The organism is Leisingera aquaemixtae, from assembly GCF_019801145.1.
GTDB lineage: Bacteria > Pseudomonadota > Alphaproteobacteria > Rhodobacterales > Rhodobacteraceae > Leisingera > Leisingera aquaemixtae_A.
The window spans coordinates 502,774-557,492 of sequence record NZ_JAHVJQ010000003.1 but is presented as its reverse complement, the minus strand read 5'-3'; the positions used below and the strand labels follow the sequence as shown (position 1 = coordinate 557,492).

59 protein-coding genes (1 of these 59 running past the window's edge) are annotated in these 54,719 nt (G+C 63.6%); 36 read left to right on the top strand and 23 right to left on the bottom strand.

Features of this window, described 5'->3' with window-relative positions:
- The 14 genes from KUW17_RS10150 to KUW17_RS10085 all read left to right on the top strand — a co-directional run.
- On the top strand, positions 1-330 hold the 3' portion of the coding sequence (locus KUW17_RS10150) for a TerB family tellurite resistance protein (protein ID WP_222478719.1). The gene continues 132 nt to the left of window position 1, outside the view; the window shows 330 of its 462 coding nt (coding positions 133-462); the start codon falls outside the window, past its left edge; its stop codon occupies positions 328-330.
- Complete coding sequence (locus KUW17_RS10145; RefSeq protein WP_222478610.1) at positions 330-770, top strand: TerB family tellurite resistance protein; 441 nt, start codon at positions 330-332, stop codon at positions 768-770. Before KUW17_RS10150 ends, KUW17_RS10145 begins: the two co-directional genes overlap by 1 nt.
- Entirely contained in the window at positions 767-1,540 is a 774-nt protein-coding gene (locus KUW17_RS10140) for a phosphate/phosphite/phosphonate ABC transporter substrate-binding protein (RefSeq protein WP_222478608.1), read from the top strand. The genes KUW17_RS10145 and KUW17_RS10140 overlap by 4 nt, the downstream gene beginning before the upstream one ends.
- A 135-nt stretch (positions 1,541-1,675) precedes the next feature.
- Positions 1,676-2,455 carry an ABC transporter ATP-binding protein gene (locus KUW17_RS10135; protein WP_222478606.1) on the top strand — a complete coding sequence of 260 codons (780 nt, stop codon included), beginning with the start codon at positions 1,676-1,678 and terminating at the stop codon, positions 2,453-2,455.
- A gap of 39 nt (positions 2,456-2,494) precedes the next feature.
- Entirely contained in the window at positions 2,495-3,202 is a 708-nt protein-coding gene (locus tag KUW17_RS10130; RefSeq protein WP_222478604.1) for a transporter substrate-binding domain-containing protein, read from the top strand.
- Between the two features lie 111 nt (positions 3,203-3,313).
- Entirely contained in the window at positions 3,314-4,198 is an 885-nt protein-coding gene (locus tag KUW17_RS10125; protein ID WP_222478602.1) for an ABC transporter permease, read from the top strand.
- The gene (locus tag KUW17_RS10120) at positions 4,195-5,001 is read left to right on the top strand and encodes an ABC transporter permease (protein ID WP_222478600.1); all 807 of its coding nucleotides are present in this window, start codon (positions 4,195-4,197) and stop codon (positions 4,999-5,001) included. Before KUW17_RS10125 ends, KUW17_RS10120 begins: the two co-directional genes overlap by 4 nt.
- A 191-nt stretch (positions 5,002-5,192) precedes the next feature.
- Positions 5,193-6,512, top strand: coding sequence for a glutamine synthetase family protein (locus KUW17_RS10115; protein WP_222478599.1), 1,320 nt, complete (start codon positions 5,193-5,195; stop codon positions 6,510-6,512).
- A gap of 84 nt (positions 6,513-6,596) precedes the next feature.
- A complete protein-coding gene (locus KUW17_RS10110; protein WP_222478597.1) occupies positions 6,597-7,277 on the top strand; it encodes a type 1 glutamine amidotransferase in 681 nt (226 codons plus the stop codon).
- Positions 7,277-8,635 (top strand): glutamine synthetase family protein, encoded by a 1,359-nt coding sequence (locus tag KUW17_RS10105; protein WP_222478595.1) that lies wholly within the window; start codon positions 7,277-7,279, stop codon positions 8,633-8,635. Before KUW17_RS10110 ends, KUW17_RS10105 begins: the two co-directional genes overlap by 1 nt.
- Positions 8,636-8,740: 105 nt before the next feature.
- Entirely contained in the window at positions 8,741-10,051 is a 1,311-nt protein-coding gene (locus tag KUW17_RS10100) for an NAD(P)/FAD-dependent oxidoreductase (RefSeq protein WP_222478593.1), read from the top strand.
- 147 nt (positions 10,052-10,198) lie between these two features.
- Positions 10,199-11,404, top strand: a complete 1,206-nt coding sequence (locus KUW17_RS10095; protein WP_222478591.1) for a DegT/DnrJ/EryC1/StrS family aminotransferase — start codon at positions 10,199-10,201, stop codon at positions 11,402-11,404.
- A 94-nt stretch (positions 11,405-11,498) separates the two neighbouring features.
- Entirely contained in the window at positions 11,499-12,020 is a 522-nt protein-coding gene (locus KUW17_RS10090; protein ID WP_222478589.1) for a hypothetical protein, read from the top strand.
- Positions 12,021-12,085: 65 nt separating this feature from the next.
- Positions 12,086-12,268: a hypothetical protein gene (locus KUW17_RS10085; RefSeq protein ID WP_226429081.1), complete on the top strand. Its 183-nt coding sequence runs from the start codon at positions 12,086-12,088 to the stop codon at positions 12,266-12,268.
- Between the two features lie 98 nt (positions 12,269-12,366).
- Here the strand turns inward: KUW17_RS10085 and phaR are convergent, their stop codons facing one another.
- The gene (gene phaR / locus KUW17_RS10080; protein ID WP_222478585.1) at positions 12,367-12,924 is read right to left on the bottom strand and encodes a polyhydroxyalkanoate synthesis repressor PhaR; all 558 of its coding nucleotides are present in this window, start codon (positions 12,922-12,924) and stop codon (positions 12,367-12,369) included.
- A gap of 197 nt (positions 12,925-13,121) precedes the next feature.
- Here phaR and KUW17_RS10075 point away from each other — a divergent pair, with 197 nt between their 5' ends.
- Positions 13,122-13,991: an NAD-dependent epimerase/dehydratase family protein gene (locus tag KUW17_RS10075; protein WP_222478583.1), complete on the top strand. Its 870-nt coding sequence runs from the start codon at positions 13,122-13,124 to the stop codon at positions 13,989-13,991.
- Positions 13,992-14,106: 115 nt separating this feature from the next.
- Entirely contained in the window at positions 14,107-15,855 is a 1,749-nt protein-coding gene (locus KUW17_RS10070; RefSeq protein WP_222478581.1) for an adenylate/guanylate cyclase domain-containing protein, read from the top strand.
- A gap of 94 nt (positions 15,856-15,949) precedes the next feature.
- Here KUW17_RS10070 and KUW17_RS10065 read toward each other — a convergent pair whose 3' ends face one another.
- Entirely contained in the window at positions 15,950-16,399 is a 450-nt protein-coding gene (locus KUW17_RS10065; protein ID WP_222478578.1) for a phasin family protein, read from the bottom strand.
- 131 nt (positions 16,400-16,530) lie between these two features.
- A complete protein-coding gene (locus KUW17_RS10060) occupies positions 16,531-18,333 on the bottom strand; it encodes a PHA/PHB synthase family protein (RefSeq protein ID WP_222478576.1) in 1,803 nt (600 codons plus the stop codon).
- A gap of 133 nt (positions 18,334-18,466) precedes the next feature.
- On the opposite strand from KUW17_RS10060, the gene phaZ reads away from it, so the two are divergent.
- Both phaZ and KUW17_RS10050 read left to right on the top strand, forming a co-directional pair.
- A complete protein-coding gene (gene phaZ / locus KUW17_RS10055; protein WP_222478574.1) occupies positions 18,467-19,744 on the top strand; it encodes a polyhydroxyalkanoate depolymerase in 1,278 nt (425 codons plus the stop codon).
- Between the two features lie 4 nt (positions 19,745-19,748).
- Positions 19,749-20,321 (top strand): DUF6151 family protein, encoded by a 573-nt coding sequence (locus tag KUW17_RS10050; RefSeq protein WP_222478571.1) that lies wholly within the window; start codon positions 19,749-19,751, stop codon positions 20,319-20,321.
- On the opposite strand, the gene KUW17_RS10045 is transcribed toward KUW17_RS10050, so the two are convergent.
- From KUW17_RS10045 to KUW17_RS10035, 3 genes are all read right to left on the bottom strand, one after another.
- A complete protein-coding gene (locus KUW17_RS10045) occupies positions 20,312-21,061 on the bottom strand; it encodes an alpha/beta fold hydrolase (RefSeq protein ID WP_222478570.1) in 750 nt (249 codons plus the stop codon). The genes KUW17_RS10050 and KUW17_RS10045 overlap by 10 nt on opposite strands.
- Before the next feature lie 121 nt (positions 21,062-21,182).
- Complete coding sequence (locus KUW17_RS10040; RefSeq protein ID WP_222478568.1) at positions 21,183-21,608, bottom strand: VOC family protein; 426 nt, start codon at positions 21,606-21,608, stop codon at positions 21,183-21,185.
- Positions 21,609-21,789: 181 nt separating this feature from the next.
- Positions 21,790-22,539 (bottom strand): alpha/beta hydrolase, encoded by a 750-nt coding sequence (locus KUW17_RS10035; RefSeq protein WP_222478566.1) that lies wholly within the window; start codon positions 22,537-22,539, stop codon positions 21,790-21,792.
- Positions 22,540-22,672: 133 nt separating this feature from the next.
- Between KUW17_RS10035 and KUW17_RS10030 the strand changes: the two genes are divergently transcribed.
- Positions 22,673-23,677, top strand: coding sequence for a DUF4105 domain-containing protein (locus tag KUW17_RS10030; protein ID WP_222478564.1), 1,005 nt, complete (start codon positions 22,673-22,675; stop codon positions 23,675-23,677).
- Positions 23,678-23,753: 76 nt separating this feature from the next.
- Here the strand turns inward: KUW17_RS10030 and KUW17_RS10025 are convergent, their stop codons facing one another.
- On the bottom strand, positions 23,754-24,002 hold the full coding sequence (locus tag KUW17_RS10025) for a hypothetical protein (RefSeq protein WP_222478562.1): 249 nt from the start codon (positions 24,000-24,002) through the stop codon (positions 23,754-23,756).
- Positions 24,003-24,282: 280 nt separating this feature from the next.
- On the opposite strand from KUW17_RS10025, the gene thrS reads away from it, so the two are divergent.
- From thrS to KUW17_RS10000, 5 genes are all read left to right on the top strand, one after another.
- On the top strand, positions 24,283-26,229 hold the full coding sequence (gene thrS, locus KUW17_RS10020; protein ID WP_222478560.1) for a threonine--tRNA ligase: 1,947 nt from the start codon (positions 24,283-24,285) through the stop codon (positions 26,227-26,229).
- A gap of 221 nt (positions 26,230-26,450) precedes the next feature.
- On the top strand, positions 26,451-26,756 hold the full coding sequence (locus tag KUW17_RS10015) for a DUF2282 domain-containing protein (protein WP_222478558.1): 306 nt from the start codon (positions 26,451-26,453) through the stop codon (positions 26,754-26,756).
- A 68-nt stretch (positions 26,757-26,824) separates the two neighbouring features.
- Complete coding sequence (locus tag KUW17_RS10010) at positions 26,825-27,679, top strand: DUF692 family multinuclear iron-containing protein (protein WP_222478556.1); 855 nt, start codon at positions 26,825-26,827, stop codon at positions 27,677-27,679.
- Positions 27,676-28,431: a DUF2063 domain-containing protein gene (locus tag KUW17_RS10005; RefSeq protein ID WP_222478554.1), complete on the top strand. Its 756-nt coding sequence runs from the start codon at positions 27,676-27,678 to the stop codon at positions 28,429-28,431. The genes KUW17_RS10010 and KUW17_RS10005 overlap by 4 nt, the downstream gene beginning before the upstream one ends.
- Positions 28,432-28,435: 4 nt before the next feature.
- Positions 28,436-28,999 carry a DoxX family protein gene (locus KUW17_RS10000; RefSeq protein WP_222478552.1) on the top strand — a complete coding sequence of 188 codons (564 nt, stop codon included), beginning with the start codon at positions 28,436-28,438 and terminating at the stop codon, positions 28,997-28,999.
- Between the two features lie 74 nt (positions 29,000-29,073).
- On the opposite strand, the gene KUW17_RS09995 is transcribed toward KUW17_RS10000, so the two are convergent.
- Both KUW17_RS09995 and KUW17_RS09990 read right to left on the bottom strand, forming a co-directional pair.
- A complete protein-coding gene (locus tag KUW17_RS09995) occupies positions 29,074-29,442 on the bottom strand; it encodes a hypothetical protein (RefSeq protein ID WP_222478550.1) in 369 nt (122 codons plus the stop codon).
- Between the two features lie 42 nt (positions 29,443-29,484).
- Entirely contained in the window at positions 29,485-29,802 is a 318-nt protein-coding gene (locus tag KUW17_RS09990) for an arsenate reductase family protein (protein ID WP_222478548.1), read from the bottom strand.
- A gap of 187 nt (positions 29,803-29,989) precedes the next feature.
- Between KUW17_RS09990 and KUW17_RS09985 the strand changes: the two genes are divergently transcribed.
- Positions 29,990-30,196 carry a cold-shock protein gene (locus KUW17_RS09985; protein WP_039124664.1) on the top strand — a complete coding sequence of 69 codons (207 nt, stop codon included), beginning with the start codon at positions 29,990-29,992 and terminating at the stop codon, positions 30,194-30,196.
- Positions 30,197-30,255: 59 nt separating this feature from the next.
- Here the strand turns inward: KUW17_RS09985 and KUW17_RS09980 are convergent, their stop codons facing one another.
- Both KUW17_RS09980 and KUW17_RS09975 read right to left on the bottom strand, forming a co-directional pair.
- A complete protein-coding gene (locus tag KUW17_RS09980) occupies positions 30,256-30,735 on the bottom strand; it encodes a dihydrofolate reductase (protein ID WP_222478546.1) in 480 nt (159 codons plus the stop codon).
- 18 nt (positions 30,736-30,753) lie between these two features.
- Positions 30,754-31,587, bottom strand: coding sequence for a thymidylate synthase (locus KUW17_RS09975; RefSeq protein WP_222478544.1), 834 nt, complete (start codon positions 31,585-31,587; stop codon positions 30,754-30,756).
- 387 nt (positions 31,588-31,974) lie between these two features.
- On the opposite strand from KUW17_RS09975, the gene KUW17_RS09970 reads away from it, so the two are divergent.
- The 3 genes from KUW17_RS09970 (at position 31,975) to KUW17_RS09960 (ending at position 34,711) form a co-directional block, all read left to right on the top strand.
- Positions 31,975-32,781, top strand: a complete 807-nt coding sequence (locus KUW17_RS09970) for a thymidylate synthase (protein WP_315899392.1) — start codon at positions 31,975-31,977, stop codon at positions 32,779-32,781.
- 80 nt (positions 32,782-32,861) lie between these two features.
- Positions 32,862-34,211, top strand: coding sequence for a hypothetical protein (locus tag KUW17_RS09965; protein WP_261397127.1), 1,350 nt, complete (start codon positions 32,862-32,864; stop codon positions 34,209-34,211).
- A gap of 71 nt (positions 34,212-34,282) precedes the next feature.
- Complete coding sequence (locus KUW17_RS09960) at positions 34,283-34,711, top strand: VOC family protein (RefSeq protein ID WP_222478538.1); 429 nt, start codon at positions 34,283-34,285, stop codon at positions 34,709-34,711.
- 317 nt (positions 34,712-35,028) lie between these two features.
- Here the strand turns inward: KUW17_RS09960 and KUW17_RS09955 are convergent, their stop codons facing one another.
- The 3 genes from KUW17_RS09955 to KUW17_RS09945 all read right to left on the bottom strand — a co-directional run bounded on the left by KUW17_RS09955 (position 35,029) and on the right by KUW17_RS09945 (position 36,286).
- Positions 35,029-35,526 (bottom strand): MarR family winged helix-turn-helix transcriptional regulator, encoded by a 498-nt coding sequence (locus tag KUW17_RS09955; protein ID WP_222478536.1) that lies wholly within the window; start codon positions 35,524-35,526, stop codon positions 35,029-35,031.
- A 76-nt stretch (positions 35,527-35,602) separates the two neighbouring features.
- Positions 35,603-35,860 (bottom strand): succinate dehydrogenase assembly factor 2, encoded by a 258-nt coding sequence (locus tag KUW17_RS09950; protein ID WP_222478534.1) that lies wholly within the window; start codon positions 35,858-35,860, stop codon positions 35,603-35,605.
- 9 nt (positions 35,861-35,869) lie between these two features.
- Positions 35,870-36,286, bottom strand: a complete 417-nt coding sequence (locus tag KUW17_RS09945; RefSeq protein ID WP_222478532.1) for a helix-turn-helix domain-containing protein — start codon at positions 36,284-36,286, stop codon at positions 35,870-35,872.
- 96 nt (positions 36,287-36,382) lie between these two features.
- Here KUW17_RS09945 and KUW17_RS09940 point away from each other — a divergent pair, with 96 nt between their 5' ends.
- Together KUW17_RS09940 and KUW17_RS09935 are read left to right on the top strand one after the other, a co-directional pair.
- Positions 36,383-37,585, top strand: coding sequence for a pyridoxal phosphate-dependent aminotransferase (locus tag KUW17_RS09940; protein ID WP_222478530.1), 1,203 nt, complete (start codon positions 36,383-36,385; stop codon positions 37,583-37,585).
- A gap of 14 nt (positions 37,586-37,599) precedes the next feature.
- Positions 37,600-38,013: a hypothetical protein gene (locus KUW17_RS09935; protein ID WP_222478528.1), complete on the top strand. Its 414-nt coding sequence runs from the start codon at positions 37,600-37,602 to the stop codon at positions 38,011-38,013.
- Between the two features lie 14 nt (positions 38,014-38,027).
- Here the strand turns inward: KUW17_RS09935 and KUW17_RS09930 are convergent, their stop codons facing one another.
- Complete coding sequence (locus KUW17_RS09930) at positions 38,028-38,810, bottom strand: hypothetical protein (RefSeq protein ID WP_222478525.1); 783 nt, start codon at positions 38,808-38,810, stop codon at positions 38,028-38,030.
- Between the two features lie 351 nt (positions 38,811-39,161).
- On the opposite strand from KUW17_RS09930, the gene KUW17_RS09925 reads away from it, so the two are divergent.
- Positions 39,162-40,703 (top strand): hypothetical protein, encoded by a 1,542-nt coding sequence (locus KUW17_RS09925; RefSeq protein ID WP_222478523.1) that lies wholly within the window; start codon positions 39,162-39,164, stop codon positions 40,701-40,703.
- 328 nt (positions 40,704-41,031) lie between these two features.
- Here KUW17_RS09925 and KUW17_RS09920 read toward each other — a convergent pair whose 3' ends face one another.
- Positions 41,032-41,280, bottom strand: a complete 249-nt coding sequence (locus KUW17_RS09920) for an EF-hand domain-containing protein (RefSeq protein WP_222478521.1) — start codon at positions 41,278-41,280, stop codon at positions 41,032-41,034.
- A 383-nt stretch (positions 41,281-41,663) separates the two neighbouring features.
- Here KUW17_RS09920 and KUW17_RS09915 point away from each other — a divergent pair, with 383 nt between their 5' ends.
- Complete coding sequence (locus tag KUW17_RS09915) at positions 41,664-42,779, top strand: cyclic nucleotide-binding domain-containing protein (RefSeq protein ID WP_222478519.1); 1,116 nt, start codon at positions 41,664-41,666, stop codon at positions 42,777-42,779.
- A 15-nt stretch (positions 42,780-42,794) separates the two neighbouring features.
- On the opposite strand, the gene KUW17_RS09910 is transcribed toward KUW17_RS09915, so the two are convergent.
- Positions 42,795-43,241, bottom strand: coding sequence for a nucleoside deaminase (locus KUW17_RS09910; RefSeq protein WP_222478517.1), 447 nt, complete (start codon positions 43,239-43,241; stop codon positions 42,795-42,797).
- 175 nt (positions 43,242-43,416) lie between these two features.
- Here KUW17_RS09910 and KUW17_RS09905 point away from each other — a divergent pair, with 175 nt between their 5' ends.
- Positions 43,417-43,785, top strand: a complete 369-nt coding sequence (locus KUW17_RS09905; RefSeq protein WP_222478515.1) for a DUF1428 domain-containing protein — start codon at positions 43,417-43,419, stop codon at positions 43,783-43,785.
- A gap of 16 nt (positions 43,786-43,801) precedes the next feature.
- On the opposite strand, the gene KUW17_RS09900 is transcribed toward KUW17_RS09905, so the two are convergent.
- Entirely contained in the window at positions 43,802-45,181 is a 1,380-nt protein-coding gene (locus tag KUW17_RS09900; protein ID WP_261397126.1) for an MATE family efflux transporter, read from the bottom strand.
- 111 nt (positions 45,182-45,292) lie between these two features.
- On the opposite strand from KUW17_RS09900, the gene KUW17_RS09895 reads away from it, so the two are divergent.
- The gene (locus KUW17_RS09895; RefSeq protein ID WP_222478513.1) at positions 45,293-45,943 is read left to right on the top strand and encodes a TIGR02453 family protein; all 651 of its coding nucleotides are present in this window, start codon (positions 45,293-45,295) and stop codon (positions 45,941-45,943) included.
- A gap of 3 nt (positions 45,944-45,946) precedes the next feature.
- Here the strand turns inward: KUW17_RS09895 and KUW17_RS09890 are convergent, their stop codons facing one another.
- The 5 genes from KUW17_RS09890 to KUW17_RS09870 all read right to left on the bottom strand — a co-directional run bounded on the left by KUW17_RS09890 (position 45,947) and on the right by KUW17_RS09870 (position 50,833).
- Complete coding sequence (locus KUW17_RS09890; protein ID WP_222478511.1) at positions 45,947-46,855, bottom strand: nickel/cobalt transporter; 909 nt, start codon at positions 46,853-46,855, stop codon at positions 45,947-45,949.
- Between the two features lies 1 nt (position 46,856).
- Positions 46,857-47,492 (bottom strand): DUF1007 family protein, encoded by a 636-nt coding sequence (locus KUW17_RS09885; protein ID WP_222478509.1) that lies wholly within the window; start codon positions 47,490-47,492, stop codon positions 46,857-46,859.
- A gap of 62 nt (positions 47,493-47,554) precedes the next feature.
- Positions 47,555-48,484, bottom strand: coding sequence for a polyphosphate kinase 2 (ppk2, locus tag KUW17_RS09880; protein ID WP_222478507.1), 930 nt, complete (start codon positions 48,482-48,484; stop codon positions 47,555-47,557).
- A 183-nt stretch (positions 48,485-48,667) separates the two neighbouring features.
- Positions 48,668-49,276, bottom strand: coding sequence for a carboxymuconolactone decarboxylase family protein (locus KUW17_RS09875; RefSeq protein WP_222478505.1), 609 nt, complete (start codon positions 49,274-49,276; stop codon positions 48,668-48,670).
- 141 nt (positions 49,277-49,417) lie between these two features.
- Positions 49,418-50,833 (bottom strand): pyridoxal phosphate-dependent decarboxylase family protein, encoded by a 1,416-nt coding sequence (locus KUW17_RS09870; RefSeq protein ID WP_222478503.1) that lies wholly within the window; start codon positions 50,831-50,833, stop codon positions 49,418-49,420.
- 355 nt (positions 50,834-51,188) lie between these two features.
- Between KUW17_RS09870 and parE the strand changes: the two genes are divergently transcribed.
- Both parE and KUW17_RS09860 read left to right on the top strand, forming a co-directional pair.
- Positions 51,189-53,147 carry a DNA topoisomerase IV subunit B gene (parE, locus tag KUW17_RS09865; RefSeq protein ID WP_222478501.1) on the top strand — a complete coding sequence of 653 codons (1,959 nt, stop codon included), beginning with the start codon at positions 51,189-51,191 and terminating at the stop codon, positions 53,145-53,147.
- A gap of 10 nt (positions 53,148-53,157) precedes the next feature.
- Positions 53,158-54,201, top strand: coding sequence for a GTP pyrophosphokinase family protein (locus tag KUW17_RS09860; protein ID WP_222478499.1), 1,044 nt, complete (start codon positions 53,158-53,160; stop codon positions 54,199-54,201).
- Positions 54,202-54,719: the final 518 nt, after the last annotated feature.

Below are 54,719 nucleotides of genomic sequence, written 5' to 3'. Positions count from 1 at the left end.
ATCAGCCTGATCGACCGGATACTGGCGCGACTCTACCAGCACAACGCGATCGAGGCCGCCAAGGTGCGCGCCACCTGCGAGAAACTGCACGCCGCAGCGCCGGAGACCGACACCTTCGGCCGCCTGATCCGCGAGACCACCGGCCTCGAGGAACGGCTGGCGGCACTGGATGCGCTGTGGGAAGTGGTGCTGGCAGACGGCACCGAACACGCGGGCGAAGTCACCATCATCGAGGACGCACGCAAGGCCATGGGGCTGTCTTATGCCGACAGCGAGAAGGCCCGTGCCCGCGCGGTAAAGAAATTCAGCGGCACCGCGGAGGACAGCTGATGTTCAAGGAACTGCTGAACCGGCTGCTGGAGCCGGCGCCTGCGCAGCTAGACGACGAAGGCGCCCGGCTGGCGCTGACCGCGCTGCTGGTGCGGATTGCCCGCTCCGACCACAATTACTCCGAGGTGGAGAAGGACCGCATCGACCGCATCCTGACCGCCCGCTTCGGGCTGGACACCGGCGGCGCGCTGATCCTGCGTGAACAGGCAGAGGCGATGGAGGCAGAGGCCCCCGACACCGTGCGTTTCACCCGGGCAATCAAGGATGCGGTGGCCTATAAGGACCGCACCGGCGTGATCGAGGCGCTGTGGCAGGTAGCTCTGGCGGACGGCCGCCGGGATGCCAATGAGGACGCGCTGCTGCGGCTGTCCTCCAGCCTGCTGGGCGTTTCAGACGTGGACAGCGCCAAGGCGCGCAAACGGGCAGAGGCCGCGAAATGATTGCACATCTCGGAATGTACGACCGCCCGGAAACCGCGGCGGCCAATGACAGGTTCTGGACGGAGATCCGCAAGCACCTGAGCGGCGGGCCGGACCAGCTGACCCGCGGCGCCGATTTCTGGGAGGTGTGGAAATCCCCCGAGCTGCTGCTGTCGCAAACCTGCGGCTGCCCGTACCGCACCCGGCTTTACGGCGAGGTGGAACTTGTGGGCACCCCCGATTACGGCCTGCCCGGCTGCGAGCCCGGCTATTACAACAGCGTTATTGTCGCCCGCCAGGAGGACGTGGGCCAGCCGCTCGCTGCCTTTGCGGGACGCCGCTTTGCCTATAACGAAGCGCTGTCGCAATCGGGCTGGGCCGCACCGATGGTGCATCTGCACGAGCGCTCCATCTTGCCCGGCGCACTGGTGGAAACCGGCGGCCACCGGCTGTCTGCCGAGGCGGTTGCAGAGGGCCGGGCAGACTTTGCCTCCCTCGACGCGCTGACCTGGGAAATGATCAAGGAATACGACGGTTTCGCTGCCGGTCTGTGCGAGGTAGAGCGCACGGACCCGACGCCTGCGCTGCCCTATATCACCGCCTTTGGCAGAGACACGGATGAGCTGTTCACGGCCATCGAGGCAGCCATCCGCGGGCTGGATGAGGACAGCAGAGCCTGCCTGCGTCTCAAGGGGCTGGTGCGGCTCACCCCCAGCGATTACCTGGCGGTGCCGACCCCGCCCGGCCCGGTGCTGACGGAGCAGCGTATCCGCGCGGCGGAGCTGACGTAGCGCCCCCTTCCGAAATGGGCCGGTTAACCCGCCATTTTGACACCTGAGGTGCCAGCTTGTGCGGTTTGAACGTTGCATTCGGTCTTTTTTTCGGTCCAATAAGAACGAATTTCCACTCACAGGGACAAAGACACCTTGACCGATACAACGCCCGTTCTGCAAATCCGCGGCTTGCACAAATCCTATGGCGAGCTGGAAGTGATCAAAGGCGTCGACATCACCGCCAAGAAGGGCGATGTGGTGTCGCTGATCGGATCTTCGGGATCGGGCAAATCGACCTTGCTGCGCTGCTGCAACCTGCTGGAAGACAGCCAGGAGGGCGACGTCCTGTTCAAGGGCGAGCCGATCATCTGGGCTGGCAAGGGGCTGGCGCGCCGCCCTGCTGATGCCAAGCAGATCCTGCGCATCCGCACCAATCTGTCCATGGTGTTCCAGCAGTTCAACCTGTGGGCCCATATGACCATTCTGCAGAATGTGATGGAGGCGCCGGTCACCGTGCTGGGCCGCGACAAGGCCGAGGTTGAGGAGAAGGCCCGCTATTACCTGGACAAGGTCGGCATCGGCGACAAATGCGACGTCTACCCGGCGCAGCTGTCCGGCGGCCAGCAGCAGCGCGCGGCGATCGCCCGCGCCCTGTGCATGGAGCCCGAGGCGCTTTTGTTCGACGAGCCCACCTCTGCCCTGGACCCGGAACTGGAGCAGGAAGTGGTCAAGGTGATCAAGGATCTTGCCGCCGAAGGCCGCACCATGCTGATCGTGACCCACGACATGAAAATGGCGGCAGATGTGTCCAGCCATGTAGTGTTCCTGCACCAGGGCCTGATCGAGGAAGAGGGCACCCCGGACGAAGTCTTTGGCGGCACCCGCTCCGAACGGCTGCGGGCGTTCTTGTCTTCGACCCGCCACGAGCAATAATAACGAAACCAATAACCAACCAAAAATGGGAGTAACTTGATGAAATCACTGATCCTTGGCACCGCCGCCCTGGCGCTGACCGCGGGCATGGGCCTGGCGGACACTGTGCGCCTGGGCACCGAGGGCGCTTATGCGCCGTGGAACTTCGTCAACGACGCCGGCGAGATCGACGGCTTCGAGCGCGAGCTGGGCGATGAGCTGTGCAAGCGCGCCGAGTTGACCTGCGAGTGGGTCAAGAACGACTGGGATTCGATCATTCCGAACCTGGTCTCCGGCAACTACGACACCATCATCGCCGGCATGTCGATCACCGACGAGCGCGATGAAGTCATCGACTTCACCCAGCCCTACACGCCGCCGGATCCGTCCGCCTATGTTGCCCAGTCCGCTGACGTCGACCTCGAAGGCGGCGTGATCGCGGCCCAGGCCACCACCATCCAGGCGGCCTTCATCGCTGAGCAGGGCTGGACCCTGGTCGAATTCGCGACCCCGGAAGAAACCGTCGCGGCCGTGCGCAACGGCGAAGCCGACGCGGTTCTGGCAGACAAGAGCTTCCTTGATTCCGTGCTGAGCGACGACCTGGTGATGCTGGAGCGCTCCGAATCGCTGGGCGGCGGTGTTGGCATGGGCTTCCGTGAATCGGACGCAGAGCTGCGCGGCAAGTTCGACGCGGCGATCCAGTCGATGAAAGACGACGGCTCGCTGAACGAACTGATCGCCAAGTGGGAAGTATCCTCCCAGTGGTAATCTGATCCTGTTTCAGGATCTTGCAGGCCCGCCGCTGCGGCGCGCGGGCCTCATTCATTCTCTTCCGCGGCACTTGGCGGCGGGCACGACCGGAGAAAGACAGGCGCTTACATGTTTTCCTACTGCACGGACCCATCCACGCTTGAGGGGCTGAGCTGGCTCAGCTGCTATCTGACCACCGGCAAGCATGTGAACCTCTACATCTCCGTCTTCGTGGTTCTGACCCTGCTGGCCATCACTGCCCCGGTTGCGCTCCTGTTCGGCTTTGGCGCCGCCAGCGCCGCCCGCTCGCGCATCCTGCCGCTGCGCTGGTTCGGCAAAGGCTACACCAGCATCGTGCGCGGCGTGCCGGACATTGCCTTCTTCCTGTTCTTTGTCATCGCGCTGGACCAGGCGTTTGAGTGGATGCGGCACAAGGTGAAGTGCCCCGACTGGGACCAGCCGATCCGCCAGGGCATCGACTTTGTGGTCTGCGACGCAGCCAAGCTGCCGCTGTCCACATCGCCCCAATGGGTGCATGAAACCTACGGCTTCTTCCTGGCGGTGCTGACCTTCTCCATCGTCTTCGGCGCTTTTGCCGCCAACGTTCTTTACGGCGCCATGCGCGCGGTGCCGCGCGCCCAGATCGAAACCGCAGAGGCCTATGGCATGACCCACCGCCAGGCGTTCTGGCGCATTCTGGTGCCGCAGATGTGGGTTTATGCGCTGCCGGGCCTGTCAAACCTGTGGATGGTGCTGATCAAATCCACGCCGCTGCTGTTCCTGCTCGGGGTCGAGGACATCGTTTATTGGGCACGCGAACTGGGCGGCACCAAGGCTGCCAAATTCACCGACTACCCGCACCCGAACTGGCACGTCTGGTACTTCGCGGCCCTCTTGGTGTTCTACCTCTGCTTCACCAAGGTTTCCGAGGTTGTGCTGGACCGCATCATGACCCGGCTGACCAAGGGCCAGGCCACCGCAGCGGGCGAAGCACAAAGAAAGGCCGCGGCATGAGTTGCGTTGAAACAATCCAGGCCTATGCCTTCCGCTCTCTCGGCTTTGGCGAACGGCTACTGCCGCGCGGCGAATATACCCTGTGCGAGCATTTCACCCTGATCGGCTCCGGCCTGATCTGGAACGTCTACTTTGGCGCGCTGGCGCTGGCGACCGGCTTTTTCCTGGCGGTTGCCCTGGCGGTGGGCAAGTCCAGTTCCAACCCGCTGTGGCGCAAGCCGGCCGAGTGGTTCATCTTCGTGTTCCGCGGCAGCCCGCTGTTCATCCAGTTCTTCTTTGCCTACGCCTGCTTCCTCAGCCTGAAAGGCGTCTCCAGCTTCTTCGATCCGTTCACTTCGGCCTGGCTCGGGGCGCTGATCGTGCTGTTCTGCAATACCGCTGCCTACTCGGGCGAGATCTTCTACGGGGCGCTGTTGTCGATCCCCAAGGGTGATATCGAGGCCGCCGATGCCTATGGCATGACCGGCTGGAACCGCTTCCGCCGCATCACCTTCCCGACCATGCTGCGGCTGGCCTGGCCTGCCTACACCAACGAGGCGATCTTCCTGTTCCACGCCACCACGCTGGTGTTCTTCTCCGGCTTCCCGGCCTGGCGGCAGCAGGGCGACGCGCTCTATTACGCCAGCTATTTCGCGGACAAGACGTTCAACCCGTTTGTCCCCTACCCGATCCTGGCCTTTTACTTCATCCTGCTGACGCTGCTGATCATTTCCCTGTTCGGGTTTGTGAACCGGCGGCTGAACAAGCATCTGCCACAGGAACGCCGGGCCAAGCCCAGGCTGAAGATCAGCCTGATCCGCTGACATCAGATGGCTCCTTCGGGAGCCATTCTTTTTTGGAATGCCGGCCGCAGCAGGTTTTCCGCCCCCTCCGCCTCCGGCAAATTCCTCCCAAAACCGGCAGCGAGGGCGTTACTTCAAACTTTTGATCAAATTATCTTGGCGAATGGATTTCTCTGCGCTAGGGTTGGCGCAACGAATTCATGGAGCCCCAAATGGACTTGCCCGGACTGAAGACAATCCGCATTGCCGCCTGTGACATGAACGGCCAGATGCGCGGCAAGCGGCTGCCCGCGAGCCAGGCCGGCAAGCTGGACAGCGGCGGCGCGCGGATGCCGGTTTCCGCTCTCAACGTCGACCTGTGGGGCCGCGATGTCGAAGACAGCCCGCTGGTCTTCGAAACCGGCGACGCCGACGGCGTGATGCTGCCCACCGAACGCGGCCCGGTGCCGATGCCCTGGCTCAAGACCGCCTCGGCGCTGGTGCCGATGGCGATGTATTGGGAGGACGGCTCCCCCTTCCTGGGCGACCCCCGCCATGTGCTGGCCGATGTGCTGTCACGCTACAACGCGCGCGGCTGGACCGTTGTCGCCGCGACCGAGATGGAGTTCAGCCTGCTGGACGACAGCGGCGCCCGCCCGGCCCCGCCGATCGACCCGCTGACCGGCCGCGAACTGGATCAGCAATCAGTGCTGTCGATTGCCGAACTGGACGCTTTTGACGAGTTCTTCTCCGATCTCTACGACGGTGCAGAGGCGATGGGCATTCCCGCACAGGACGCCATTTCCGAGGCCGGCCTGGGCCAGTTCGAAATCAACCTCCACCATCAGGAAGCCATGCGCGCCGCGGATGATGCGTGGCTGTTCAAGGCCTTGGTCAAAGGGCTTGCGCGCAAACACGGTTTTGCCGCGACCTTCATGGCCAAACCCTATGCCGAAGAGGCCGGCAACGGCATGCATGTGCATTTCTCGGTCGAGGATCAGGACGGCAACAACATCTTCGATGACGGCAGCGAAAAGGGTTCCGACCTGCTGATGCACGCAGTGGCCGGCTGTCTCGCGGCGATGCCTGCCAGCTCGCTGATCTTTGCGCCGCATGGCAATTCCTATGACCGGCTGGTACCTGGCGCCCACGCCCCGGTCAGTGCCGCCTGGGCGTATGAAAACCGCACCGCCGCCATCCGCATTCCTGGCGGCAGCCCCAAGGCGCGCCGGATCGAGCACCGGGTCGCAGGCGGCGACATCAACCCGTATCTGATGCTGGCCACGGTGCTGGGTGCGGCCTTGGCCGGGATCGAGGACAAGATGCAGCCGCCCGCTCCTTCCGACGGCAACATCTACGAGATCGAGGGGCTGCCGCAGCTCGCCTCCGATTGGGAGACCGCGATCAACTGGTTCGACACCGATCCTCTGATCGCCCGCATTCTGCCTGATCTCGCCATCCGCAACCTGGTGATGACTAAGCGGCAGGAGCTGAAGGGCTTTGCCGAACGCCCCAGGGAGAGCCATTGGCTGTCCTGGCTGGAAGCGGTATAAAGCCGCTTTGCCCGAGGCTCCCGCTAGGCTCTTGCCCGCTCAGGCGTCCTCGGCTAGGCTCAATTTGATCAAATTTGGTGACTCATGAAAATCGGCATCCTGCAAACCGGCCACTCCCCCGAAGACCTGTTCGGCGCCTTCGGCGATTACGACGCCATGTTCCGTGACATGCTGGACGGCAACGGGTTTGAGTTTCAGACTTGGGCGGTGGTGGACGGCATCCTGCCGGACGGCCCTCAGGATGCCGACGCCTGGCTGATCACCGGCTCCAAGCATGGCGCCTACGAGGACCACGCGTGGATTCCGCCGCTGGAGGAGCTCATCCGCGCCATCCATGCGCGCAAGCAGCCGCTGGCCGGCATCTGCTTCGGCCATCAGATCATCGCCCAGGCGCTTGGCGGCAAAGTCGAGAAGTTCGAGGGCGGCTGGGCCGTGGGCCCGGTCACCTATCAGGTGGACGGCAAGGACCTGACCCTGAACGCCTGGCACCAGGACCAGGTGGTGAAGCTGCCCGATGGCGCCCGCGTGCTAGGCGGCAATGATTTTTGCCGGAACGGCATTCTCGCCTATGGCGACCACATCATCTCCTGGCAGCCCCACCCCGAATTCCCCAATGCCTTCGTCGGCGGCCTGATCGAAAAACGCGGCCGCGGCGTGGTGCCCGACGACTTGCTGGACCGTGCAGCCGCTGAGCTGGACACCCCCGTGGACAACCAAGACATCGCAACCTTCCTCGCAGATTTTTACAGGAAAGAGAGGACCTAATGTCAGCCTGGCTCGACACCCTTCCCGAAGCAGCAAAAGCCTATCTGGAGGGGCGTCGTCTCGACGAAGTCGAATGCGTTATCTCGGACCTTCCCGGTATCGCCCGCGGCAAGGCGGTACCGGCATCGAAATTCGCGAAAACCGATTATTTCCATCTGCCCGACAGCATCTTCTACCAGACCATCACCGGGGACTGGGCCGATGCCGCGGACGAGGACGGCTGGATCGAAAAGGACATGACGCTGAAGCCGGACATGTCGACGGCCACGGCTGCGCCCTGGACCGGCGACTGGACCCTGCAGGTGATCCACGACGCCTATGACAGGCACGATCAGCCGATCCCCTACAGCCCGCGCAACGTGCTGAAGCGCGTGGTGCAGCTGTACCGGGACCGGGGCTGGAAGCCGGTTGTGGCGCCGGAGATGGAGTTCTTCCTGGTCGCGCGCAACATCGACCCGGCCAAGGAGATCGAGCCGATGATGGGCCGCTCCGGCCGCCCGGCCGCGGCGCGCCAGGCCTATTCGATGACCGCGGTGGACGAATTCGGCCCGGTGATCGACGACATCTACGACTTTGCCGAAGCGCAGGGGTTCGAGATCGACGGCATCACCCAGGAAGGCGGCGCCGGCCAGCTGGAGATCAACCTGCGCCACGGCGACCCGGTCAAGCTGGCGGACGAGGTGTTCTACTTCAAGCGCCTGATCCGCGAGGCGGCGCTGCGCCACGACTGCTTTGCCACCTTCATGGCCAAGCCGATCGAGAATGAGCCCGGTTCCGCCATGCACATCCACCATTCGATCCTGGATGTGGAAACCGGCCAGAACATCTTCTCCGGCCCGCAGGGCGGCGAGACGGATGCCTTCTACAACTTCATCGCAGGCTTGCAGAACCACCTGCCTGCCGGTCTGGCGGTGATGGCGCCCTATGTGAATTCCTACCGCCGCTACGTGAAGGACCACGCCGCGCCAATCAATCTGGAATGGGCCCGCGACAACCGCACCACCGGCATCCGCGTGCCGCTGTCGGGGCCGGAAGCGCGGCGGGTGGAAAACCGCATCGCCGGCATGGACTGCAACCCCTACCTGGGCATCGCCCTGTCGCTGGCCTGCGGCTATCTCGGCCTGGTCAACGAGGAACGCCCGCGCAAGCAGTTCAAGGGCGACGCCTATGAAGGCGACGGCGATATCCCGCAGGTGATGGGCCAGGCGCTCGATCTGTTCGACGAGGCCACCGAACTGCACGAGGTGCTGGGGGCGGACTTCGCCCGCGTCTACTCCATTGTGAAGCGCGCGGAGTATGAGGAGTTCCTGCAGGTGATCTCTCCCTGGGAGCGCGAGCATCTGCTGATGAACGTGTAAACCTCCGGCGCTGCGCCCCGGTGCAGCGCCAATGCAATTGAGTATTTTCAGAAAGATGAAGTGCAGGCCGTCCGCGAGGGCGCCTGCTCCCGAAAGAGGTGCGTGATGGGGTTGAACCTGCTCTATTCCAATGACCAGAAGGGTGAGTACCCGGACAGCTGGTATGCGGCGACGGCCATCCCGGTGGAGCGCTTTGCCGCCCTCGAGGGGGAGGCAAAGGCAGATGTCTGCGTTGTCGGCGGCGGCTATACCGGCCTGTCGGCGGCCTTGCATCTGGCAGAGGCCGGCCTGTCCGTCGTGCTGCTGGAAGCGCAGCGTGTGGGCTTTGGCGCATCGGGGCGCAATGGCGGCCAGCTGGGCAGCGGTCAGCGCATGGACCAGGAGGGGCTTGAGGCGCTGATGGGCGAGCCTGAGGCGCAGAAGCTCTGGCAGCTGGGCGAGGACGCCAAAGATCTGGTGAAATCGCTGATCGCCCGCCACGGCCAGGACTGCCATCTGAAGCCCGGCGTCGCCTGGACTGCGTTCTCGGAGAAGGAAGCGGCGGAGCTGCATGAATACGGCCGCCACCTGCAGGACCGGTATGGTTACGGCCAGATCGAGATGCTGGACAAGAACGCCTGCTGGGCGATGTGCCCGTCGCCTGCCTACAAGGGCGGCATCCTGGATCATGGCGCCGGCCATTTGCATCCGCTGAACTATGCGTTCAGCCTAGCCCGCGCGGCCGCGGCTGCCGGGGCAAGGATCCACGAGGGCAGCGAAGTTCTGGATATCCAGGAAGGCGCCAGGCTGCGCATCCGCACCGCGGGCGGCACCGTCTCTGCGGAGCATCTGATCCTGGCCTGCAACGGCTATCTCGGCGGGCTCAACGGCCAGGTCGCAGCTCGGGTGATGCCGATCAACAACTTTGTGGTGGCAACCGAACCGCTGGGCGAGGACGCCGCCCGGGTGCTGGCCCGCGACGTCGCCGTGGCGGATACCAAATTCGTGGTCAATTACTTCCGTCTCAGCCACGACAAACGGCTGCTGTTCGGCGGCGGCGAAAGCTATGGCTACCGTTTCCCTGCGGATATTCAGGCAACCGTCCGCAAGCCGATGACGGAGATTTTTCCGCATCTGCAAGACGTGAAGATCGACTACGCCTGGGGCGGCACCCTGGGCATCACCATGAAGCGGATGCCCTATCTGGCCCGGCTGGCGCCCAATGTTCTGACGGCTTCCGGCTACTCAGGCCACGGTGTCGGCACCGCCACCCATGCAGGCCAGCTGATGGCGCAGGCCATTCAGGGGCAGGCCGAGGGGTTTGACACCATGGCCCGCGTCCCCGCCCCGCGCTTCCCCGGCGGGCCGCGGATGCGCTCGCCGCTCCTGGTGCTGGCGATGACCTGGTTTGCCCTGCGCGACCGGCTGGGGGTCTGACCCCCCGCGGCGGCGGCTGGTTTCCGCGCAACTCCGCAACAATTCTGTGAAATTTTGCCGGGCGCGGGAAATTCCGCCGCGTCCGGGCTTGGCATCTTGGGAAGTTAGTTTTACATTTCCTGAAGCAACTATTCAGGATTTTGAAATATGGCCCTGCCGCCCAACGTTCATGACGCTGAACCCATCCCCGCAGCCGCCCGCGAAGCCATCGACGCACTGATGCAATCGGGCGACCTGTTCCGCTACACCGCGCCCCAGGATGCGCCGGTCACGCTGCTGGAACAGGAATACGCGGAACTGCTGGGCAGCAAGTATGCGCTGGCGGTCTCCTCCTGCTCGGCTGCTCTGTTCCTGTCGCTGAAGGCGCTTGGACTGCCCCGCGACGCGCGGGTGCTGATCCCGGCCTTCACCTTTGCCGCCGTGCCCTCCTCGGTCGTGCATGCAGACTGCGTGCCGGTGCTGTGCGAAGTGGGTGAGAATTACCGCATCGACATGGATGATTTCGAGGCCAAGCTGGACGGCGTTCAGGCGGTGATCATCAGCCACATGCGCGGCCACACTTCCGACATGGATGCAATCATGGCGCTGTGCGATGCCCGCGGCATCCCGGTGGTCGAGGACGCGGCCCATTCGCTGGGCACCACCTGGAACGGCAAGAACATCGGCACCATCGGCAAGGTCGGCTGCTTCTCCTTCCAGTCCTACAAGATGGTCAACGCCGGCGAAGGCGGCATTCTGATCACCGACGACGCCGACCTGATTGCCCGCGCCGTGATCATGTCCGGCGCCTATGAGCACAACTGGAAAAAGCACAAGGGCCCGCATGGGGAAAACACCCTGGACCTGGAACAGGCTTTTGCCAAGTGGCAGAACCAGCTGCCGCTTTATAACCTGCGGATGAGCAACCTGTCCGCCGCCGTGATCCGCCCGCAGCTGCCGGAACTGGCGCGACGGGTGCGCGACGGACTGGCCAACCACGACTATGTGGCCGGAAAGCTGAACGCATCGCCGTTCTTCGACGTGCCCGCGCCGCTGGCCCCGGAACGCCGCGCGCCGGATTCGATCCAGTTCAACCTGATTGGCCTCAGCGAGGCGCAGACCCGCGACTTCGCCGCCGCGGCAGAGGCAAAAGGCGTTAAGGTGCAGGTCTTCGGCCTGTCCACCGACAATGCCCGCGCCTTCTGGAACTGGCAGTTCCTGCGCGATGTTCCCGAGCTGCCGCAGACCCGTGCGATGCTGATGAAGGCCTGCGACGTGCGCCTGCCGGTGCGCCTCAGCCGGGTTGAGCTGGACGTGATTGCCGGCATCCTGCTGGCGGCGGTTGAGGAAACCACGGGCAAGGCCGCAGCCTGAGAACGACCGGTGCTTTAGCAAGTTGCCGCCCCGGCCCCGCGCCGGGGCTTTTTCGTGATTGCAATCCTGGCTTGTGCCGTCCACGGTGCCGCCCATGAAAACCCCGTCCAAGTTCAAGCGGCGCCCGGCAACCGCGCTGGTGGCCATGGCAAATTCCTTAAGCATGGGGGATGACGTCCCCGAGGATGAGCTGAGCCAGATCATCAGCGCGGTGGTGCTGAACCGGGCGGAGCGAGCCGCGCTTCTTGCCGCCATTCGCGCCTCAAATGACCCGGACAGCGGCCTGGCCGTGGCGGATCTGCTCACGGCCTTTGCCATCGAAGCGGCTGAGGCGGAGGCTCAGGCCCGCGACGCGGATCAGGTCATCGGCCAGTGGGCACAGCGGCTGGCCGCCGGCGCGCTGCTGGCAAGCTTCGGCGCGGCCATTGCCGGCACGCTAAGCGGCGGGCTGGCCTTTGGCCTCACTCTCCTGTCGTTTTCGGGTTTTGTCTTTGCCACCGCCTCCCGGATCGGCGGCCGGGTGAAAATGCGCCGCCGCGCGCAGGAACGTGAAAGCGCCGACAGCCTTGCCCGCCACGTGCTGGAAGCAGGCAAACTCAAGCCGGATGGCAAGTGATATGGAATTTTCAGCATTCCTCCCCTATATTGGCAGTGCAACCGGAGAAACGCATGTTTGAAGCCATGGGACTTGAGACTGTCATCGTCAGCACGATCATCGGCGCCTGCGCCTTGTCTTTTGGTGCCAGCGCCTATCTGTTCATGCGCGCGCGCCCGGCGCCCGAGGCGAAGGATCTGGACAAGATCGTGAAGAACGCCCCCTACCACCGGCTGCACAACGTGCTGAAGGTCGAAGCCGGCTCCTGATCTGCAGAAGCATCTGACCGCGCATCAAAAAAAAGCCCCCGCCGAACCGGACAGGGGGCTTGTTTGTGGGCTTGGCTGCCAGCCCCGCACGCTGAAGCTCACTTCATTTTCGACAGCTTCTCCTGCAGCGCCGCAAGCTGCTTTTTGATGTCGTCCAGATCTTCGCCGCTGCTTTCGGATTTCTCCTCCTCAGCCGAACCGCCAGTCCAGCCTCCGGCGCCGAAACCGCCGGTCATCGCCTTCAGGAACGCCTCCTGCTGCGCCTTCATCGCCTCGAACCCCGGCATCTTGGACATCGGGTTCATCGCGTTCATGTTTTCCATCATCTTCGACTGGCTCTCGCGCAGCATGTCAAAGGAGGTCTGCAGGAACTGCGGCATCACCCCGCCGCCCGGCACCATGTAGCTGCGCACCAGATCGTTCAGCACATTGACCGGCAGCACATTCTCGCCGCGGCTCTCGTGCTCGGCAATGATCTGCAGCAGATACTGGCGGGTCAGGTCGTCGCCGGTCTTCAGATCGACGATCTGCACTTCCCGCCCTTCCCGGATGAACCCCGCGATGTCTTCCAGCGTGACGTAATCGCTGGTCTCGGTGTTATAGAGCCGCCGGCTCGCATACCGTTTGATCAGCAAGGGTTTGTCCTGCTCTGCCATGTGCTCCCTCCCCGGTGATGATGCATTGCAGCGAAGCCTATGCCAGTGCAGAACAAAATGGAAGCCTTGCCGTGTTTTCCGCAACATTTGTTCTTCACCGGGCTTCTGCACATGCATCCATCGCGCTTGACCTCAACCTGCCTTGAGCTTTTACAGAGGATCCCGCAACAGAATCTGCAGCGGGAGGCTCCACGGCAATGAAGGTCCTTATCCTGGGCGGCACCGGGTCCATCGGCACCGCCGTCACCCGAGAACTGGCCATGAACGGCCACCAGGTCACCGGCCTCAGCCGGTCGGCGGCTTCGGACCGCAAGCTTGAGGCCCTGGGCGCCCGCCCCCTGCGGGGCGATCTGCGCACGCCCAGCGCCTGGGTGCGCGAAGCGGCCCGTGCAGACGGGCTGATCCAGCTGGCCGCAACCTTCGATGATGACATGGCTGAGGCCGATACTGCGGCCATCACCGCCATCCTGCAGCAAGCCGCGCTGCGCCCGGCTCCGCTGCGGATGATCTACACCGGCGGCTGCTGGCTTTATGGCGCCACCGGCAGCCGCATTGCGGATGAGGCCAGCCCGATGCGGCCGATAAAGCCCTTTGCCTGGATGCAGCGCAACGCCCGCATGGTTCTGTCCTCCCCAGCCGTCTCCGCCGCGGTGATCCACCCGGCGATGGTCTACCACGCCGGGGGCGGCGCGTTTTCCCGGTACCTTGACTCCGCCCGCGCTGACAGGCCGTTCGAGATCTGGGGCAGTATCGCCACCCGCTGGCCTCTGATTCATCGCGAGGATCTGGCACGCGCCTACCGGCTGCTGCTGGAAAACCAGGATCTCACCGGCCATTTCAACGCCAGTGCCGAAATCGGCGTGCCGGCAGCAGAAATCACCCGCGAGATCGCCCGCCGCCACGGCCACGATGGCGGCTATCTGGTGCGCAGCCTGAAACATGTCCTGATCAAATACGGCGCTTGGGCCGAAGGGCCGGCCCTGGACCAGCAGATGGGCTCTTCCAAACTGCGCTGCCTCACTGGCTGGCAGCCGAAGTTTTCCAGCTTCCGCGATGCGCAGTTTTGAACCAATGCTGCAAACCGCTGAAAAAATGTGCTCTCTGCCGCATCATTAAATCACCGCAAAATCCTCAATATGATATAATACGTGTCAGGTCTTTGAGTCTGTGGTGGCAGGAAAGATGGCTGACCAAGGGGACAGACAGAGACAAGCTGCCATACTAATTGCCGACGTGGCTGGATTTTCCGCGCTGGTCGAGACCGGCGAGGCGGAAGCTGTCGCCGCGGTCCGGAAGCTGTCGGACCAGATCATCGTGCCCGCCGCTCAGCAGTATTCCGGCCAGCTTGTCAAAACACTGGGGGACGGCTTCCTGCTGGAGTTCCCGACCTCCCTGCAGGCTGTGAAGGCCGCCCTGCTGATATCAAAGAAAACCAATGCCCGCAGCGCCGGCCAGGCCGGCCCGCACCTGAGCCTGCGGATGGGCATCCACACGGGCAACATCATCGCAGCCGGCGGCGACCTGTTCGGCAATTGCGTCAACATTGCCGCCCGCCTCGAAAGCCTGGCAGGGCCAGGCGAAATCTGTGTCTCCGGCACGGTTCAGGCGCAGGTCCGCGGCCGGATCAATGCAGCCTTCGACGATCTGGGCCTGCAGGTTATCCGCAACATCTCCGATCCGGTGCGGATTTTCCGCATTTGCGAAAACGCCATGCCGCGGCTGGAAGCGGAAGGCCCGGCCTACGATGTCTCCGTGGCGGTGCTGCCCTTCCTGAACATGTCTCCGGCTTCAGAAGCAGCAGAGAGCCTGGCAGAAGCGCTGACCGAGGATGTCACCATCGGGCTCTCCCGTTTCCGCGAACTGCGGGTCATCTCCCGCACCACCGCACTGCGGTTTGCCGCCAGCGCCTCCGAGACATCCCTGGCGGCGGTCGAACTTGGTGTCCGGTATCTGGTCGAGGGCACGGTGCGCCAGCTGGTGGGCAAGCTGCGGGTCAGCGTTTCCCTGGCTGATGGTATCAACGGAACGTCGCTGCACAGCGAACAATACGACCGGGCTGCAGCCGACAGCCTCAGCCAGGAGGACGCGCTGGCCGGGCAGATCACACAGACCCTGGCCGGGCAGCTTCAGGCCACCGCCAAACGGAAATCCGCCGAGCTGGGCGCCCGCGGCGGGCCTGTGACGTCGCGGGAACTTGTGCTTCAGGCCAAGGCGCTCTTGCTGGACACGCGGGAGGCACTGCTGAAATGCCGGAAACTCTATCAGCAGGCCTGTGACAGCGATCCAGGCAATGCCTCTGCCTGCTGCGGGCTGGCACTGACCTATCTGGTGGAATGGATGAGCGGTTGGGGCCAGTCCCCCGAAACAACCCTGGACAAGGCGTTTCCGCTGCTGCGCCGGGCGGCCCGCATCGACCCGCTGGACAGCGTCGCCCAGCGGCGGCTGGCTGTCATGCACCTGTTCAAGGGGGAGTTTTCGCTGGCGGAGGACCATTTCCAGCGCGCCCTGGCGCTGAACCCCAATGACACCGACGCCATGGCCTTCCGCGGCCTGTCCCTTGTATATCAGGGCAAGCATCAGAAGGCGCTGGCCGAACTCGACCAGGCCACTTCCCGCAACCCGTTCCACCCGACCTATTTTCACTGGTTCAAGGGGCTGGCCCTCTATATGTGCCGGGAATACCAGCCAGGCGTCACCGAAGTGAGAAAGGCCGTCGGGCTGTTTCCCGGCTTTCCGGCCCCGCGCCGCCATCTGGCCGCCTGCTACGGGCAGCTTGGGGATACACAGGCCGCCGCCCAGGAGGCCGGACGGATTCTGAAACTGGAACCCGGATTTTCCGTGTCGCGGATCAGCGAGACGCTGCCCTTCGCGCATAGCGAGGATCTGGAGCATTACTGCGACGGGCTGCTCCGCGCCGGGCTGCCGGAGTGATCCCTGAAATGCAAAAGGACAGGCCTTGCGGCCTGCCCTTCTTCACGTTCCGGCTCCGTCAGGGAGGAGAGCGAGGGCCGGTTCGTGGTCGTTCTTACTTGGCAGCTGCCGAAGCTTTTTTCGCTGCGGAGGTCACCTCTTCGGTGGCCTTTTTCACAGCAGCGGTTGCTTCTTCGGTTGCGTCTTTGCCAGCGGCCATCAGCAGTTCGACGGTGTCCATCTGGACTTTTTTGGCGATCTCAGCAAAGGCAGCCATGTTTTCGGCAGCCACTTCGGCAGAAGCGGAAGCGAAATCGGTTGCGGCCTTGGCGTAGTCGGCCGGCTCTGCCTTGACCTTGGAAACGTCGCCCAGTTTGGCGATGGTTTCTTTGGTCCACTTGTTCGAGATCTCGGCGGATTTGCCGGCAGCGTCCAGCGCAACGGCGGACAGCTTCTCGTTCAGGGCTGCGGTGTTCTTGAACGCGTCTTCGACGGCTTTGGTGTCAACCGGGAATGCGCCCATGAAGTCTTTCATCATCGCGGTGAAGTCTTGGGTCTTTGCCATAGTTCTAATTCCTCAGAAAGCTGCAGCAGGACCATCCTGCGCTCTTAGCATGAGGGGAATATGCACGCTGCACCGCAGCATTTCAAGAGTTTTGATGCTGCGGCGCAGAAAAAAATTCTGCGCCTGCAAAATCAACGGTTTGCCTTCACCTTCACATAGGATCCCGGGGCCGGCATCAAAGACGGATAGCCCGAATCCCCCACGTCGCGGGCGGGAACCTGCTTGCCGGACCGCTTCTTCAGCCAGTCATTCCACCGCGGCCACCAGGACCCCTCATGGTATTCGGCGCCTTCCATCCAGGCCTCGCAGTCGCCTTTCAGGTCGTCGTTGATGTAATGGCCGTACTTCTTCTTGCTCGGCGGGTTGACGATGCCCGCGATATGGCCGGATTCCGACACGATGAAGCTCTTGCTGCGCGACCCCATCTGCTGCACCCCGCGGTAACAGTCTTTCCAGCGGGCGATGTGGTCGGTCTCGCAAGTGATCGCCATCAGCGGCACATCCACTTCGCTGGTATGCAGCTTGTGGCCCATCAGCTCGAACCCCTCGCCGACAAACTCGTTGTTCTGGCACAGGCCGCGCAGGTACTGCACTGCCATCCTGCCCGGCAGGTTGGCACCATCGCCGTTCCAGTAAAGAAGATCGAACGCGGGCGGCGTCTCGCCCATCATGTAGCTTTTGACCGCAGGGCCGTAGATCAGATCCTTGGAGCGCAGGAACGACATGGTCCGCGCGATCACCCAGGACCGCAGCAGCCCCTCTTCCTCCACCTGCGCCTCGATGCCGTCGACAAAGTCATTCTGCAGGAACGGCGTGAACTCGCCCTGGTCGCCGAAATCGGTGAGGGTGGTAAAGAAGGTCGCAGACTTCACCGACTTGTCGCCGCGCTGCTTCAAGAGCGACAGCGTCAGGCTCAGCGTGGTGCCCGCTATGCAATACCCAACTGCGTTGACCTGCTTGACCTTGCAGATCTCCTTGGCCTTTTCGATCGCGGTCAGGAAGCCCTCCTGGATGTAGTCCTCCATCCCCACATCGGCATGGCTGGCATCCGCATTGACCCAGGACACCACAAACAGGGTGTAGCCCTGCTCGGTCACCCATTTGATCAGGCTGTTCTGGGCCTTGAGGTCGAGAATGTAGAATTTGTTGATCCACGGCGGGAACAGCACGATCGGGGTTTCATGCACGGTTTCAGTCACCGGCTTGTACTGGATCAGTTCCATCATCCGGTTGCGGTAGACCACATCCCCCGGCGTGGTGGCGATATTGCCGCCCAGCTCAAAGGCGCTCTCGTCCGCCAGCCGCACCACCAGCTCGCCGTTGTTGGCCTCCAGGTCGGTGACCAGGTTCTCCAGACCGTCGATCAGCGACTGGCCTTCGGTTTCCACTGCCTTCTCCAGCGCGTCCGGGTTGGTCGGCAGGAAATTGGTCGGCGCCATCATCTCGATGATCTGATCGGCAAAATAGGTCAGCCGCTGCTTGTCCTTGCGGTCCAGGTCCACCGCCTCCTGCACCGCCTTGCGGATCGCATCGGCGTTGGTCATGTACTGCTGCTTCACAAAATTGAAGTAGGGATTGCTGTCCCACAGCGGATTCGTAAAACGGCGGTCCTTGGGGCCGCCGTCATCCGTGCTGTCCGATTTTCCTGCCAGGGCCTTCTGCGCTTCAGCGAAATTCAGCACAGACTTGCTCCAGTACTCGACCTGATGCTCCAGAAACTTGGCGGGATTTTGCACCGCTTCCGCCCAATAGGCGGTTGCTGCGCGCGCATAAAGCTCTTGATTCGGACCGTCCAAAGCCGGGTTATGCGGCACCTTCCGGGACATGACATCGGCCAGACGCTTACTTAATTCCTCAACGCGAGTCATGTTTTCCTTAAGCTTTTCAACGCTCTCGGAATTGGCTGCTGCGGATAATTCGTCACTAGTTGTCATAAAAAGGAATCCCTCATAGGCTTTCTGCTATGCAGAATACTATTCTGCAGAAATTAGGGCAAAGCGGCGATTGGTCCGATGTTCCGGAATTTCCGGTGACGTTACGCCGGGACGGATCGCGAAGGAGGCAGGCATGCGATACATGATGACCTACGACCTGATGGAGACCGTCCGGAACACCAACCAATGGTTGGGCGCCACGGCCCTCTCCATGGCATCTTACCCCGTCTTTTCCGCCTTGCCAAACCCTGCGCTCAGCTGGATGGCGGCCTGGGGCGAAGTGACGGAACGTACTTACCAGCGCATGGTGGTGAAACCGGCCTGGGGTGTCCGCACCTTCACGTGCGAGGACGGCAAGGACCACCTGGTGGACATCACCACAGTGGTAGAGCGCCCGTTCGGCGATCTCATCCACTTCAAGGTCAACGGACGCGAGGAACAGCCGCGCAAAGTGCTGCTTGTTGCCCCGATGTCCGGCCATTACGCCACCCTTCTCCGCTCTACCGTCAAGAGCTTGCTGGTGAACTGTGAAGTCTATGTGACGGACTGGCACAACGCCCGCGATATTCCTGTTTCCGCAGGAAAATTCGACGTCGAGGACTACACGCTCTACCTCGTCGATTTCATGCGCGAGCTGGGCCCCGACACCCATGTGGTCGCGGTTTGCCAGCCGGTGCCGCTGACGCTGGCCGCCACCGCCTATCTTGCAGAGCAGGACCCCAAGGCGCAGCCCTCCTCGCTGACGCTGATCGGCGGCCCGGTGGATCCTGACGCAACCCCGACCGAGGTCACCGACTTCGGCCGCCGTGTCACCATGGGCCAGCTGGAGGAAACCATGATCCAGCGCGTCGGCTACAAGTACAAGGGCGTCGGCCGCAAGGTCTATCCGGGCCTCCTGCAGCTGGCTTCCTTCATGTCGATGAACGGTGAACGGCACTCCAAGGCCTTCATGGACCAGATCCAGCGGGTCTCCCGCGGGGAAGCCTCGGATCACGATGCCCACAACCGCTTCTATGACGAGTACCTGGCGGTGATGGACATGACGGCAGAATTCTACCTGTCCACCGTCGAACGTATCTTCAAGAAGCGCGAGATCGCCCGCAACGAATTTGTGGTGAACGGCCACAAGGTCGACTTCTCCAAGATCACCGATGTTGCGGTCAAGACTGTCGAAGGGGCCAAGGACGACATCTCCGCCCCGGGCCAATGCATCGCTGCGCTGGATCTCTGCACGGGCCTGCCGGAAGAGAAGAAGGCCAGCCATGTGGAGCCGGGTGCCGGCCATTACGGCATCTTCGCGGGCCGCAGTTGGCGCAACAACATCCGCCCGCTGGTGATCGACTTCATGAACGCCAACAGCCGCCGCAAACCGGCGGCCCGCAAACCGGCAAACAAGAACACGGCGGCCTGACCGCATGGCGGACGGGCTGGCGTTTTCCTGCAATTGCGGGGCATTGCGCGGCGAAGTTTCGGCAGCCGGCATCAAGACCGGCACCCGTGTGGTGTGCTATTGCGCCGACTGCCGCGCCAATGAGCTGTACCATGGCCAGCCCGACCCGGCACCGGATCCGGTCGACCTGTTCCAGCTGTCGCCCGATACTATCACCATCACTCAGGGGGCGGAGCATCTGAAGGCGCTCCGCCTCGGCCCCCGCGGCCCCCTGCGCTGGTATGCATCCTGCTGCGGCACCCCGTTTGCCAATACGCTGGCCAAGCCCGGCCTGCCCTTTGCCGGCATGCGCTCCGATCTGTTCCAGGACAAGTCTGCCTTGGGCAAGATCCGCGCCAAGGCCTTCATCGCCGCCCCCGGCAAGCAAGCCCGCACCAAGGGCGGCGGCGCCATGGCCTGGGGCATCCTCAGCCGGATGATCACCGCGCGCCTGTCCGGCCGCTGGAGGGAAACACCGTTCTTTGATGCCGGAACCGGCAAGCCGGTGGCAGAACCTCAGCTGATCAGCAAAACAGAGCGCGCCCGGCTTTATCCCTGAGCGCAAAGATCCGGCGCAGCCACAGGTTCCGCCAGCCAGTGCAGCAGCGCCCGGTTCACCGCGTCCGGCTGCTCCAGCACCGGGAAATGGCCCGCATCAGGCAGGATTTCCAGCCGCGCCCCCGGCATAAGCTGCGCCAGCAGGTCCAGCTTGGCCGGCGGCACCAGCGTGTCATGTTCGCCGCCCAGAACCAGCGTGGGAACATGCACCCGCCGCATCGTGGCCTGCTGATCCGGCCGCCGCTGCAGGGCGCGCGCCTGCGCCACGTACATCTCCGGCCCCAGTTCCACCCCCATCCGGCAAAACAGGTTGTGCACTTCCAGCCGCAGGGGCCCGGGTGCAAGGGCTTCCATCGGCAGCGTCTCCCGCAGCACGTCCTCCAGCCGCCCGGCACGCGCCGCGACGATCTGCGGCTCCCGGCTGGCGGCCTGATCCGGCGTCTCGGCCAGCGGGCTGGCCCCGATAATGCACAGGCGGCTGATCCGTTCCGGCGCCCGGCGCACCAGCTCCATTGCCACAATGCCGCCCATTGAAAAACCCGCCAAGGCAAAGCGCGGCGGCAGATGGCTCAGCATCCGCGCAGCAATCTTCTCCACCGTGTCGCCGCCGGCCAGCGGCAGCACCATCACCGGCATGCTGCCGGAGAACGTCCTGACCTGAGCGTAGAAAATACGGCCGTCGCACATCATCCCCGGCAGCAGAACCAGGGGTTCGCGGCACGGTTGCTGGTCATAAGGCATGTCCTGCCCTCGCGGTTTGCCTCCCACCCGTGCCTCAACTGTGCGGGCGGCAAATCCGCGGATCAAGAAAAACCGGCCTGCAACGCCAATTTACAGGAAAGCTGCCGCCGCCGCGCCACGCTCAGTAGCCGTTCCAGCGGAACGCGCCATCCTCTGCCAGCGGCGAGAACGGGTTGAAGGCGATCTCCCACACATGCCCGTCCGGGCTGCGGAAATAGCCGTGGTGGCCGCCCCAGAACACATCCTGCGCAGGCTTCAGGATCACCGCCCCGGCGGCCTCCGCTGCCGCCAGCAACTGCGCCACCTCTTCCTTTCCTCGGGTGTTGTGGCTCAGCGTCATCGCACCGGTGCCCAGCTCCTGCTCCTCCAGCCCGATCTCAGCAGCCAGCGCCGCCAGCGGATACAGCCCCAGCGTCTGCGAAATCAGGTCAAAAGCAATAACCCCGTCCGGGCTCTCCGCCCGCTTCCATCCCAACGCCTCATAGAAGGCCGCGGCCCGGTCCATATCCGGCACCCCAAGCGTGATCAGGCTTACTCTCTGTTCCATTGCCGAAATTCCTCATTCAAATATCCATATGCTTCCAGCCGGCCGCATGGCCCCGGCTATTCCCGAGCACATCCGGCGGCCGCATATTTCTACCGGCCGGGCCGGTGCGGAACAATACGTGAACAAGAATAAAAGCCAACGCCCGGCAGCCTGCGGGCATATCATCACTGCCCCGCCGCCCTCAGGCGCCGCCCAGCACTTCCAGCACCGCGTCTTCGATCATCTTCAGGCAGGCCTCGTCCGAGAACCGGTGGTCGGCATCCTTCACCAGAGTGAGCCGCATGTCCGGGCAAGTCGCATGATCCATCAGCCGCAGCGCAGTTTCCGTAGAGACCGCGGTATCCGCAGTCCCCTGCAGGCAGCGCGTCTTGAACGGCAGGAACAGCGGCGAACGCAGCACCAGATGCTTGCGCCCGTCCTCGATCATCCGCTTGGAGATATGATAGGGCTCCATGTAGTCGCTCGGCAGTTCCACATAGCCCTGCGAGTCCAACTGCGCCTTCTGCGCATCCGAGAAATTGGCCCAATAGCCGTCCTCGGTGAAATCCGGCGCCGCTGCGATGGTCACCATGCCCTTGATCCGCTCCGGCATCTCCCGCGCCAGCAGCAGCGCCTGCCAGCCGCCCATGGAGGAGCCAACCGGCACGATCTCGCCGCCGGTCAGATGCGCCACCGCCTCCAGCGTGTCCTCATGCCAGTCGCCGATGCAGCCCTCCTCGAAGGTGCCGGAGCTTTCGCCGTGGCCGGAATAGTCGAACCGCAGGAACGCCAGCCCGCGCGCCTTGGCCCAGGCCTCCAGATGCACGGCCTTGGTGCCCTCCATGTCGGACTTCAGCCCGCCCAGGAACACCACGCACGGCCCCTGCCCCTCGCTCTTGTGATAGGCAATCCGGCGGCCCTGGGCAGTGTCGAGGTAAGATGCGGCTGGCATGTTGTTGGTCTCCTGTCTTTTTACCAAGATGTGGCATGGCTTCGCCCGCCCCGCAAGCGGCAGCACTCCCGGCTTGCAACTCCCCCGCCGGCTTCCTTATGGTCCGCGAAAATTTTTTGAAGGACCGCGGGGCATGTTCAAACTCATCAAGGGCATTATTACCGGCGCTGCCATTTTCGCGGTGGCACTGGCGACGCTCTGGGCCGTGCTGGCGCTTTGGTACCGCCTGCCGTTCGAGACGCTGGGGCGCGGCGCGCTGGCCGGCGGCTTTGCCCTCCTTGGACTGGCAGTCACCGCCGGCCTGTTCCGCCGCCGGGTCCTGCGCGCGCTCACCACCTTCACCCTGGCGCTCGCCGCAGTGACCTTGTGGTGGTCCACCCTTACCCCGCCGGCGGACGGCAACTGGTCGCCGGATGTGGCCCGCCAGGTCACCGGCAAGATCGAGGGCGACATCCTCACCCTGACGGATGTGCGCAATTTCGCCTGGGAAACGCCGGAAGACTTTACTGAGAACTGGGAGACCCGCAGCTACGACCTGAGCAAGCTCGAAACCACCGACCTGTTCATGTCCTACTGGGCCGGGCCGCAGATGGCGCATATGATCGTCAGCTTCGGCTTTGAAGGCGGCGAGCACATCGCCTGGTCTGTCGAGGTGCGGCGCCAGGCCGGCGGCGGCTTTTCCCCCATTGCCGACCTGTTCAAGTCCAACACCCTGGTGCTGATCGCCGCCGACGAGCGCGATCTGGTGGGCACCCGCACCAATGCCCGCGGCGAGGACGTGCAGCTGTTCCGCATTGGCGTCAGCCCGGACACCGGCCGGGCGCTGCTGCTGAAATATGTCGACACCGCCAACAGCCTTGCCGCCCGGCCCGAGTGGTACAACTCGCTGACCACCAACTGCACCACCGTGGTGATGACCCTGGTCCGCGCGATCGCGGATCAGGTGCCGCTCGACTGGCGGGTTTTGGCCAACGGCTACCTGCCGGAATACGCCTGGGAACAGGGCGTGCTGGACCAGAACCGCAGCGTCGAGGATCTGCGCGCGCTTGGCAGCATCACCCCGATCGCACAAGCGCATGGCGTCAGCCCCGACTACTCCGCAATGATCCGCGAAGGCGTGCCGTCACCAGCCCAGTAGTCCGGGATCCTTTTCATCTGGCCGGAAATATCCCGGGGAGCGCGAGGGGCCGGCCCCTCGCCCTGTTGCAGAAGGGTCAGGACAGGCCCGCCACCGGACCGCCGCCGGCCTTCTGCATCTGCAAGCGGCCCAGAAGGTTCTTGATCTTGCCCAGGACCTCCCCGGTCTGTACCGCCTTCTCCACGCTCGCTCCGCCTTCGATATGCGCGCAATGCTCATATGACAGACGGCGCTGCGACAGGATCTCCTGGGACTGGCACAGCGCTGTTTCAATCAGATCCACATCTTCAACCGTCAGGTCAAAGTTCGGGTTCGGGCGGGTCATCGGAACACTCCTGGTATGTCCTTGGGTTACTGATTTCGGCCACCCTGCCCCGGCCCGCCGCGCATGGCAAGATATTTTTTTGTTATTTTTCAAATACTTACCGGTATACACATATGTGCAATCGCATGCACAGGCACACAACTGGATTTTCCGGCGCAATTACAACCACATGCAAAGCCGCCTTGACTTGTCCCCGCATTGGCCGCAAAACGCGCGGACCAAACACATACCCGCAACCGGGCGTTCTGTGGGCGCCAAACCGACGAGGAGCAGCCAGCCAATGGCCCAAATCTCTCTCACCTTCCCCGATGGCAATGCACGATCCTACGACGCAGGCGTGACCCCTGCGCAGGTGGCATCCAGCATTTCCACTTCGCTGGCCAAAAAGGCCATCTCCGCCACCGTCAATGATCAGCACTGGGACCTGCAGTGGCCGATCGAAGGCGACGCCACCATCGCCATCCACACCATGAAGGATGAGGTCCAGGCCAACGAGCTGATCCGCCACGACCTGGCCCACGTCATGGCGCGCGCGGTGCAGGAAATCTGGCCCGACACCAAGGTCACCATCGGCCCGGTGATCGAAAACGGCTGGTACTACGACTTCGACCGCGCGGAGCCCTTCACCCCCGAAGACCTCGGTGCCATCGAGAAAAAGATGAAGGAAATCATCAACAAGCGTGATGAGGTCCGGACCGAGGTGTGGGAACGCAACCGCGCGATCCAGCATTACACCGACAACAACGAGCCTTATAAGGTCGAGCTGATCGAGAGCATCCCGGGCGATGAGCCGCTCAGGATGTACTGGCACGGCGACTGGCAGGACCTCTGCCGCGGTCCGCACCTGCAGCACACCGGCCAGCTGCCGGGCGATGCATTCAAGCTGATGAGCATCGCAGGCGCCTACTGGCGCGGCGACAGCTCCCGCGCGATGCTGCAGCGGATCTACGGCGTTGCCTTCACCGGCAAGGAGAAGCTGAAGGCGCATCTCACCATGCTGGAAGAGGCCGCCAAGCGCGACCACCGCAAGCTGGGCCGCGAGATGGACCTGTTCCACATGCAGGAAGAGGCGCCGGGCCAGATCTTCTGGCACCCGAACGGCTGGACCGTCTACACCCAGCTGCAGGACTACATGCGCCGCCAGCAGCGTCGCGGCGGCTATGTCGAGGTGAACACCCCGCAAGTGGTGGACCGCAAGCTGTGGGAACGCTCGGGCCACTGGGACAAATACCAGGAGAACATGTTCATCGTCGAAGTCGACGAGGAGCACGCCCGCGAAAAGGCGGTGAACGCACTGAAGCCGATGAACTGCCCCTGCCACGTGGAGATCTTCAAGCAGGGCCTGAAGTCCTACCGCGACCTGCCGCTGCGCATGGCCGAATTCGGCTCCTGCAACCGCTACGAGCCCTCGGGCGCGCTGCACGGCATCATGCGGGTGCGCGGCTTCACCCAGGACGACGCGCATATCTTCTGCTCGGAAGATCAGATCGAGTCCGAGACCGCCACCTTCATCGACTTCCTGTCGACCATCTACAAGGACTTGGGTTTCGAGAAGTTCTCCGTCAAATTCTCCGACCGCCCGGACACCCGCGCCGGCTCGGATGAAGTCTGGGACAAGGCCGAGGCCGCGCTGCTGTCCGCCACCCGCGCTGCTGGCATCGAGCCGGAACTGAACCCGGGCGAAGGCGCCTTCTACGGACCCAAGCTGGAGTTCGTGCTGACCGATGCCATCGGCCGCGACTGGCAGTGCGGCACCCATCAAGTGGACTTCGTTCTGCCGGAACGCCTGGACGCCACCTACATCGGCGCTGACGGCGCCAAGCACCGCCCGGTCATGCTGCACCGCGCCACCCTCGGCAGCTTCGAGCGTTTCATCGGCATCCTGATCGAAGAACACGCAGGCAAGCTGCCGTTCTGGCTGGCGCCGCGCCAGGTGGTGGTCGCCTCGATCACCTCGGAGGCCGACGACTATGTGCAGGAGGTCGTCGCCGAGCTGAAAAAGGCCGGCGTGCGCGCCGAGGCCGACATCCGCAACGAGAAGATCAACTACAAGGTCCGCGAGCATTCGGTGGGCAAGGTGCCGGTCATTCTTGCTGTCGGCCACCGCGAGGTGGAGGAGCGCACCGTTTCCGTCCGCCGCCTAGGCGAGAAGCAGACCAAGGTGGAAAGCCTCGAAAATGTTACAAAGGCGCTGGCGGCGGAAGCCACCCCGCCGGACCTTCTGTAACATTTCCCCTGCAATACAGCATCAGCGGCCCCCAAACGGGGGCCGTTTTGTTTCAACGGTTGATAAAACCACGGCATTTCAGCCATTTGCGCGGTGTTCCGCTCTCACACAGCCTGACGCAGACGTGAGACACGGCCTCGTGACTTAATTTCCGGAAAACCTCAGGTTAGTGTTTTCCTGTCAACACGACACCGCATGTTAAACCGAAAGGAATTCACGAGATGTCGACCACCGCAAAATCCCTGGCCGTTGCCAGCGCTGTTGCCGCCGCTCTGACCGCAGCATCGACCATCCCTGCCGCTGCCGCCACCAAGGAAAAATGCTACGGCGTGTCGCTGGCCGGCCAGAACGATTGCGCCGCCGGCCCCGGCACCACCTGCGCAGGCACCTCGACCGTCGATTATCAGGGCAACGCCTGGACCCTGGTGGATGCAGGCACCTGCGAAGGCATGGACCTGCCCGCAATGGCCGACGGCACTGAGCGCAAGGGCTCGCTGGAGCCGCTGGAACGCGACCTGCCGGCATAAGCACGGCTTAATTCCGGGGCGGGAGCGTCAATTCCCGCCCTTTTTGCACCCGGACTTCAGGACCAGCCATGCTTGACACTGCTGCACATGACAGACTGCCCGCCGCCCCCGGCGTCGGTTACAAGCCGCAGCATTTCGCCCAGATCACTGCGGACCCGGGTTCTGTCAAATGGCTGGAAATCCACGCTGAGAACTACATGGGCGACGGCGGCCGACCGATCGCGCAACTGCGCCACCTGTCCGAACGCTTTGCCATGTCGGTGCATGGCGTCGGCCTCTCGATCGGCGGCGAAGGGCCGCTGGACGCAGACCACCTGGCCCGGCTCAAGCATCTGGTGGGCTGGCTGAACCCGGCAAGCTTCTCCGAACATCTGGCCTGGTCCACCCACGACAGCCACTTCTATAACGACCTGCTGCCGCTGCCCTACACGGATGCCAGCCTGCAGCGGATCTGCAGCCACATCAACCAATTGCAGGACACCATCGGGCGCCGGATGCTGCTGGAAAACCCCTCCAGCTACCTCGCCTTTGTCGAGAGCACCTGGTCCGAGCCCGAGTTCCTTGCCGAAATCTCCCGCCGCACCGGCTGCGGGCTGCTTCTGGACGTGAACAACGTCTTTGTCTCTGCCACCAACCTCGATTTCTCGCCGCAGGGCTACATCGACGCCTTCGCGCTGGACAAGGTCGGTGAAATCCACCTCGGCGGCCATGACGAGGACGAGGACGACCACGGCCGCCCGCTGCTGATCGACAGCCACGGGCGCGAGGTGGTGGACCCGGTCTGGGCGCTGCTGGATTATACGCTTGCCAAATCCGGCCCCAAACCGGTGCTGATCGAATGGGACAACGACGTGCCGGACTGGCCTGTGCTGGAAGCCGAGGCCGCCCGCGCCGCAACCGCGCTGGAGCGCGTCCCGGCATGAGCGTGACCCAGGCAGAATTCACCCGCGCCATGATGGATGCGGGCCAGCAGGTGCCGGAGGGTCTGGTGGATCACCTGGCCCAGCCTGCCGGGCGCCGCTTCAGCGTCTACCGCAACAATGTCGCCGTGTCCCTGACCGAGGCGATGCACAGCGCCTTTCCGGTGATCGCCAAGCTTTTGGGCAAGCAGAACATGGACGGGCTTGCGGGCATCTACCTGCGCCGGCACCCGCCGTCGTCGCCCCTGATGATGTTCTACGGCGCGCACTTCCCGGCCTTCCTGGAGGGCATGGAGCAGCTCAGGCATCTGGGCTACCTCGGCGATGTCGCCCGGCTGGAGCTGGCGCTGCGCCGCGCCTACCACGCTGCAGATGCGGAACCCATCGCGCCCGAGACGCTCGGCGCGCTGACGCCGGACCAGCTGATGAACACCCGACTGGCGCTGGCGCCCGCGGTGCAGGTGCTGCGCTCGTCCTGGCCCATTCACGCCATCTGGCGCTACAACACCGAAGACGGCGCGCCCAAGCCAGAAGCGCAGGCCCAGGACGTGCTGATCACCCGCCCCGATTTCGACCCCATTCCCCAGGTCCTGCCCCCCGCGGGCGCAATCTGGATCCGCGCTCTGAGGGGGGGCGCCTCCATTGGCGAGGCCTTGGAACAGGCCGCCGCCGAAAACTCAGCCTTTGACCTGGGTGCCACGCTGGCCCTGATCCTGCAGGGCGGCGCAATAACCGGATTGGAAAGCAAAGGGTAAACCCATGCACACACTTGTCTCCATTCACGACGCCGTTTTCCGCCAGGTGGAAAGGGCCGGCAACTGGCTGCTGCCGCTGGCGGCACGCTTTATCTTCGCCTCGACGCTGCTGCTCTATTTCTGGAACTCCGGCCTGACCAAGCTGGGCGACGGCATCCTCGGCCTTTTCAGCCCCTCGATCGGCGCCTACAGCCAGATCTTCCCGAAACAGCTGGAGGCCGCAGGCTATGACGTGTCCCAGTTCGGCCTGTTCCAGAAACTGGTGGTGCTGGCCGGGACCTACGCCGAATTCATCCTGCCGCTGATGATCGTGGTCGGGCTTCTGACCCGCCTCGCCTCGCTCGGCATGATCGGCTTTGTCGTCGTGCAGTCGCTGACCGACATCTACGGCCACGGTGCCACCGATGACAAAACCCTCGGCGCGCTGTTCGACCGCTTCCCCGACGCGGTGATCCTGGATCAGCGGCTGTTCTGGATCTTCCTGCTGGCGGTTCTGGTGATCAAGGGCGCGGGCGCCCTGTCGGTGGACGCTCTGCTGCGCAACCGGATGGAGCCCGCCCTGGCCTGACGCTGCCGGCTCCCGCAAAAAGGAAAGGCGCCCTGCCCCGGCAGCGGCGCCTTTTTCATGCGGGTCGGTTCGGATCAGAAATGCGCCTTCGGCTCATCCGGCTGACCCGCGGCCAGCGCCATCAGTCCGCCCACCGCGGCAAAGCTCAAGGGGAAAATGGTAAAGACGTTGAGGCCAAAGCCCGCGTACATGCCAGCCGCCGAGCCCAGCAGCAGGATGCCGCCCCACAAGGCCCTGGCCCGCGCCATGGCGCCGCCGGCTATTGCCAGAAGCGGCGACAAAACCGCCAGAAGCCGCAACTGGTCGACATTGTCGACCTGCTCGGCCAGCCCTTCGACCTCGCCGAAATACTCCACCGCGGCGGTATAGCCATAGCCGAAGAAGCCCACCACCATGCCGAAAATGCCGGCGATGATCCCCAGAACAAGGGCTGCGTTGCGCATTAACTTTCTCCCAAAATCCAGGGTACTGACATAAGCCGCGGCTTAAGCCCCGCCAAGGGCCTCCTTCGTGTTCTGATCCCAACCCAGGAATAATTCCCCGTCACGCTCGATCAGCGGCCGCTTCATCAGCGCCGGATGCGCCCGCAGCAGTTCAAGCGGCTCGCCCCCGCGCTCCTCCTCGCTCAGACCCCGCCAGGTGGTAGAGCGGGTATTGACCAGCTTGGCACCGAATTTTGCATGGGCCGCCTCCAGCAGCCCCTCTGGCATGCCATCCGTGCGGATATCGACCAGAACGGAATCCGGCATCTGTTTCAATGCCTTACGGCAGGTGTCGCAATTTTTTAGCCCGTAGATTTTCATCTGCCTTCTTACTCCCCGCGAAGAATTCGCACAATTTATGGTGGAATTCCCCGGTTTCTCTTGATTTTCAGTCAGCCCGTGCAAAACTCAAGGTTGTCCGGCCCTGCCTTGCGCATAACCGCCAGGGAACGGCCGGATGCCCCGGGACGCCCCGGGGCGACGTGCAAAGTAGAAGGAGACACGGGAAATGCCAAGCGGCACCGTGAAGTGGTTCAACACCACCAAAGGGTACGGGTTTATTGAACCCGATGAAGGCGGCAAGGATGTGTTTGTGCACATTTCAGCGGTTGAGCGGTCGGGCATGACCGGTCTCGCCGACAATATGAAAATCGGCTACGAGCTGACCGAAGGCCGCGACGGCCGGAAAATGGCAGCTGATCTCAAGGCGATCTGATTTTACACTTCTGCACTGCGCCCGGGCTTTAGCTGGGCGCAGGCAAACGCTCAGGGCCTTCAGCCCCGGCGCAGATACTCCACCATCACGCAGGCCGGCTCGCTGCTGCGCAGCTCGGTTTCCCCTGCCTTGATCCATTCGTCCGCCTGGAATTCAGGGAAATAGGCGTCTGCATCCTCGATGGTCAGGTCCACCTCTGTCACCAGCAGCCGGTCCGCCATGCCCAGCATGCCGCGGTAGATCCCCTCGCCGCCGATGCCGTAGACGCGGCGGTATCCCTGCGCATAGGCCGCCTCCACCGCCGCTTCGATTGACGGCAGCACGGTCTCCGCGGCCTGCGGGTTGGACGATACCACCAGGTTCAGCCGGTTCTTCAACGGCTTCACCGGCAAGCTGTCCCAGGTCTTGCGGCCCATGATGATGGCGCCGCCCAGGGTCTCGCGCTGGAAAGCCTTCAGATCTTCCGGCGCAAACCAGGGGATTTCATTGTCCTTGCCAATGGCGCCGTTGCGCGCCCGCGCAGCGATCAGGGTAATCATGCCTGCTGTCCTTGTGTCTTAAACCGCAACCGGCGCCTTGATCACCGGGTCGGGGTCATAGTTGAGGATCTCGAAATCCTCGAACTTGAAGTCGAAAATCGAATTCACCTGCCGTTTGATCCGCAACTGCGGCAGCGGTTTGGGCGTGCGCGACAGCTGCAGTTGAACCTGCTCCACATGGTTCGAATAGATGTGCGCATCCCCCATCGTGTGCACGAAATCGCCCGCCTCGTAGCCGGTCACATGCGCCAGCATCGCCAGGAGCAGCGAGTAGGATGCGATATTGAACGGCACGCCCAGGAACATGTCGGCCGAGCGCTGGTAGAGCTGCAGGTGCATCTTGCCGCCTGCCACCCGCACCTGCCACAGGGTATGGCACGGCGGCAGCGCCATGTCCGGCACATCGCCCGGGTTCCAGGCGGAAACGATCAGGCGGCGGCTGTCGGGGCTCTTGCGGATCATCTCCACCAGACCGGCGATCTGATCGACGCTGCCCGCCCGGTACAGCGGCTCATCCCCAACGGTGCCCTCTGCCAGCTCCAGCTTGGGGAACCGGCGCCACTGGTGGCCGTAGACGGGACCCAGGTCACCGTTCTCATCGGCCCATTCGTCCCAGATCGAAACGCCGTTTTCCTTCAGGTAGCGGATGTTGGTGTCGCCGGACAGAAACCAAAGGAGCTCATGAATGATTGAGCGCAGATGCAGCTTCTTGGTGGTCACCAGCGGAAAGCCGTCCTTCAGCGGATACCGCGCCTGCATGCCGAAACACGACAGCGTGCCGGTGCCGGTGCGGTCGCCCGACTGCTCCCCGTGGTCCAGAATATACTGTAGCTGATCGTGATACTGCTGCACCGCCGCCCCCTGCCGCTGACTTGATTGCCCTGCCCGGGATACCGTCTGGCACACCGCGCGCCAAGGGCGAAAATTCCGCGCCTTCCACCATGCGATCATACCATATCTGCCCATCCAGTGAATACAGGAAACTACATGCTGGTAGCGCATCCGCCACGGTTGCGCCGAAAACCGCACTGTTCAATTGACAACTGCGCTGCCGCGGCCGAAGGTGGCGCAAAACGAAAAAACATATTGAGGTAATGGCAGATGAGGCGCTTTTGGCTAGGGCTCGCGGTGGCGTCCGCGCTGTCCGCATGCGGCGGGGGCAACCCGTTCAATACTGATAACGATGACGACACGGACACCGGTTCGGATACCAGCACGGATACCGACACCGGCAGCACTGTGCCTGCCTCGGTTGCAGGTGATGTCATCAGCGTGAATTACGTCTCCAGCGACGACACGATTTTCATCACCGGCATTGCCAATGATGACGTGCCTTATACCCGCAACGCGGCGCTCGACCGCACCGGCAGCGACGGGTCCGTCTATCAGGCCTATACCTATCAGGAGCACTCCCAGGCCCCCCACTCCACCGCGTATTTCCGCGAGATGGAAGGTGGCTACGCGATGGTTGTCGCAACCGGCAACGGCCCCTCGGGTTATTACATGAGCGGCACCCACTTCGGGTCCGACGGCAGTTTCACCGCTCCGACCGATGGCGATGGCGACCCGCTGGGCGCCGTCTCCTATGCCGGCACCTATATCGGCCTGCTGAATGTGGCCGGAAGCGGCGAAGACCTGCTGCCCACCGATGCGGGAACCGACCCCAGCTTGATTCCCTCTCAGGTTGCCGAAGTGACCGGCGACGTGTTCATCCTCGCCGATTTCGGAACCGATGGGGCGATCGACGGCCGGATCTACAACAGAACAGTTGTCGACGACCCGGGAACCTCGGTGGCTGATCTCGAGCTGGTTCCGACCAGCATCGGCAGCGACGGCACGTTCGAAGGCACGGTCGAAGTGGGCACTGAAAGTGTGGGCAGCTACGCAGGCGTCTTCACGGGTGACGGCGCCACTGCTGTTGCCGGAACGGTCTACGCCACCGATCACATCAGCGACTACGGCAGCGATGTCATCGAATACGGCGCGTTCGTCATCGGCCAGTGCGCCACCACCAGCAGCCATTCCGACTGCCCCTCCGACGAATAAGACCCATGCGGCGCATTCTGGCTTCAGTGTTCCTGGCCTCGGGCCTGGCCCTGTCCCCGTGCCATGCACAGGAGGCCGGAATGCGCCTGTCCCTGCATCAGGGGCGGGCGATGGCCATGCACTCGCTGCAAACCGGCAAACCGCAACTGGCGCTTGCCCTCTCTGACGCGCTGCTGAAAGCCAACAGCAAGGATCATGTCGCCTGGTATCTGCGCGCGGCGGCCTATTCCAGGCTCAAGGACCCTGAGGCCGCGCGCAAGTCGGTCGGCCGCGCCTACCGGTTCGCCAAGGAGCCCGGCGAAAAGTACCAGACGGCGCAAATGGCATCGCGGCTGGCTTTTGCCGAAGGCCGCCCGGGCCTGTCCCAGTTCTGGCTGCGCCGCACCGCCATTCACGCACCGGACGCCCAGGCGCAGGCGCTGATCGCCGAAGACTACAAGACACTGCGCCGCATCAATCCCTGGGCGATCAAGCTGCGCACCGAAGTGAAGCCTAGCTCGAACGTGAACAACGGATCGGACTCGGCGATCGAGATCATTGACGGCGTGCCCACGGCAGGCAGTGTCCTGGGGCCCCGGTCGGTTGCGCTTTCGGGGCTGATCGGCATCGCAGATGCCACCGTTTCCCGCCGCCTGCGCCAAAGCAGCCGCAGCCGCACCGCCCTGTCAGGGCGCCTCTACCTGCAGCGCGTGGCCCTGTCGGAAAGCGCCAAGAAGAAGGCACGCGAAATCGTTGACTCGCGCCCCGGCTTCACGATGCCGCGGAATTCCGAGTTTGCCTCATCTTATGGGGAAATCACACTCAGCCATGCATTCGCGGTGGGACCGGAAGCCGGAAAGGGTTCGGCGCAGGCCGCCCTCTCCGCGGCGACCTCCTGGTACGGCGGCGAAAAGAACTACGATCTGCTGCGCCTGTCAGGCGGCCGCAGCTGGAAAGTCTCGCCTGCCGCCTCGATCAGGCTGAACGGCTCGGCTGAACAGCGGTTCAATCCCAGAAGCCTGTTCTACGATGCAAGCACCCTTGGCCTTGGCGCCTCGCTGAGCAGATCCCTGGAGAACGGCGGCAGGTTCGATGTGGCCCTGGGCCTGCGCGGAACTGATTCTGCCCATCCCAACACGACTTACAACACCGCCACGGTCCGTTTCGGCTATACATTCGGCGAAAAAATCGGCCCGGCCAAGCTGAGCGGCGGCCTGATCCTGGGCTACTCCGACTATCAGGATTTCTTCCGCACGGCGGACGGCTTTGCCTTGTCCGACGGCCGCCAGGATCATTCCCTCTACGCAGATGTGGGCATGTTCTTCGAAGACTACGACTACGCGGGTTTTGCCCCGATGCTGCGGTTGCGCGCGGGCAAGCGCAGGTCGAATTACGCCCGGTACGAAGGCTCCGAGTTTTCTGTTTCCCTGGGCATTGAATCAAAGTTCTGAACCCGTATCTGTTCAGAACGGACCCTGCGCAGCGGCCGCGCCAGGGTTGGCAAACAAGACAGGAGACCGCCATGCCCCTCAAATACCTGCACACCATGGTCCGGGTGAAGGACCTCGAGAAATCGATGGCCTTCTACCAGCTTCTCGGCCTTCAGGAGACCCGCCGCTGGGACAACGAGCAGGGCCGCTTCACCCTGGTGTTCATGGCCCCGCCCGGCCAGGAGGAGGCACCGGTCGAGCTTACCTACAACTGGGACGGCGATGATGGACTGCCCAGCGACAGCCGCCATTTCGGCCATCTCGCCTATGGCGTGGACGACATTTATGCGGTCTGCCAGCACCTGATGGACAACGGCGTCACCATCAACCGGCCGCCGCGCGACGGCCACATGGCCTTTGTGCGCTCGCCGGACAATATTTCCGTCGAACTGCTGCAGAACGGCAGCGCCCTGCCGCCGGCGGAACCCTGGGCCAGCATGGAAAACACCGGCCACTGGTAACACCGCAGCCTGTACACCCTGCCCTGCCGCGGTTTGCTCGGCGGCGGTTTGCGGTGCCGGGCTGCATCCACGCAGAAAACCGGCGCAGCCCCGTGCGGGGCTGTCCGTGCCGGAAGCTGATCTTTTGCTATCAGGAAGACCGGTAAAAGGGCGGCCGCTTCTGCAGCCATCTGCCGTGACCCCGGCCCGGAGCCCAGCGCTTTACCCTTTGAAACGGTCAGAGCATGGTTTCCCCTCATGCCCCGCCTGCGGCCGGCCGGTGTTTCCCCGGCCTGTCCGGCCATCGCCTTCTGGAACGGCTTGCCCCAGCCGGCGCGTCAGTAAATATAGCGGATCTGGTCCGACCAGTAGCGTTCCATCCGCTTCAGCGAGGCGGTGATGTCCTCGATCCCTTCTGAGGTGATCACGTTCTTGCCTTCCAGCCCTTCGGCATGGCGGGAGAACAGCGCAGCCACGATATCGCGGATTTCCCGGCCGCGCGGGGTCAGCCGCACCCGCACCGAACGGCGGTCGATCTCGCACCGCTGATGGTGCATATAGCCCATCTCAACCAGCTTCTTCAGATTGTAGCTGACATTGCTGCCCTGGTAATAGCCGCGGGTCTTCAGTTCTCCGGCCGTCACCTCATTGTCGCCGATGTTGAACAGCAACAGCGCCTGGACCGCATTGATCTCCAGCACGCCGACGCGTTCGAATTCATCCTTGATGACGTCCAGCAGCAGGCGGTGGAGGCGCTCAAGCAGCCCCAGCGCCTCCAGGTAGCCAGTCATAAAACCTTTGCGGTCCGTCTGGCCTATTGGCATTTCCATACTCATTCGCATCTCCGACTCGAATTTGCTCCTGAGACAAGATGCCAACAATTCCCGAAAAATCGGTTAAGCTGGAATTTTATTATTTTTTGTGGGTTTGTGCGATTTCCGCAACCAGGGCGCGGAACCGCTCTTGCGGTTCCGCCTGGCCGGTCACCCACTGGTACAGATCCTGGTCGTTCTCGTGCAGCAGCTGGTCATACAGGTCCAGCTGCGCATCGTTCATCTGCTCCAGGCTGGCAGCTGCATAGGCCGACAGCAGGATATCCATTTCCTTGATACCCCGGCGCATCGAGCGCATCTGCAGCCGCTTCAGGCGGGTGGCACGGTCTTCTTGCATGCGTCTGACTCAGACGGTTTCTGCGGCCGGGGCTTCGTTGACCTGCAGCAGCGCCCGCAGTTTCTTCTCCAGCCGCGCAGCGCGCTCGGCGTTCTGGCGCATTTCGCTGCGCAGCGAACGCAGCTCGTTCAGCACGCTGGTGAAATCGCCGGCTTCCAGCTCCAGCGGCGCCGGCTCAGACATGCCTTCGCCCTCGCCGGTCAGCAGCCAGGACATCGACACGTTCAGAAGGCCTGCCAGCATGGTCAGCTTGTTGGCGCGCGGCTCCGAAAGGTCCCGCTCCCAGGCGCTCAGGGTCGATTTCTTGACGCCGATCCGGCGCGCCAGCTGGCCCTGGGTCATCCCGGCGGCTTCGCGCGCGGCCGCAACGCGGTCGCCGAAGGTTGCCGCATCGGGGCCGTACCAGTCTGTGGTCTGCTCAGTCATCGTTGGTTCTCCTACTCAAAACGCCAATGCAGCTTGATCGCTGTTTGGCCGCACCCTATGACAGTTCCGCACAACATACAAACCGGGGCACAGCCAATGTCTTTCCTGTCCGAGACCTTATCGCGCGTCAAACCGTCACCGACCATAGCGATGACCGCAAAAGCCGCAGAGCTGAAGGCCGCGGGACGCGACGTCATAGGCCTCAGCGCAGGCGAGCCGGACTTCGACACCCCGCAGAACATCAAGGACGCCGCTGTCGCCGCCATTGCCGCGGGCAAGACCAAGTACACCGCCCCCGACGGCATCCCGGAGCTGAAACAGGCAGTCTGCGACAAGATGAAGCGCGACCACGGGCTGGACTACACCCCTGCGCAGGTTTCTGTCGGCACCGGCGGCAAGCAGACGCTCTACAACGCGCTGATGGCCACCCTGAATCCGGGCGACGAGGTGGTGATTCCCGCTCCCTACTGGGTCAGCTATCCGGACATGGTGCTGCTGGCCGGCGGCACGCCGGTGATTGCACAGACCTCGCTGCAGACCAATTTCAAGCTGACTGCCGATCAGCTGGAGGCGGCGATCACCCCCAAGACCAAATGGTTCATCTTCAACTCGCCGTCGAACCCAACCGGCGCGGGCTACAGCAAGGCGGAGCTGAAGGCGCTGACAGACGTGCTGATGCGCCATCCGCATGTCTGGGTGATGACCGACGACATGTACGAGCACCTCGCCTATGACGGGTTTGAATTCTGCACCCCGGCGCAGGTGGAGCCTGCGCTCTATGAGCGCACCCTGACCTGCAACGGTGTCTCCAAGGCCTACGCGATGACCGGCTGGCGCATCGGCTACGCCGCGGGCCCGGAGAAGCTGATTGCCGCCATGCGCAAGGTGCAGTCGCAGTCCACCTCCAACCCCTGTTCGGTCAGCCAATGGGCCGCGGTGGAGGCGCTCAATGGCACCCAGGCCTTCCTCGCGCCCAACAACGAGACCTTCAAGCGCCGCCGCGATCTGGTGGTCTCCATGCTGTCGGAGATCGAGGGCATCTCCTGCCCCGTGCCCGAAGGCGCCTTCTACGTCTACCCGTCCATCGCCGGGCTGATCGGCAAGACCACGCCCGCCGGCAAGCTGATCGAAACGGACGAGGATTTCGCCACTGCCCTCTTGGAGGAAGCAGACGTTGCCGTCGTCTTCGGCGCCGCCTTCGGCCTGTCGCCCAACTTCCGCGTCAGCTACGCAACCTCCGACGCAGCGCTGGAGGAGGCCTGCCGCCGCATCCAGTCCTTCTGCGCATCGCTGACCTAACAGGAGAGCCCCGTATGAGCGCCGATCTGCCGGAATACTACTTCCGCGTCCGTGAGAACGGCGCTTTTGTATTCCGCGTCGACACCGAGAACCGCAACCGGCGGATCGAGATGGACCAGATCGCCGTTGTGAACATCCGCAACGGCGAGATCAAACCGCACGGCCAGCGACAGCTGTCCGGTCAGGACATCACCGAGATCAAGTCCTGGATGGAGGCCCGCGCCGCCACCCTTGCCGCCCGCGACATCGACGACATCCACCGCGCCATCGACCACCTGAACCTCACCGCCCACTGGGTCAACAGCCGCGCAACCGACGCGCAGCTGGAGGACGTGACCGACGCGCTGCTGCTGGCGATGCACGACCTGCGCAGCGTTCTGGTGCGCAAAAAGGCCGACCGGCTGATGAAGGAGCGCGGCGGGGAATAACCGACAGCCCCGTTTCAGCCGCAGTAAAGCGACCGCACGGAATAGCCGCGGAACTGTCTGTCCGGCTGCCGCACGGGCGGGGCGTGCTGCACCGCCGGGCGGCGGCGCAGGTTCGGATTGCCGAGCACAAACTGGCTGCGCAGCCACAGCATGTCCGGCGTCCCTGCCTCGGGCCTGGCCAGGCCCAGCCGCCACCGCAGATGCAGGCTCCACCTTGCGTCCGCCGTGCCGCCCAGCTGCATCCGGCGGCTCGGCGGCACAGCAAACTCAGGACTGTCCAGCCCGGCGATCTGGCAAATGAACTGATCCCTGACAGCGGCCTCCCAGGCGCCTTCCGGCTGATCCCTCGTCAGGGTGATGATATGGCCGGACTTGAGCCCTGGCCCGCGCAGCGCAAACTCCAGCACCTGCGGCAGCTCGAAATGGCGCGTCGCCGCTCCGAACAGCCGGGTTTCTCCCTGCCAGCCCCGGCCGCTGGCAAAATGCAGGCGGTAGCGGCCCGGCGGCACCAGCACCCGGAAGAACACGCCGCCCCGGATATAGGCCGCCAGCGCCTCCTCCCCGCTGTCCTCACCGGTCAGCACCAGATAATGATCCGCGCCTTCCGGCGTTTTCACCTGCAGCGGAAAAACCGCAGGCAGCCCGGTGCGGTTCCACATAAGCCCCGGGCGCGGCGCTTCCGTGCCGCCCGCAGGCTCAGCCGCCAGCCGGACAGAAGCCAGGCACAGAAACAGCAGCACCGCCAACCCCCGGCTCACTGACCTGGCGACCCATTGACCCAATGCAGTATCCTCCATTTGCCGATAGCAGTCTGGAACCCGGAAACCTTATCACAACCCCGCGGCGGCCCGAACACCGGCATTGCACACGCAGGGCAGCGGCCTGCGTTTCCCAGGCACGATGTTGGGGGCCTGCCCCGGAAACGGCGGCATGCTAGGAAGGCGTGGCACGAATGCTACGGACCCGAACCAGCCAGTGCGGCCGGCCTTGGAAAGCGCTGGCATCCAGCGAAAACAGTCGTAAAAATACAATTTAAAGAAGATTAAGAAGGGCCGGGCACATTTCAACCGGCGCAGAAAATGCTTGAAGCACAAAGACTTTGGCCCTACCGGCCGCGGCTGTTCGCCACGGCGTTCAGATATCAGTACGTGATATCCCCCACCCATGAGGAGATCCACTCCTTCTCCCATCACACCTGCGGCCAATGGAACATTTATGCCGGCAGGGGCCTCCCTGCCAGTTCGCTGCAGGATGCACAGGGCCGGCCGGTCGGCGTGCTGCTCGGCATCGCGGTCGGGCCTGCGGGCCTGTTGACCGGGCCGCAGCAGCGCCTGCCATTGGACAGCTCTGCCGCGGAATTCTGGGACCGCCTGGAAGCCTTAATCGTAGAAACCGCCGGCCGCTTCGCATTCATTGTGGAGTGCGGCGGGCAAACGCGGCTTTACACCGACCCGGTCGGCATGATCGGGGCCGTCTATGACCCCGTGTCGCGGCGAATTGCGGCCTCCCCCCTCATGGCGCTGGACCGGCCGCTGATCCCGAACCCCAAGTTCAGCCTGGATGTCATACAGAACCACGGCGGCAAGATTTCCCTGTTCAACACCGCCGACAAGGACGTGCGCCGCCTCAACCCGAACCATTACCTGGACCTGCGCACGTTCCGCGAGCACCGTTTTTGGCCCCGCGGCGGCGACAGCTTCGCGGCGCCGCAGGATCCGCTTGAAGTCTATGACCGGATCTATGCCCAGGCCAGCGCCAGCATCGGCGCCATTGCCGCAGCCTATCCGACGGCCCTGCCGGTCACCGGCGGCCAGGACAGCAGGCTGCTTCTCACCTTTGCCAAGCCCTACACGGACCGCATCAGGCACTATTATTCCCACATCAACAACTATGCCACCCGCCGCGATGCCGCCATCGGCAGCCTGCTCTGCCAGCGCCTCGGCCTGCAGCACGAAGCCTTCGACAAACGCCATCATTCGCTGGCCGAAAACGAAATCCGGAAGCGGCATAACATTTACCACCTGACCACGGGCACCCCGGCACAGCCCCCGCAGGAGCACCTGAACGGCACCGCAGACGCGCTGCCCGAGGGCACGGTCATTTTACGCGGGCATCTGACCGACCTGCTGCGCGCCGTGTTTGTCACGCGGCCTCAGGCATTGTGGGATACGGCGTACTGGCAGATCAAGAAGCTGCTCATCGTTCCCAAGAGCATGTTCGGCCCCCAAACTGCAGCCCGGTTCCACGATGACTTCACTGCCTGGCAGCAGACACTGAACGCGCCCGCCCGCAGCAAGGCGGTCGATTTCATGTTCATGGAAATCTACTACAGCGCCACCGTTGGCGCGGTTTTCCCCGCTCTCTGGCAGCATTTTTACGTGTCCCCTTTCAACAGCCGCAAATTGATTGCCCTGTCTCTGAGCTTTGCGGAAAAGCACCGTGTGACCTCCGAACCCGTCTTCGACATCATAGAGCGGTTTGCGCCGCAGCTGTCGGATGTCCCGTTTGATTTCGAAACACCCCCGAGTCTGGATTCGCTTTACGGCAGCAACGGGGGCTTCAGCACGCTGACCTGCAACCGCCGCCAGGCTGCCATGGCCCGCCTGGCACAACCGCTGCCGGCCATCCCAGGCAGCGAGCTGGCGGCTGAAGACCTGCCAGCCGCAACCGCGGCGCTGGCCGCGAAATAGGGGCAGGAAAGATCGCTTTGCCCTGCACGTTGTTTCGCTGCCCGCGCGCACAACAGAAGCACTGCCAAGCAACAGGGCCAAACCGGCACCGGCGGCAAACTCGTCCCCGCCAATGACGTGACCGGAACCGCGGTCAATGACGAGGCCGGCGTGCTGGCCGAGGCGGGCTGACCGCAGCCCCGCGCCGCTGCGGAACGCAAAAGGCCCCGCAATGCTGCGGGGCCTTCCCGGACACGCTGCCGTCACGCCGCGGGGTTGGAAGGGAGTAGTGCCGCCCCGAAGGACAGGGGGCGCCGACATGACGGCAGAACGGCGCCTTGGCGCCGGATCAGCCCGCCTCGGCCAGCACGCCGGCCTCGATTGCCGCACTCACCTCAGCCGCGTCGGCCTCGCCGTCCGCATTGGCATCCACGGTGGCAAAGGTTTCCGCTGTGAGATCCGGAAACGCCAGTTGAAGCTCTTCCAGCGAGAAAGTCCCGTTGCCGTCTGCATCCAGTTCTGCCGCGACGTCCTTTGCAGCCAGCGGGGAAGCCATCAGGGCAGCAACAGCGGTCGCGGTCATGGCAAACTTTTTCATTTGAGACACTCCAGTTTCTTGGTTTCTATCCGGCCCGCAGGGTGTCCCGCGAACCGTGGCAAACAGCTAGGGTGTGGCCCGGCCCTGCACCATACCGGACCCGCACTTCGCCGGTGCCCCGGCGCAATGACGCCGGATTTTCCCTTTCATCTAAGCAAGTTGCCGCCACGCGAGGCAGACCGGCCTTTGTCCGCGCAAGCCCGCCCCCCTGCCGCGCAGCTTTCCGCCCGGCCGCCGGAAGATGCGCCCGCACCGGGAACCTTTCCGCGAACCGCGGTTCGCGAAGTTCGCTATGCAACCGCGGTTAAGGCCCCGCTCCGGCAGACGTGCTAGACTCATTCCTCTGCGGCACTGCGCCCGACAACCGCCGGAGCATCACAGCCATGAAACCGAAGATCGAGAAACTGAACGCACTGGGGGCCCGCTATGCGGAGGCCATGGTGATGTGCGGCCTGGCCGATGACCTGCAGAACCCGGATCTGCTGGACGCCCGCCCCTTCCGCTTTGCCGAAGGCGAGTATCTCTGCTCCCGCGGCGACCCGGCCACCTGCCTCTGGATCCTGGTGGAGGGCTCCGTTGCGATCAAGGAAGACGGCCACACGCTGTTTGTCCGCCGCCGCAACGAGGTGATCGGGGAACAGCATCTTGCCGGCAACGGCTACCAGCGGATCTATGACCTGGTGGCGAATGAGACCAGCGTCGAGGTGCTGGTTGTCGACAAGGAGAAGATCGAACAGCATCCCGAGGCCGGAAAGATCTGGCGCAACATCGCCAAGATCATCTCGATCAAGCTGCGCGGCGCCAGCCGCCGCACCGCCTCGCTCAGCCAGCAGCTGGCGGATGACACCCGCATCCTGCATGCCTACACCAATGAATACGCGCTCAGCCGCCGGATGCAGGGCGGTGCCGGGCATCAGACCGGCTACGCGGTGGACCGGGCGGTGATCTGGTTCTCGGATGTGGTCAACTTCAGCGGCTACACCACCCGGACACCGCCGGAGCGGATCGCCGACATCGTGCAGCGGTTCTTCAATGCCCAGACCCAGCCGATCCAGCAGCACGGCGGCCATATCGACAAGTTCATCGGCGACGGGCTGATGGCCTTCTGGGTGCTTGGCCCCGCCGCCGAAACGGCCCGCGGCACCTGCGCCGCCGCGGTGCGCGCCGCCGAAGAAGCCGTGGCCGCCGTGTCCGGCATCACCATCGGCGATCAGGCGCTCGGCCTGCGCGTCGGCCTGCACGCAGGCTATGTCCTCAGCGGCGATTTCGGTTCCGCCACCCGCCATCAGTTCACCCTGATCGGCCCCGAGGTGAACAAGGCCGCCCGGCTGGAACAGGCGCACCAGGATGATGTGACAGCGGGCAGCGGCAGGATCGGACCGATCCGCATCAGCCCGGAATTGCGCGATGCGCTTGGAGAGATCGACCAGAAGCGCTTTGCCAGCAAATTCGCGGTCCGCGCCAAGAACATCGGCACGCTGGAATTCTTCACCAGCTGACAGGCGGGTTCGCTGTTACTCGGCGATATCCTCGGACCACAGCTCCGGCTTTTCGCGGATGAACCGCTCCATCAGCGCGATGCAGTCCGGGTCTTCGGCGATCACCACCTCGACGCCCTTGGAGCGCAGGAACGCCTCGTTGCCGCCAAAGTTCTGCGTGTCGCCGATCACCACCCGCGGAATTCCGAACTGCACGATGGTGCCGCTGCACATCATGCAGGGCGACAGCGAGGTATAGAGCACCGTGTCCCGGTAGGTCTTCTGCCGCCCGGCCTTGCGCAGCGCATCCATTTCGCCATGGGCAATCGGATCGCCCTTCTGCACCCGCTGATTGCGCCCCTGCGCCACCACCTGGCCGCCGCGCGCCAGCACCGAGCCGATCGGGCAGCCGCCCTCGTCAAATCCTGCCTTGGCTTCCTCATAGGCAATGCGCAGCAGGCGCTTGTCGTCGTCGGTCATCATTCTGAAACTGCCTCTTTGTGAATGAATACATTGCACTGGAGGAACCCTGCCCGCAGGGTTCAGGGCGGTCAAGCCCGCGCCGCCGACCGCCCCCGGAGGCTGGAGCGGAACGCTCCCGCGTGGCAAACTCACTGAGGCCGGGCGCCGCCTGCGCCCAAGCCTTGGGAGGCCCTCCATGTATGTCGCCGGATTTGTGATCCCTGTCCCTGAAAAGAACTTCGAAGCCTACAAGGCCTGGGCCAAGGCCAGTGCCGCGCTGTTCCGTGAATACGGCTGCCTGGAAATCGTCGACGCCTGGGAGGACAACGTGCCCGGCGGGCAGCAGACCGACTTCCGCCGCGCGGTTGCCGCCAAACCCGGCGAGAAGATCGTGTTCAGCTGGCAGGTCTGGCCCGGCAAGGCGGAAATGGAGGCCGCCGAAGCGCAGATCGCCAAGGATCCCCGCTTTGACATCCCGGCTGACCTTCCCTTTGACCACAAGCGCCTGATTTTGGGCGCCTTCACCCCGATTCAAATGACGGGACGGCAGACAGGGACGGGCTGACATGCGCCCGCATGTCTCAGGCCGCCGCGCCCACCGCCTTGATCGAACGGCGCCAGAACCGCAGCATCAGGAACAGACCGGCACAGGTCAGCCCCGCCACCAGCCCGGCCCAGACGCCAACGCCGCCCCAGTCCAGCACAAAGCCAAAGAGGTATGAGGCGGGAATGCCCACCACCCAGTAGCTGAGGACGGCAATCACCATCGGCATGCCGGTGTCCTGCACCCCGCGCAACAGCCCCAGCGCGATCGCCTGCATTCCGTCCATCATCTGAAACAGCGCCGCTGCCGCCAGCAGAACGCCGCCGATCAGCAGGATCTGCTCCTTCTGCGGATCGGCACTGTCCAGAAACAGCGACATCAGCGGATCCGGGATGGTCAGGAACAGGGTGATCCCCACCGCCGACACCGCCAGCGACATCGCGGTCACCACCTTGCCGCCGCGCGCCATGTGGTCCCGGTCGCCGCGGCCAAAGGCATTGCCCGCCCGGATAGTGGCCGCGTTGGACAGCCCCAGGTGCACCATGAAGGTCAGCCCCGCCAGCGAAATCGCAATGCCATGCGCCGCCAGCGGCACCGTGCCCAGCCAGCCCATCATCATCGCCGAAGCCGCAAACAGGCTGCTCTCGGCCAGGGTCGTCAGGCCGATCGGGGTGCCCATGCGGAACACCCGGCCCAGCATCTCCCAGTCCGGCCGCTGGAAGTTCTTCAGCAGCTCATGCTCCGGCAGCACCTTCAGCGCATAGGCCAGCACCAGCGCAAAGGACACGCCATTGGTCACCAGCGAGGCAATCGCCGCCCCGGTGATCCCCAGCTCCGGCGCGCCCCAGTTGCCGAAGATCAGCGCATAGTTCACCAGCGCATTGACCACCGCGGCAAAGACCGACAGCCACAGCACGATCTGGGTGCGCTCCAGCGCCGCCAGATAGGATTTCGCCACCATGTACAGAAGCGCCGGAAACAGCGACCAGCCGGCAATGCGCAGGTATTCCGCCGCGTCATGCGCCACCTTCGCCTCCTGCCCCAGCGCCAGCAGGATCGGCTCCGACCACCAGAGCAGCGGCATCGCCGCCACGCCATACCCCAGCGACAGCCACAGCCCCATGCGGGTGGAGCGGCGGATCTGCCGCTCCTCTCCCGCGCCGGCCGCAGCCGCCACCATCGGCATCACCGCAAAGGCAAAGCCGGAGCCCAGCAGGAAGATCGAGAAGAAATAGGACGAGCCCAGCGTCACCGCCGCCAGTTCCGCCACGCCGTACCAGCCCAGCATGACGGTATCGGTCAGGCCGATGGCAAACTGCGCCACATGGCCGCCGATCAGCGGCAGGCCAAGAACGGCAATCGCCCGGGCGTGGCCGCGCAGGGGCATCTCGGAATGTCTGTTCGCTGATGTGCTCATCCTGCCAGCCTTAGGCACGTGCGCACGCCCCGGCAAGGGAAGAGTTTCCTTGCCTGCGCACAGGCCCATGGTGGTATTCTGCACAGGCAACCCCTTGCAGGAGCCCATTGAATGACCGATGCCTTTGCCCAGCTGATCCCCGACGCCCGCTCCTTTCTTGCGGCGCTTGCGCAGAACAACAGCCGGGACTGGTTCACCGCACACAAGGACCGGTATGAGGCACAGCTGAAATCCCCTGCGCTCCTGTTGATGGACGAGGTGGCGCAGGCGATCACCCGCCGCAGCGGCGCGCAGGTCACAGCTAAGCTATTCCGCCCGCAGCGCGACGTGCGGTTTTCCAAGGACAAGACGCCCTACAATACTCATCTGCACATGATGTGGACCCTGAACAGCGCAGGCTGCGCGCTGTTCTTCGGCATCGCGCCGGATTACTGCACCGCAGGCGGCGGCATCATGGGCTTCAGCAAAGCCCAGCTGCCGCGCTGGCGGCAGGCCGCCGATGGCGCCTTCGGCGATGAAACCGCGGCGCTGGTCGACATCCTCGCGCTCAAGGGGTTTGCCATCAAAGACCCAGAGCTGAAACGCGTCCCTGCCCCTTATGGCAAGGCCCACCCTCACGGGGCGCTGCTGCAGCGCAAGTCGCTGACCTTCTGGCACGAGATGACCGCGCGCGAACAGGCCGCGCCGATGGGCGCGCTGATGTCGGCCTATCTGACGCTGGAGCCGATGTTTGCCCTTCTGGACAGCGCCCTGGCAGAATGAGGCCTACAGCGCCCGCAGCATGATCTGGCTGGCCAGCACCGCCACCACGGCACCTGCAAGGATCTCCAGCACCGCCGCCGCCCGCAGCGCACCCGCCCCCTGCATCTGCGCCAGCGCCCCCTTGCGCATCGTCACCGCCGCAGCAGCCACTGCAACCGTTACCGTGGCGGTGCCTGCGCCCATGGCAAAGGCGCCGGCAATCCCGGCCCACAGCACCCCCATCCGCCAGGTCAAGAGCAGCAGGAACACCGCCCCGGTACAGGGACGCAGCGCCACCGCGCCGATGATCGCCAGCGCATCGCGCAGCGAATGCACATTGGCGGCTTCCTCCGCCGTCGGCCCGTGCCGGTGGCCGCAGGAGGCGCAGACCTCCCCATGTGCATGATCGTGGTGATAGCGGGCCCCCTGCGCGGCAGTCTGGCTGCCCATCAGCCGCCGCACGCCCCGCGCCAGCAGCCACAGGCCCACCAGCGCAATCAGCCCGTAAGACAGCGGCGCCAGCACATCCTCCGCCGCGCTGGTCAGCTGCTCGCGGCCCCAGTCCAGCAGCATCAGCCCGCCCGCCACCAGCAAAACCGCAGTGGCCGCCTGCGCCAGCGAGGACGCCAGCGCCAGCCCGGCCAGCCGCACCAGCGGCACCGGCTTGCCCATGCCATAGCCGCCGATGACTAGCTTGCCATGCCCCGGCCCGGCGGCGTGGAAAAACCCGTAGGCAAAGCACAAGGACAAAAGCCCCATCAGCGCCCCCGGCTCGCCCGCTCGCAAGGCCCGCAAGCCCCGCGCCATCGCATTCTGCGCCTCGCGCTGGCCTTCCGCCGCCCAGGCAGACACCGTTCCGGCGCCGCCAAAACCCCAAAGCCATAGTGCCAGAGCCGCCACGCCCAGTGCTGCTATGGCCAGGAAAAACCGCACCTTACGCGCCGCAATTCAACCGGACGGTATCGGCAAAGGCTTCCCCCACTTCCGGGTAGGCTTCCTCTGCCTGGTCCGCCGGCATCGCATAAAGCAGCTCCTCCACCTTGGTGTAGGCCGCATCCAGGTTGGGCGGTGTCACGCTGCCCTGGCAGCCGCCGGTAACGTCCAGCCCGCCGCTCAGCGTATAGGCGGTGTAATAGGTCGGATCATAGGCTTTGATCACCACCCCGTCCGCCGCCTGCGGCTGGGTCAGAACCCGCCGGTGCCGCGTGGTGATCCGCCCGTCCGCCACCTCGGTGGACAGATGCTCCGGCGCGCCCAGCGCCAGCGCCTCGCCCCCGCGGGTCAGATAGGTGTCGCCCTGAAACCCCTCGCTCCAGGCCAGATCAAAACCCTGCAGTTTCGCCAGCTCCTCCGCCGTCAGGGTGCCGTCGAAATCGCTGTCCAGCCCTTTATCCTCGAAGATCAGCAGCGAATAGAACTCGTCGTAGGCCCAGATGATCTCCACCGCCTGCAGCTGCCCGTCTTCCGAGACAAGGACCTTCATGCCGGTATCGACAAAGATGTGCGGATGCGATCCGGCGCCATGCGGCACCAGCAGCGCAAGCACGAGCAAGGGAACAAAACGTTTCATGCCCAAAGATCTAAGCCCTGCCGCACGGCCCCGCAAGCGCAAGACCGCACCGCAGGCAAGGATCAGCGCGCCCTGTTCTCAGGATGCAGGGCCTTGCCCAGGATGTGATCGGACTGATGGATCACATGATGCGCCTGGCCGACGATCAGCGGGTCCGGCTCCTGCGCGATCTCCGGATCCTTTCCCGGATAGTCCAGCGAGGCCAGGAAGTGCCGCATGCAGTTGATCCGCGCCCGCTTCTTGCAGTTCGACTTGATCACAGTCCAGGGCGCATCGGCGGTGTCGGTGTAAAAGAACATCGCCTCCTTGGCCTCGGTGTAGTCGTCCCATTTGCCCAAGGACGCCTTGTCGATCGGCGACAGCTTCCACTGCTTCAGCGGATCGGTCTCGCGCGAGACGAACCGCCGCTTCTGTTCCTCCTGGGTGACCGAGAACCAGTATTTGTAAAGCCGGATGCCGGAGCGCACCAGCATCCGCTCGAACTCCGGCGCCTGGCGCATGAATTCCAGGTACTCATTGGGCTCGCAGAAACTCATCACCCGCTCCACGCCCGCCCGGTTGTACCAGGACCGGTCATAGAAAACGATCTCGCCGCTGGTCGGCAGGTGCTGCACGTAACGCTGGAAATACCACTGCCCGCGCTCCTCGTCCGAGGGCTTGTTCAGCGCCACCACCCGGGCGGAGCGCGGATTCAGGTGCTCGGTGAACCGCTTGATGGTGCCGCCCTTCCCGGCCGCATCGCGGCCCTCGAACAGCATCACGAACTTCTCGCCGGTCTCCTGTGCCCACAGCTGCACCTTCAGAAGCTCCGCCTGCAGCCGCGCCTTCTCCGCCTCATACGCCCTGCGCGCCAGCTTCTTCGGATATGGGTACCTGCCGCTCTCAAACGCGCGGCGGATATCCTCGGCACTGGGCGCGCGTGCCTCGGCGGCGGCTTTTACCGGCATGTCTCCCGAGGCGTTGTTCACAATCTTTTCTGCTGCGGCGTCCATCAAAAACTCCCTCCTTCAATCTGCGCCGCAACCTTACATTCCCCGCCGCCGCCCCGCGCTGACCTGCATCAAAAGATATGCCCCCTGCACAACAAAAAGCGGCCCCGACAGGCCGCTTGATCCCTTTCATCTGGCTGAAAATATCCTGGGGTGAGGGCCCGCCGGGGCCGAGGGGCAAAGCCCCTACTTATGCCCCCAATCGCCCGGATCATCCGAGTTGTTCGGACTCAATCCCAGCACATCGCCCTTGGTGGAGCACCCCAGCCCCAGCACCGTCCGGTTGGCATAGGCAAAATAGGCCGTGACTTGGTTGATCTCCAGGATCCCGCCGTCGTCAAACCCGGCCTCCCGCAGCGCCGCGATATCCGCCTCGGTGACACTGGAAGGCTCCTCTGTCAGCATCCGCGCATAGCCCATCGCCAGCACCTGCGCGGGCTCCAGGGGCGCGGCTTCCGGTTCGCGCGCCTCGATCGCCGCCCGGATCGCCAGCCCGCGCTGCTCATCCCCCAGCAGCCGCTGCAGGCCCGCAAAGTGGTGCTCGACGCAATAGGCGCAGTCGTTCAGCGAAGAGACCCAGACCCCGAGCACTTCCAGGAACCATTTCGGGATCTTGTTGCCGGTGTGATGCAGCACGTTCTTGTACAGCGCCATATGGCCTTCCATCGAATGCGGCCGCAGGGAATGCGCCATCATGATATTGTCGACGTTGTTGCCTGGCCCGGTCACCCGCTCATAGAGCTTCTTCAGCTTGCCGGTTGCCTCTTCAAACGGAACGGTCCTGATCCAGGCCATGTCTCTCTCCCTGACTGTCTGGCCCGGGGAGTAGCGAGTTCAGATCATACGGAAAGACGGAACCGAACGTCACAGATGTTCTGCCGGGCGGCACCGCCGCCCCGCGCCTGCTTGCCCCCGGCAGGCGCGGGGCTCCCCGCTTTACTTCGCCGCCTCCCGCGCCACCGCGGCAATGGCCGCCTGCACATCCGCCTCGCGGCTGCGGTGGTTGGTGATGGCGGCGCGCAGCATCACGCGGCCGCTTGCGCGGGTGGTCGAGAACACCGCCTCGCCGCTTTCCTGCAGGGTCTGGGCAATATGCGCGTTCAGCGCCGACTGCGCCTCCGGCGCCAGATCGCTGCGCGCGGTGAACACGCAGACGTTCGACACCACCGGCGCCCCCAGTTCCATGCGCGGCTGCGCCTCCACCTCAGCGGCCATGAACGCCGCAAGTTCGCAATTGCCGGTGATCGCCCCGGAGAACGCCGCCTCGCCATAGGTTTCCAGCGCCGTCCACACCTTCAGGGCCCGGTTGCCGCGGCTCAGGTCAATGCCGTAATCGCAGAACCACGGCTCGCCGCCCGCCAGCCCGCGCTCGGCGCCTTCCAGATACGCGGGCCGCGCCGCAAAGGCCGCCCGGTGCTCGTCCTCATTGCGCAGCAGCGCCATGCCGCAGTCGTAGCCCACATACATCCACTTGTGGAAATCCAGCGCGATGCTATCGGCCCGCCCGATCCCGTCGCTGAGCGACCGGTACGGCTCATCCGCAATCCGCGTCCAGGCGCCAAAGGCCCCGTCCACATGCAGCCACAGCCCCAGCGCCGCCGCCGCATCCGCCAATGCGTTCAGATCGTCAAACAGCCCCAGGTCCACGGTGCCCGCATTGCCGACCACCAGAAAGGGCACCGCGCCCGCGGCCTTGTCGCTTTCAACCATCTCCGCCAAGGCCGCGCAGTCCAGCTTGCCCTCCGCCAGCGGCACCTTGCGCAGGTTGTCCGAGCCGATGCCCAAAAGCTCCACCGCCTTCAGCGTCGCGTTATGCACGCCTTCACCCGCATAGGCGGTCAGCCGCACCGCGCCCTGCCCGGTCTTGCGCAAGTCTTTCAGCACCCGCAGCCGCGCCGCCTGAAAGGCAATCACCGTGGCTTGCGAGGTGCCGGTTACCAGAATGCCGCTGGCGCTGTCCGGCATCCCCATCTTGCGGCGGGTCCAGTCCACCACCGCGCGCTCCATGTAATTTGCGCCATGATCGCGCCCGCCCATATTGGCATTGACCGCCGCCGCCGCCAAAGAGCTGATCAGGTCCGAGGCCAGCCCCGACCCCTGCACCCAGCCCCAGAAGCGCGGGTGGGTATTGCCGCCGTGATAGGGCAGCACGTCGGAGATGATCCGGTCCACGGTTTCCTGCGGCCCGCGCGCTTCCGCGGTCACCGCATAGCGCGCGTCTATATCCTCCGGCACCGGCTGCCAGGGACGCTCCGCGGCCTGCTGCATCTGGTCCAGCGCCGCCTCCAGCATCCGCTGTGCTTCCGCCCGGAACGCAGCCCAGTCCTGCGTCTTGATCCCCTTCTCAGCCACCTGCGCGCCCTCCTCCTGCCAATCGCTGGCTGAGGTCTACCCCGCAGGCCCTTGCGCCGCACGGAAAATATCGACGCACCCGGATTACCGGAACTTAGCTTCGATGGTTTGATAACTCGCTCGCGGCGGCAACCGACCGGGACGAAGGTAGACGCGTTGCGGCATGTTCGGCCCGGCGGCACGCCGGGAAGCCCCTGACGCCCCCATGGGCGGGGGCTGCCCTCACCGTATTAGATTCAAGACGATAGACAGCCCTGTCCGCCTTATCCACAGCCCCTTGCGTGCCTCTTCCACCCGGCCCCAACACCTGCCATAATGGCCGCCAATCAACACCAAGGAAGAGCAGTTCCCGCACATGGCCGACGATCTCCTCAGCACGCCTGCATCCGATACCTATGACGCCTCCTCGATCGAGGTTCTGGAAGGCCTCGAACCGGTCCGCCAGCGCCCCGGCATGTATATCGGCGGCACCGATGAGCGCGCGCTGCACCACATGGTGGCGGAAATCCTCGACAACTCGATGGACGAGGCCGTCGCAGGCCACGCCAACCGCATCGAGGTGACGCTGCATTCCGACTACGCCGTCACCATCTCCGACAACGGCCGCGGCATCCCGATCGACCCGCACCCCAAGTTCCCGGACAAATCCGCGCTGGAGGTGATCCTCTGCACCCTGCACGCAGGCGGCAAGTTCTCCGGCAAGGCCTATCAGACCTCCGGCGGCCTGCACGGCGTCGGCTCCTCGGTGGTGAACGCGCTGTCGGATTCCATGGTGGTCCAGGTCGCCAAGAACAAGGAGCTGTTCGAGCAGCGCTTCTCCCGCGGCCTGCCCCTGGGCCCGGTTGAGAAGATCGGCGCCGCCCCCAACAAGCGCGGCACCTTCGTCACCTTCCACGCCGACGAGCAGATCTTCGGCCACCACCGCTTCAAGCCCAAGCGCCTGTTCACCCTGGTGCGCTCCAAGGCCTATCTGTTCTCCGGCGTCGAAATCCGCTGGAAATCGGAAATCGACGACGGCGAGACGCCCACCGAGGCCACCTTCCACTTCCCCGGAGGCCTCAAGGACTACCTGACAGAGGTGCTCGGCAAATCCTCCGTCTATGCAGACCAGCCCTTTGCCGGCAAGGTCGAGTTCCGCGAGAAATTCGGCGAGCCGGGCTACGTCGAATGGGCGATCAACTGGACGCCGTCGCGCGACGGCTTCACCCAGTCCTACTGTAACACCGTCCCGACGCCCGAGGGCGGCACCCATGTCACCGGCTTCTGGGCCGCGATTCTCAAGGGCATCAAGGCCTACGGCGAGCTGGTCAGCAACAAGAAAGCCGCCCAGATCACCCGCGACGACCTGATGGCGGGCGGCTGCGCGCTGGTTAGCTGCTTCATCGCCGACCCTGCCTTTGTCGGCCAGACCAAGGACCGCCTGTCGACCGAGGCCGCCAACAAGATGGTGGAAAACTCGGTCCGCGACCATTTCGACAACTGGCTGGCCGCCGACACCAAATCCGCCGGCGCCATCCTCGATTTCCTGATCCTGCGCGCCGAGGAACGCCTGCGCCGCAAGCAGGAGAAAGAGACCCAGCGCAAGTCCGCCACCAAGAAGCTGCGCCTGCCCGGCAAGCTCACCGACTGCACCTCCAAGGACCGCTCCGGCACCGAGCTGTTCATCGTCGAGGGCGACTCCGCGGGCGGCTCCGGCAAGGGCGCACGCAACCGCGTGAACCAGGCGCTCTTGCCCTTGAAGGGCAAGATCCTGAACGTGCTGGGCGCCGCCTCCAACAAGCTCGGCTCCAACGCCGAGATCAACGACCTCTGCGAGGCGCTTGGCGTCGGCCTCGGCACCAAGTTCAACCTTGACGACCTGCGCTATGACAAGATCATCATCATGACCGACGCGGACGTCGACGGCGCCCATATCGCGTCGCTGCTGATGACCTTCTTCTTCACCCAGATGCGCCCGCTGATCGACGGCGGCCACCTCTACCTCGCCTGCCCGCCGCTGTTCCGCCTGACCCAGGGCGCCAAACGCGTCTACTGCCTGGACGAGGCCGAGCGCGACAAATGGCTGGAGAAGGGCCTGGGCGGCAAGGGCAAGATCGACGTCTCCCGCTTCAAGGGTCTTGGCGAAATGGACGCCAAGGACCTGAAGGAGACCACGATGGACCCGGCCACCCGCAAGCTGATCCGCGTCACCATCGACGAGGACGAGCCCGGCGAGACCGGCGACCTGGTCGAGCGCCTGATGGGCAAGAAACCCGAACTCCGCTTCCAGTATATCCAGGAGAACGCGAAGTTCGTGGAGGAACTGGATGTTTGAGGCATGAACATTGAAGAAAAAAGAATTTGAAGAACAGTTCGATTTTATCGCCAAAGACTTGAACAAGTTGCGCACGGCGGCGTTCGGGATAATTTCGAGCGCGCTGTCTGATATTGACATCATAACTCTGCCGATTCAATCGCGTGTAAAAAGCCGAGAGAGCGCCTCGAAAAAAATAGATATAAAAAAATACAAGGCCCCACTTGAGGAGATGACTGATCTAGTCGGCTTCCGCATCATAACCTACCTTGAAAGCGACGTTGAAAAAATTGAGCACAAGCTTAGAAGTTGTTTCGACATAGACAGTGAAAACAGCATCGACAAAAGGAAACCTGAGAGGCTAGACACAGTCGGGTATCGTTCGCTCCACCTCATCTGCAAACTCGGAAAAGGTAGAAAAGATCTCTCGGAATACCAAAACGTGTGGAACATTTCGTTTGAAGTACAAGTCAGGACGATATTGGAACATGCATGGGCAGAAATTGAGCACAAGCAAAACTACAAGTCTGACGTAGCTCTCCCTCCTAATTTGCAAAGACGATTCATAGTGCTTTCTGGCACGCTGGAGCTAATTGACAGAGAGCTTTCCACAATTGTAGACGAAGCTCAGGACTACCAAGATAAAATCAAGAACTCTCCAGAGGAAATTGCAGCAGACACTCTATCAGAAACATCTCTTTTCACCATTGCGGAAAAGGATGCAAAAAATAAGGGAATCACACTCAGAGAGGCCCTCTCAACCAGCGGGGGCCCTGAACTCCTTGAGGAACTTTTTAGTTTTGGAGTAGAAACGAATTCTGAACTTCAAGAACTCCTCACCACTATTGACGCAAATTTGTACCCTAAATATGAGTCAGAGACTACCGTTTACGGGTACGTGCGGGACGCGATGATAATTTGCGACCCCCATAGATATTTCAAACATTCATTTCATGGGCAGTACGTCATTGAGGAAGGCGAAGCGGTGAAATACAATGCTCTATCGCCCCATATTGCTGATTTTATTAGTCTCGCCGAAAAATATGGCGTAGGAATCGTCCCTAATGAGTACTAATTTTTCTAACACAGACTTGGTCATCCCTCGCCCCAAGTCGCGCTTTCCTGCCAATCTCTCGCCACACAAGGCCCACGCCTGACCTTCCCCCCATTTCAACTTTGTGAAAATACTCCCGCCGGAGGCATTCCACTGCTAGGTCTGCGACTGCCTGGGCGGGCGCGAATGCGCCTGCCGGGGGGCAGGCAGGCGCAGACCGGGCCGCAAGCGACCCGGTCAGGGGAACAAGCCGCAACCGTCACATTCCAAAAAACATGAGGGTGCAGGCGGCGGGGCCTCCCACCCGGCAAAGCCGGAAACCCCGCATGGCGCTCCGGCCCCAAGGGGCCGTGCTACGGCCGGGAGAATATCACCGTGTCACGCCTGCCGTTCCTCCCTATGCCGAGCCGGGCGACCCATCAAGGGTGTTGCGCCGAACCCCGAACCACCGCACGCCCCGCTTCCGCCCCCTTAACCCCGCTCTGCCATACTCCAATCCGTCGCGACACCGGTGCGGACTGACACCCCGCACCGCCAGG

What these genes read in the sequence shown, in the direction of transcription:
- KUW17_RS10145 (WP_222478610.1), top strand. Translation starts at nt 330, where the DNA reads ATGTTCAAGGAACTGCTGAACCGGCTGCTGGAGCCGGCGCCTGCGCAG.
- KUW17_RS10140 (WP_222478608.1), top strand. Translation starts at nt 767, where the DNA reads ATGATTGCACATCTCGGAATGTACGACCGCCCGGAAACCGCGGCGGCC.
- KUW17_RS10130 (WP_222478604.1), top strand. Translation starts at nt 2,495, where the DNA reads ATGAAATCACTGATCCTTGGCACCGCCGCCCTGGCGCTGACCGCGGGC.
- KUW17_RS10125 (WP_222478602.1), top strand. Translation starts at nt 3,314, where the DNA reads ATGTTTTCCTACTGCACGGACCCATCCACGCTTGAGGGGCTGAGCTGG.
- KUW17_RS10120 (WP_222478600.1), top strand. Translation starts at nt 4,195, where the DNA reads ATGAGTTGCGTTGAAACAATCCAGGCCTATGCCTTCCGCTCTCTCGGC.
- KUW17_RS10115 (WP_222478599.1), top strand. Translation starts at nt 5,193, where the DNA reads ATGGACTTGCCCGGACTGAAGACAATCCGCATTGCCGCCTGTGACATG.
- KUW17_RS10110 (WP_222478597.1), top strand. Translation starts at nt 6,597, where the DNA reads ATGAAAATCGGCATCCTGCAAACCGGCCACTCCCCCGAAGACCTGTTC.
- KUW17_RS10105 (WP_222478595.1), top strand. Translation starts at nt 7,277, where the DNA reads ATGTCAGCCTGGCTCGACACCCTTCCCGAAGCAGCAAAAGCCTATCTG.
- KUW17_RS10100 (WP_222478593.1), top strand. Translation starts at nt 8,741, where the DNA reads ATGGGGTTGAACCTGCTCTATTCCAATGACCAGAAGGGTGAGTACCCG.
- KUW17_RS10095 (WP_222478591.1), top strand. Translation starts at nt 10,199, where the DNA reads ATGGCCCTGCCGCCCAACGTTCATGACGCTGAACCCATCCCCGCAGCC.
- KUW17_RS10090 (WP_222478589.1), top strand. Translation starts at nt 11,499, where the DNA reads ATGAAAACCCCGTCCAAGTTCAAGCGGCGCCCGGCAACCGCGCTGGTG.
- KUW17_RS10085 (WP_226429081.1), top strand. Translation starts at nt 12,086, where the DNA reads ATGGGACTTGAGACTGTCATCGTCAGCACGATCATCGGCGCCTGCGCC.
- phaR (WP_222478585.1), bottom strand. Translation starts at nt 12,924, where the DNA reads ATGGCAGAGCAGGACAAACCCTTGCTGATCAAACGGTATGCGAGCCGG.
- KUW17_RS10075 (WP_222478583.1), top strand. Translation starts at nt 13,122, where the DNA reads ATGAAGGTCCTTATCCTGGGCGGCACCGGGTCCATCGGCACCGCCGTC.
- KUW17_RS10070 (WP_222478581.1), top strand. Translation starts at nt 14,107, where the DNA reads ATGGCTGACCAAGGGGACAGACAGAGACAAGCTGCCATACTAATTGCC.
- KUW17_RS10065 (WP_222478578.1), bottom strand. Translation starts at nt 16,399, where the DNA reads ATGGCAAAGACCCAAGACTTCACCGCGATGATGAAAGACTTCATGGGC.
- KUW17_RS10060 (WP_222478576.1), bottom strand. Translation starts at nt 18,333, where the DNA reads ATGACAACTAGTGACGAATTATCCGCAGCAGCCAATTCCGAGAGCGTT.
- phaZ (WP_222478574.1), top strand. Translation starts at nt 18,467, where the DNA reads ATGCGATACATGATGACCTACGACCTGATGGAGACCGTCCGGAACACC.
- KUW17_RS10050 (WP_222478571.1), top strand. Translation starts at nt 19,749, where the DNA reads ATGGCGGACGGGCTGGCGTTTTCCTGCAATTGCGGGGCATTGCGCGGC.
- KUW17_RS10045 (WP_222478570.1), bottom strand. Translation starts at nt 21,061, where the DNA reads ATGCCTTATGACCAGCAACCGTGCCGCGAACCCCTGGTTCTGCTGCCG.
- KUW17_RS10040 (WP_222478568.1), bottom strand. Translation starts at nt 21,608, where the DNA reads ATGGAACAGAGAGTAAGCCTGATCACGCTTGGGGTGCCGGATATGGAC.
- KUW17_RS10035 (WP_222478566.1), bottom strand. Translation starts at nt 22,539, where the DNA reads ATGCCAGCCGCATCTTACCTCGACACTGCCCAGGGCCGCCGGATTGCC.
- KUW17_RS10030 (WP_222478564.1), top strand. Translation starts at nt 22,673, where the DNA reads ATGTTCAAACTCATCAAGGGCATTATTACCGGCGCTGCCATTTTCGCG.
- KUW17_RS10025 (WP_222478562.1), bottom strand. Translation starts at nt 24,002, where the DNA reads ATGACCCGCCCGAACCCGAACTTTGACCTGACGGTTGAAGATGTGGAT.
- thrS (WP_222478560.1), top strand. Translation starts at nt 24,283, where the DNA reads ATGGCCCAAATCTCTCTCACCTTCCCCGATGGCAATGCACGATCCTAC.
- KUW17_RS10015 (WP_222478558.1), top strand. Translation starts at nt 26,451, where the DNA reads ATGTCGACCACCGCAAAATCCCTGGCCGTTGCCAGCGCTGTTGCCGCC.
- KUW17_RS10010 (WP_222478556.1), top strand. Translation starts at nt 26,825, where the DNA reads ATGCTTGACACTGCTGCACATGACAGACTGCCCGCCGCCCCCGGCGTC.
- KUW17_RS10005 (WP_222478554.1), top strand. Translation starts at nt 27,676, where the DNA reads ATGAGCGTGACCCAGGCAGAATTCACCCGCGCCATGATGGATGCGGGC.
- KUW17_RS10000 (WP_222478552.1), top strand. Translation starts at nt 28,436, where the DNA reads ATGCACACACTTGTCTCCATTCACGACGCCGTTTTCCGCCAGGTGGAA.
- KUW17_RS09995 (WP_222478550.1), bottom strand. Translation starts at nt 29,442, where the DNA reads ATGCGCAACGCAGCCCTTGTTCTGGGGATCATCGCCGGCATTTTCGGC.
- KUW17_RS09990 (WP_222478548.1), bottom strand. Translation starts at nt 29,802, where the DNA reads ATGAAAATCTACGGGCTAAAAAATTGCGACACCTGCCGTAAGGCATTG.
- KUW17_RS09985 (WP_039124664.1), top strand. Translation starts at nt 29,990, where the DNA reads ATGCCAAGCGGCACCGTGAAGTGGTTCAACACCACCAAAGGGTACGGG.
- KUW17_RS09980 (WP_222478546.1), bottom strand. Translation starts at nt 30,735, where the DNA reads ATGATTACCCTGATCGCTGCGCGGGCGCGCAACGGCGCCATTGGCAAG.
- KUW17_RS09965 (WP_261397127.1), top strand. Translation starts at nt 32,862, where the DNA reads ATGCGCCTGTCCCTGCATCAGGGGCGGGCGATGGCCATGCACTCGCTG.
- KUW17_RS09960 (WP_222478538.1), top strand. Translation starts at nt 34,283, where the DNA reads ATGCCCCTCAAATACCTGCACACCATGGTCCGGGTGAAGGACCTCGAG.
- KUW17_RS09955 (WP_222478536.1), bottom strand. Translation starts at nt 35,526, where the DNA reads ATGAGTATGGAAATGCCAATAGGCCAGACGGACCGCAAAGGTTTTATG.
- KUW17_RS09950 (WP_222478534.1), bottom strand. Translation starts at nt 35,860, where the DNA reads ATGCAAGAAGACCGTGCCACCCGCCTGAAGCGGCTGCAGATGCGCTCG.
- KUW17_RS09945 (WP_222478532.1), bottom strand. Translation starts at nt 36,286, where the DNA reads ATGACTGAGCAGACCACAGACTGGTACGGCCCCGATGCGGCAACCTTC.
- KUW17_RS09940 (WP_222478530.1), top strand. Translation starts at nt 36,383, where the DNA reads ATGTCTTTCCTGTCCGAGACCTTATCGCGCGTCAAACCGTCACCGACC.
- KUW17_RS09935 (WP_222478528.1), top strand. Translation starts at nt 37,600, where the DNA reads ATGAGCGCCGATCTGCCGGAATACTACTTCCGCGTCCGTGAGAACGGC.
- KUW17_RS09930 (WP_222478525.1), bottom strand. Translation starts at nt 38,810, where the DNA reads ATGGAGGATACTGCATTGGGTCAATGGGTCGCCAGGTCAGTGAGCCGG.
- KUW17_RS09920 (WP_222478521.1), bottom strand. Translation starts at nt 41,280, where the DNA reads ATGAAAAAGTTTGCCATGACCGCGACCGCTGTTGCTGCCCTGATGGCT.
- KUW17_RS09915 (WP_222478519.1), top strand. Translation starts at nt 41,664, where the DNA reads ATGAAACCGAAGATCGAGAAACTGAACGCACTGGGGGCCCGCTATGCG.
- KUW17_RS09910 (WP_222478517.1), bottom strand. Translation starts at nt 43,241, where the DNA reads ATGATGACCGACGACGACAAGCGCCTGCTGCGCATTGCCTATGAGGAA.
- KUW17_RS09905 (WP_222478515.1), top strand. Translation starts at nt 43,417, where the DNA reads ATGTATGTCGCCGGATTTGTGATCCCTGTCCCTGAAAAGAACTTCGAA.
- KUW17_RS09900 (WP_261397126.1), bottom strand. Translation starts at nt 45,181, where the DNA reads ATGAGCACATCAGCGAACAGACATTCCGAGATGCCCCTGCGCGGCCAC.
- KUW17_RS09895 (WP_222478513.1), top strand. Translation starts at nt 45,293, where the DNA reads ATGACCGATGCCTTTGCCCAGCTGATCCCCGACGCCCGCTCCTTTCTT.
- KUW17_RS09885 (WP_222478509.1), bottom strand. Translation starts at nt 47,492, where the DNA reads ATGAAACGTTTTGTTCCCTTGCTCGTGCTTGCGCTGCTGGTGCCGCAT.
- ppk2 (WP_222478507.1), bottom strand. Translation starts at nt 48,484, where the DNA reads ATGGACGCCGCAGCAGAAAAGATTGTGAACAACGCCTCGGGAGACATG.
- KUW17_RS09875 (WP_222478505.1), bottom strand. Translation starts at nt 49,276, where the DNA reads ATGGCCTGGATCAGGACCGTTCCGTTTGAAGAGGCAACCGGCAAGCTG.
- parE (WP_222478501.1), top strand. Translation starts at nt 51,189, where the DNA reads ATGGCCGACGATCTCCTCAGCACGCCTGCATCCGATACCTATGACGCC.